Source organism: Methanococcoides orientis, assembly GCF_021184045.1.
GTDB lineage: Archaea > Halobacteriota > Methanosarcinia > Methanosarcinales > Methanosarcinaceae > Methanococcoides > Methanococcoides orientis.
In genome coordinates, this window is record NZ_CP073710.1 from 2,071,249 (window position 1) to 2,128,919 (window position 57,671).

Annotated in this window: 53 protein-coding genes, 2 tRNA genes and 4 rRNA genes (2 of these 59 only partly in view); 28 read left to right on the plus strand and 31 right to left on the minus strand. The window is 44.5% G+C overall.

Features of this window, described 5'->3' with window-relative positions:
• From argS to J7W08_RS10060, 3 genes are all read left to right on the plus strand, one after another.
• Nucleotides 1-311, plus strand: the end of a protein-coding gene (gene argS / locus J7W08_RS10050; protein ID WP_233084334.1) for an arginine--tRNA ligase. Its footprint begins 1,393 nt before the window's first position; the window shows 311 of its 1,704 coding nt (coding positions 1,394-1,704); its start codon lies beyond the left edge, outside the window; the stop codon is at nt 309-311.
• A 45-nt stretch (nt 312-356) separates the two neighbouring features.
• Nucleotides 357-638: a DUF1294 domain-containing protein gene (locus J7W08_RS10055; protein ID WP_233084335.1), complete on the plus strand. Its 282-nt coding sequence runs from the start codon at nt 357-359 to the stop codon at nt 636-638.
• Nucleotides 639-715: 77 nt separating this feature from the next.
• Nucleotides 716-1,123, plus strand: a complete 408-nt coding sequence (locus tag J7W08_RS10060) for an inorganic diphosphatase (protein WP_233084336.1) — start codon at nt 716-718, stop codon at nt 1,121-1,123.
• Between the two features lie 136 nt (nt 1,124-1,259).
• Here the strand turns inward: J7W08_RS10060 and J7W08_RS10065 are convergent, their stop codons facing one another.
• Complete coding sequence (locus J7W08_RS10065; RefSeq protein WP_233085762.1) at nt 1,260-2,285, minus strand: CobW family GTP-binding protein; 1,026 nt, start codon at nt 2,283-2,285, stop codon at nt 1,260-1,262.
• A 224-nt stretch (nt 2,286-2,509) separates the two neighbouring features.
• Here J7W08_RS10065 and J7W08_RS10070 point away from each other — a divergent pair, with 224 nt between their 5' ends.
• Nucleotides 2,510-3,538 carry a methionine synthase gene (locus J7W08_RS10070; protein WP_233084337.1) on the plus strand — a complete coding sequence of 343 codons (1,029 nt, stop codon included), beginning with the start codon at nt 2,510-2,512 and terminating at the stop codon, nt 3,536-3,538.
• Nucleotides 3,539-3,573: 35 nt separating this feature from the next.
• On the opposite strand, the gene J7W08_RS10075 is transcribed toward J7W08_RS10070, so the two are convergent.
• Complete coding sequence (locus tag J7W08_RS10075; protein ID WP_233084338.1) at nt 3,574-4,644, minus strand: stage II sporulation protein M; 1,071 nt, start codon at nt 4,642-4,644, stop codon at nt 3,574-3,576.
• A 174-nt stretch (nt 4,645-4,818) separates the two neighbouring features.
• On the opposite strand from J7W08_RS10075, the gene J7W08_RS10080 reads away from it, so the two are divergent.
• Together J7W08_RS10080 and J7W08_RS10085 are read left to right on the plus strand one after the other, a co-directional pair.
• On the plus strand, nt 4,819-5,562 hold the full coding sequence (locus J7W08_RS10080; RefSeq protein WP_233084339.1) for an RAD55 family ATPase: 744 nt from the start codon (nt 4,819-4,821) through the stop codon (nt 5,560-5,562).
• A 13-nt stretch (nt 5,563-5,575) separates the two neighbouring features.
• Nucleotides 5,576-6,067, plus strand: a complete 492-nt coding sequence (locus tag J7W08_RS10085; protein WP_233084340.1) for a hypothetical protein — start codon at nt 5,576-5,578, stop codon at nt 6,065-6,067.
• Nucleotides 6,068-6,092: 25 nt separating this feature from the next.
• Here the strand turns inward: J7W08_RS10085 and J7W08_RS10090 are convergent, their stop codons facing one another.
• The 9 genes from J7W08_RS10090 to J7W08_RS10125 form a co-directional block, all read right to left on the minus strand.
• Entirely contained in the window at nt 6,093-7,130 is a 1,038-nt protein-coding gene (locus J7W08_RS10090) for an EF-Tu/IF-2/RF-3 family GTPase (protein WP_233084341.1), read from the minus strand.
• 57 nt (nt 7,131-7,187) lie between these two features.
• Entirely contained in the window at nt 7,188-8,147 is a 960-nt protein-coding gene (locus J7W08_RS10095; RefSeq protein WP_310742524.1) for an RNA ligase, read from the minus strand.
• A 21-nt stretch (nt 8,148-8,168) separates the two neighbouring features.
• Nucleotides 8,169-8,357 (minus strand): hypothetical protein, encoded by a 189-nt coding sequence (locus J7W08_RS12285; RefSeq protein ID WP_310742491.1) that lies wholly within the window; start codon nt 8,355-8,357, stop codon nt 8,169-8,171.
• 5 nt (nt 8,358-8,362) lie between these two features.
• Complete coding sequence (locus J7W08_RS10100) at nt 8,363-9,139, minus strand: CBS domain-containing protein (RefSeq protein WP_233084342.1); 777 nt, start codon at nt 9,137-9,139, stop codon at nt 8,363-8,365.
• 56 nt (nt 9,140-9,195) lie between these two features.
• Complete coding sequence (locus J7W08_RS10105) at nt 9,196-10,035, minus strand: CBS domain-containing protein (protein WP_233084343.1); 840 nt, start codon at nt 10,033-10,035, stop codon at nt 9,196-9,198.
• A 43-nt stretch (nt 10,036-10,078) separates the two neighbouring features.
• A complete protein-coding gene (locus J7W08_RS10110; RefSeq protein WP_233084344.1) occupies nt 10,079-11,035 on the minus strand; it encodes a CBS domain-containing protein in 957 nt (318 codons plus the stop codon).
• Nucleotides 11,036-11,185: 150 nt separating this feature from the next.
• Nucleotides 11,186-11,983 (minus strand): CBS domain-containing protein, encoded by a 798-nt coding sequence (locus J7W08_RS10115; RefSeq protein ID WP_233084345.1) that lies wholly within the window; start codon nt 11,981-11,983, stop codon nt 11,186-11,188.
• A gap of 37 nt (nt 11,984-12,020) precedes the next feature.
• Entirely contained in the window at nt 12,021-12,629 is a 609-nt protein-coding gene (locus J7W08_RS10120; RefSeq protein ID WP_233084346.1) for a CBS domain-containing protein, read from the minus strand.
• An 86-nt stretch (nt 12,630-12,715) separates the two neighbouring features.
• Complete coding sequence (locus J7W08_RS10125; protein ID WP_048196069.1) at nt 12,716-13,840, minus strand: OB-fold nucleic acid binding domain-containing protein; 1,125 nt, start codon at nt 13,838-13,840, stop codon at nt 12,716-12,718.
• A gap of 265 nt (nt 13,841-14,105) precedes the next feature.
• Here J7W08_RS10125 and J7W08_RS10130 point away from each other — a divergent pair, with 265 nt between their 5' ends.
• Nucleotides 14,106-14,735 carry an RNA 2'-phosphotransferase gene (locus tag J7W08_RS10130; protein ID WP_048196072.1) on the plus strand — a complete coding sequence of 210 codons (630 nt, stop codon included), beginning with the start codon at nt 14,106-14,108 and terminating at the stop codon, nt 14,733-14,735.
• 10 nt (nt 14,736-14,745) lie between these two features.
• On the opposite strand, the gene rtcA is transcribed toward J7W08_RS10130, so the two are convergent.
• Entirely contained in the window at nt 14,746-15,741 is a 996-nt protein-coding gene (gene rtcA, locus J7W08_RS10135; protein ID WP_233084347.1) for an RNA 3'-terminal phosphate cyclase, read from the minus strand.
• Nucleotides 15,742-15,793: 52 nt separating this feature from the next.
• Nucleotides 15,794-17,161 carry an FAD-dependent oxidoreductase gene (locus tag J7W08_RS10140; protein ID WP_233084348.1) on the minus strand — a complete coding sequence of 456 codons (1,368 nt, stop codon included), beginning with the start codon at nt 17,159-17,161 and terminating at the stop codon, nt 15,794-15,796.
• Between the two features lie 1,155 nt (nt 17,162-18,316).
• Between J7W08_RS10140 and dnaG the strand changes: the two genes are divergently transcribed.
• Both dnaG and J7W08_RS10150 read left to right on the plus strand, forming a co-directional pair.
• Complete coding sequence (gene dnaG / locus J7W08_RS10145) at nt 18,317-19,657, plus strand: DNA primase DnaG (protein WP_233084349.1); 1,341 nt, start codon at nt 18,317-18,319, stop codon at nt 19,655-19,657.
• Nucleotides 19,658-19,871: 214 nt separating this feature from the next.
• Complete coding sequence (locus J7W08_RS10150) at nt 19,872-20,159, plus strand: UPF0058 family protein (RefSeq protein ID WP_048196078.1); 288 nt, start codon at nt 19,872-19,874, stop codon at nt 20,157-20,159.
• Nucleotides 20,160-20,204: 45 nt separating this feature from the next.
• Here J7W08_RS10150 and rimI read toward each other — a convergent pair whose 3' ends face one another.
• Both rimI and arcS read right to left on the minus strand, forming a co-directional pair.
• Nucleotides 20,205-20,675, minus strand: a complete 471-nt coding sequence (gene rimI / locus J7W08_RS10155) for a ribosomal protein S18-alanine N-acetyltransferase (protein WP_233084350.1) — start codon at nt 20,673-20,675, stop codon at nt 20,205-20,207.
• 66 nt (nt 20,676-20,741) lie between these two features.
• Nucleotides 20,742-22,607, minus strand: coding sequence for an archaeosine synthase subunit alpha (gene arcS, locus J7W08_RS10160; RefSeq protein WP_233084351.1), 1,866 nt, complete (start codon nt 22,605-22,607; stop codon nt 20,742-20,744).
• 128 nt (nt 22,608-22,735) lie between these two features.
• Here arcS and J7W08_RS10165 point away from each other — a divergent pair, with 128 nt between their 5' ends.
• Nucleotides 22,736-24,106 carry an FAD-binding oxidoreductase gene (locus J7W08_RS10165; protein ID WP_233084352.1) on the plus strand — a complete coding sequence of 457 codons (1,371 nt, stop codon included), beginning with the start codon at nt 22,736-22,738 and terminating at the stop codon, nt 24,104-24,106.
• A 2-nt stretch (nt 24,107-24,108) separates the two neighbouring features.
• Nucleotides 24,109-25,173 carry a (Fe-S)-binding protein gene (locus J7W08_RS10170; protein WP_233084353.1) on the plus strand — a complete coding sequence of 355 codons (1,065 nt, stop codon included), beginning with the start codon at nt 24,109-24,111 and terminating at the stop codon, nt 25,171-25,173.
• Between the two features lie 103 nt (nt 25,174-25,276).
• Here the strand turns inward: J7W08_RS10170 and J7W08_RS10175 are convergent, their stop codons facing one another.
• From J7W08_RS10175 to J7W08_RS10195, 5 genes are all read right to left on the minus strand, one after another.
• A complete protein-coding gene (locus J7W08_RS10175) occupies nt 25,277-26,809 on the minus strand; it encodes a hybrid sensor histidine kinase/response regulator (RefSeq protein ID WP_233084354.1) in 1,533 nt (510 codons plus the stop codon).
• Nucleotides 26,810-26,990: 181 nt separating this feature from the next.
• A complete protein-coding gene (locus tag J7W08_RS10180; protein WP_375141048.1) occupies nt 26,991-28,862 on the minus strand; it encodes a YgiQ family radical SAM protein in 1,872 nt (623 codons plus the stop codon).
• Between the two features lie 11 nt (nt 28,863-28,873).
• A complete protein-coding gene (locus J7W08_RS10185; RefSeq protein ID WP_233084355.1) occupies nt 28,874-29,509 on the minus strand; it encodes an MBL fold metallo-hydrolase in 636 nt (211 codons plus the stop codon).
• Between the two features lie 21 nt (nt 29,510-29,530).
• On the minus strand, nt 29,531-30,286 hold the full coding sequence (locus tag J7W08_RS10190; RefSeq protein ID WP_233084356.1) for a TatD family hydrolase: 756 nt from the start codon (nt 30,284-30,286) through the stop codon (nt 29,531-29,533).
• A 5-nt stretch (nt 30,287-30,291) separates the two neighbouring features.
• Nucleotides 30,292-31,788 carry a 2-isopropylmalate synthase gene (locus J7W08_RS10195; protein WP_233085764.1) on the minus strand — a complete coding sequence of 499 codons (1,497 nt, stop codon included), beginning with the start codon at nt 31,786-31,788 and terminating at the stop codon, nt 30,292-30,294.
• Nucleotides 31,789-32,892: 1,104 nt separating this feature from the next.
• Between J7W08_RS10195 and J7W08_RS10200 the strand changes: the two genes are divergently transcribed.
• The 9 genes from J7W08_RS10200 (at nt 32,893) to J7W08_RS10240 (ending at nt 40,917) form a co-directional block, all read left to right on the plus strand.
• Nucleotides 32,893-34,368, plus strand: a 16S ribosomal RNA gene (locus J7W08_RS10200).
• 112 nt (nt 34,369-34,480) lie between these two features.
• Nucleotides 34,481-34,553: transfer RNA gene (locus J7W08_RS10205), tRNA-Ala, on the plus strand.
• Nucleotides 34,554-34,696: 143 nt separating this feature from the next.
• Nucleotides 34,697-37,622, plus strand: a 23S ribosomal RNA gene (locus tag J7W08_RS10210).
• A gap of 67 nt (nt 37,623-37,689) precedes the next feature.
• A 5S ribosomal RNA gene (gene rrf / locus J7W08_RS10215) occupies nt 37,690-37,811 on the plus strand.
• A gap of 194 nt (nt 37,812-38,005) precedes the next feature.
• A tRNA-Cys gene (locus J7W08_RS10220) sits at nt 38,006-38,077 on the plus strand.
• Between the two features lie 128 nt (nt 38,078-38,205).
• Nucleotides 38,206-38,327: ribosomal RNA gene (gene rrf / locus J7W08_RS10225) — 5S ribosomal RNA — on the plus strand.
• The 16S, 23S and 5S rRNA genes sit together here with 2 tRNA genes alongside, the layout of an rRNA operon.
• A gap of 177 nt (nt 38,328-38,504) precedes the next feature.
• Nucleotides 38,505-38,879, plus strand: a complete 375-nt coding sequence (locus J7W08_RS10230) for a hypothetical protein (protein WP_233084357.1) — start codon at nt 38,505-38,507, stop codon at nt 38,877-38,879.
• Nucleotides 38,866-39,441 (plus strand): UbiA prenyltransferase family protein, encoded by a 576-nt coding sequence (locus J7W08_RS10235; RefSeq protein WP_233084358.1) that lies wholly within the window; start codon nt 38,866-38,868, stop codon nt 39,439-39,441. The genes J7W08_RS10230 and J7W08_RS10235 overlap by 14 nt, the downstream gene beginning before the upstream one ends.
• Before the next feature lie 48 nt (nt 39,442-39,489).
• A complete protein-coding gene (locus J7W08_RS10240) occupies nt 39,490-40,917 on the plus strand; it encodes a dihydrolipoyl dehydrogenase (RefSeq protein WP_233084359.1) in 1,428 nt (475 codons plus the stop codon).
• 12 nt (nt 40,918-40,929) lie between these two features.
• On the opposite strand, the gene J7W08_RS10245 is transcribed toward J7W08_RS10240, so the two are convergent.
• The 5 genes from J7W08_RS10245 to J7W08_RS10265 form a co-directional block, all read right to left on the minus strand.
• Nucleotides 40,930-42,306: a sodium-dependent transporter gene (locus tag J7W08_RS10245; protein WP_233084360.1), complete on the minus strand. Its 1,377-nt coding sequence runs from the start codon at nt 42,304-42,306 to the stop codon at nt 40,930-40,932.
• Nucleotides 42,307-42,437: 131 nt separating this feature from the next.
• Nucleotides 42,438-42,788 carry a nascent polypeptide-associated complex protein gene (locus J7W08_RS10250; RefSeq protein ID WP_048193377.1) on the minus strand — a complete coding sequence of 117 codons (351 nt, stop codon included), beginning with the start codon at nt 42,786-42,788 and terminating at the stop codon, nt 42,438-42,440.
• Between the two features lie 59 nt (nt 42,789-42,847).
• Complete coding sequence (locus tag J7W08_RS10255; protein WP_233084361.1) at nt 42,848-43,171, minus strand: HesB/IscA family protein; 324 nt, start codon at nt 43,169-43,171, stop codon at nt 42,848-42,850.
• Between the two features lie 103 nt (nt 43,172-43,274).
• Entirely contained in the window at nt 43,275-44,495 is a 1,221-nt protein-coding gene (locus J7W08_RS10260) for a hypothetical protein (RefSeq protein ID WP_233084362.1), read from the minus strand.
• A gap of 51 nt (nt 44,496-44,546) precedes the next feature.
• On the minus strand, nt 44,547-45,311 hold the full coding sequence (locus J7W08_RS10265) for an RAD55 family ATPase (RefSeq protein ID WP_233084363.1): 765 nt from the start codon (nt 45,309-45,311) through the stop codon (nt 44,547-44,549).
• A 124-nt stretch (nt 45,312-45,435) separates the two neighbouring features.
• On the opposite strand from J7W08_RS10265, the gene hisI reads away from it, so the two are divergent.
• Both hisI and J7W08_RS10275 read left to right on the plus strand, forming a co-directional pair.
• Complete coding sequence (gene hisI, locus J7W08_RS10270; protein ID WP_233084364.1) at nt 45,436-45,801, plus strand: phosphoribosyl-AMP cyclohydrolase; 366 nt, start codon at nt 45,436-45,438, stop codon at nt 45,799-45,801.
• Nucleotides 45,802-45,927: 126 nt separating this feature from the next.
• Nucleotides 45,928-47,784 carry a PINc/VapC family ATPase gene (locus tag J7W08_RS10275; RefSeq protein WP_233084365.1) on the plus strand — a complete coding sequence of 619 codons (1,857 nt, stop codon included), beginning with the start codon at nt 45,928-45,930 and terminating at the stop codon, nt 47,782-47,784.
• 59 nt (nt 47,785-47,843) lie between these two features.
• Here J7W08_RS10275 and J7W08_RS10280 read toward each other — a convergent pair whose 3' ends face one another.
• The gene (locus tag J7W08_RS10280) at nt 47,844-48,137 is read right to left on the minus strand and encodes a PDGLE domain-containing protein (RefSeq protein WP_233084366.1); all 294 of its coding nucleotides are present in this window, start codon (nt 48,135-48,137) and stop codon (nt 47,844-47,846) included.
• Nucleotides 48,138-48,148: 11 nt separating this feature from the next.
• Nucleotides 48,149-48,805: a cobalt transporter CbiM gene (gene cbiM, locus J7W08_RS10285; protein WP_233084367.1), complete on the minus strand. Its 657-nt coding sequence runs from the start codon at nt 48,803-48,805 to the stop codon at nt 48,149-48,151.
• A 285-nt stretch (nt 48,806-49,090) separates the two neighbouring features.
• On the opposite strand from cbiM, the gene J7W08_RS10290 reads away from it, so the two are divergent.
• From J7W08_RS10290 to J7W08_RS10305, 4 genes are all read left to right on the plus strand, one after another.
• Entirely contained in the window at nt 49,091-49,969 is an 879-nt protein-coding gene (locus tag J7W08_RS10290) for an energy-coupling factor ABC transporter ATP-binding protein (protein ID WP_233084368.1), read from the plus strand.
• A gap of 5 nt (nt 49,970-49,974) precedes the next feature.
• Nucleotides 49,975-50,787, plus strand: coding sequence for a cobalt ECF transporter T component CbiQ (cbiQ, locus tag J7W08_RS10295; protein WP_233084369.1), 813 nt, complete (start codon nt 49,975-49,977; stop codon nt 50,785-50,787).
• A gap of 90 nt (nt 50,788-50,877) precedes the next feature.
• On the plus strand, nt 50,878-52,173 hold the full coding sequence (locus tag J7W08_RS10300; RefSeq protein WP_233084370.1) for a UDP-glucose dehydrogenase family protein: 1,296 nt from the start codon (nt 50,878-50,880) through the stop codon (nt 52,171-52,173).
• 5 nt (nt 52,174-52,178) lie between these two features.
• Nucleotides 52,179-52,721, plus strand: coding sequence for a hypothetical protein (locus tag J7W08_RS10305; RefSeq protein ID WP_233084371.1), 543 nt, complete (start codon nt 52,179-52,181; stop codon nt 52,719-52,721).
• 67 nt (nt 52,722-52,788) lie between these two features.
• Here the strand turns inward: J7W08_RS10305 and J7W08_RS10310 are convergent, their stop codons facing one another.
• Nucleotides 52,789-53,235, minus strand: a complete 447-nt coding sequence (locus J7W08_RS10310; protein ID WP_233084372.1) for a hypothetical protein — start codon at nt 53,233-53,235, stop codon at nt 52,789-52,791.
• A gap of 23 nt (nt 53,236-53,258) precedes the next feature.
• Nucleotides 53,259-53,741, minus strand: a complete 483-nt coding sequence (locus J7W08_RS10315; protein WP_233084373.1) for a carboxypeptidase regulatory-like domain-containing protein — start codon at nt 53,739-53,741, stop codon at nt 53,259-53,261.
• Between the two features lie 537 nt (nt 53,742-54,278).
• Between J7W08_RS10315 and hisH the strand changes: the two genes are divergently transcribed.
• Both hisH and J7W08_RS10325 read left to right on the plus strand, forming a co-directional pair.
• Nucleotides 54,279-54,887: an imidazole glycerol phosphate synthase subunit HisH gene (hisH, locus tag J7W08_RS10320; protein WP_233084374.1), complete on the plus strand. Its 609-nt coding sequence runs from the start codon at nt 54,279-54,281 to the stop codon at nt 54,885-54,887.
• A 17-nt stretch (nt 54,888-54,904) separates the two neighbouring features.
• A complete protein-coding gene (locus J7W08_RS10325) occupies nt 54,905-56,227 on the plus strand; it encodes an AIR synthase-related protein (RefSeq protein ID WP_233084375.1) in 1,323 nt (440 codons plus the stop codon).
• A gap of 30 nt (nt 56,228-56,257) precedes the next feature.
• Here J7W08_RS10325 and J7W08_RS10330 read toward each other — a convergent pair whose 3' ends face one another.
• Both J7W08_RS10330 and J7W08_RS10335 read right to left on the minus strand, forming a co-directional pair.
• Nucleotides 56,258-57,562, minus strand: a complete 1,305-nt coding sequence (locus J7W08_RS10330) for an NfeD family protein (RefSeq protein ID WP_233084376.1) — start codon at nt 57,560-57,562, stop codon at nt 56,258-56,260.
• 20 nt (nt 57,563-57,582) lie between these two features.
• Nucleotides 57,583-57,671, minus strand: the end of a protein-coding gene (locus tag J7W08_RS10335; RefSeq protein ID WP_233084377.1) for a slipin family protein. Its footprint extends 670 nt past the window's final position; only the last 89 of its 759 coding nucleotides appear in the window; its start codon lies beyond the right edge, outside the window; the stop codon is at nt 57,583-57,585.

Below are 57,671 nucleotides of genomic sequence, written 5' to 3' on the forward strand. Positions count from 1 at the left end.
GCCTGTGGGATAGTGAGGCGATCATTGCCCCTTCACTTCTTGTGGAAGATAGTGAAATAGCTCTTATCAAGAAGATGGGAATGTTCGACAATGTGCTGGACCAGTGTACGAAGGAACTGAAACCACATATGCTTGCTATTTACGGAAGGGAACTTGCAGATGCATTCAACCAGTTCTATCGTTTCGTGTCCGTCCTCAATGCTGAGGAAGAGGATGTCCGCGCAAGCCGTCTGGCTCTTGTGGACTGTGCAAGGATAGTTCTTGCTAACACTCTGGACACCCTTGGAATGGGTGCACCGGATTCGATGTAAGTCAGGTCCGAAAAATAGATTAACACAGATAAGGGAGAACAGAATATGAAATTGTACATGTACCTTCTCCTGTATCTCTTTTTAGTAAATGCTTATGCTTTCTGGCTGATGTACTCTGACAAAAAGAAAGCCATCAAGAGCCAGTACAGGATACCGGAAAAGACCCTGTTCACCTGGGCATTGCTGGGCGGAAGCATAGGTTCCATTGCAGGAATGCAGAAGTTCAGGCACAAGACCAGGCATCCGAAGTTCAGGATCGGAATGCCTTTGATATTTGTTGTGGAAGGCTATCTCTTCTTTGAATATGTTCTGCCGGTACTTTTTTGAGATAATTGATTCAGACACCTGTATCTGAAAAACTAGCCTGCAAAGCGTTTTATAAAAAAGGAGTTGATTATTTCATAATGAAGGTCCGGATAGAAACTCCAAAGTTCAGCTTTTTCAAGTACCAGAAAGTGGATGACGGGTACAAAAGGGTCCTCTTTTCCCCGATACCCACGATATTCAACTATGGTTTCATTGAAGATACTTTAGGCGATGATGGGATGGAAGAGGATGCCATCGTACTCGGACCCCGCCTTCCTCAAGGTACTCTGGTAAAACTGACCAATCCCGGTGGTGTGGTGAGATTTGTGGATGACTCGGTTCAGGACGATAAGAAAGTGTTCTATCTCGTAGACAAGTATTCTGAAAGGCTGTTCGGATTATATTTCAGGATGTATGCACTGTTCAAAAGGTTCCGTTATCTGGCATTTGAGAGGAGAATTGCGGAATGCAGGTTCGAAGGCATTGAACTATTCGGAGAAGAGTGAAAACCGGTCAGTTTGTCAATCACTGTAATGATCGCGGTAAACTAAACTGATAACTGCGATCAAATATTGTTCTAAAAAAAGGGCTTAGGGAAAAGGAATACCTTTTCCACAAAAATTCCTTTGATCTTTCTTGTCCTTAAAGAATGTCGATGGTCTGTATATTCTTCACCTTATTGCTGAAAGGTATGGCTTCCTGCTCCAGATGCTCTTTTATCGTACCCTCAACGATCTTCACCAGCTCTTCCTTTTCCACATTTGTAACTGCTGAGAGGAACTTCAGGCTGCAATCCTTTTCTTTTGTTTCAAAGAACTCTATGTTAGGTATGCTTTCTGAAGAGGTGATACTTGCTTTCATGAGAGTTCCGGGATATTCCATGGCTATTTTTATGTGACCTACGAAATCCGGATTGAGCTTTTTGACCTGCTTGCTTATGGAAGTAAGGACATCTGTTGCATACTTTTCTGCCTTTTGTTCTTCCAGTTCGCAGTCCTTGATGGTAAGCTCGCCGGAATAGGAGCTAACCTCGGAGGCCTCGATGGAGTTGATAGCTTCCCTTGTTTCCCTTTCCTTGCTCTTGCCTGCCAGCAGGTCGATGAGCTTCTGGAACTTCTCATCGGCTTCCTTTGCAGAGAACTCGATGACCTCTGCCTCGGGATTGATCTCCTCCAGGAAATTCCTGACCTCTGCAACCTTTTCTTCCTCTGCGATATCGACCTTGTTGATGCAGAGGATCTCAGCATCTTCTATCTGTGTCAGGATGAACTTCGGTGTCTGTTTTATCTCGGTGTTGAACCTTGTTCCGTCAATAATGTTAACGATAGGTGCAAAGCTCAGGTCATCTATTTTCATAAGAGCGATATCTTCCTTGATCTGCCTTGGGAAGGCGATACCTGTAGGTTCGATAATAATAACGTCAGGGTGGAAGTCATCTGAAAGTTTGGAAAGAGTGTATTCCATGCTGATCTTGAGAGTACAGCAGATACAGCCGCTTGTAAGTTCTTCGGTAACGATCCCGGTGCTTGAAAGTGTGTCACCGTCAAGTCCGATCTCACCGATCTCGTTCACAATTATCGCGATCTTGTGGCCTGTTTCGCTCAAATGCTTACCGAGCCTTAACAATGTAGTGGTCTTGCCGCTTCCGAGAAAGCCGCCTATGATCATTATTTTCAATTATCTCACCAGTGGTAGAATGATATTATTTAAGAAAATTACTTCTTTTTAAGCTTCTTTTCAACTTGTGAGTCTTTACTTATAAAACTTGTAGGTTAATATCTGGATAGATATTTGCGGTCTGATATGTATGATCTGATATTTGTCCCATTTCCCAGACTCCAGAAGAAAATAATTCGCTAACATTATAAATGATACTTGCACATACGATGATTATGAGTGACCTGATCTTTGATGACATTGGCAGTTATCCGCTACCTGAAGGCGTAACAAAGGAGTGGATGGAGAGTGCATTTTCGAAAAGGGACAGTGATGAGAAGCTTTTTTCTGTCATACGTTCAGCCTTTAGCCAAAAGCTTGATGCCGGTGTGCATGTAGCCACATATCCCCAGTTCCAGGACATGAACCAGCAGTTCCTGTCAATTATCAATGATCCGGAATGTGTGGAAGAGCCTTTTAAGGTCAAAGAGAACAGTGCACGTATCCTTGAGCTTGATATCATAGAAGAAGCTGCTGCAGATTACAGGGATGAGACCGGTGAAAAACCGGATGTCCGTATCTGTGTGACCGGTCCGCTTGAACTTTATCTCAAGGACTTCGGGGGAACACAGTATACCGACATCCTGAACCTACTCGCAGTAAGTATTGACCGTTTCATAAGCAATTCCATCAAGTCCGCAAAGAACTTCAACATCAGGACTGTTTCCATCGATGAGCCAAGTATCGGTATCAACCCCCAGATCATGTTCGAGGATGCTGAACTGGTGGAGGCACTGAGCACCGCCACTTCCTATGCAGGCAAACAGGATGTTGATGTGGAGATCCATCTGCATTCACCGCTTCATTACAGGATAGCCTGTGATACACCGAGCATCAATGTAATAGGTGTGGAGTCTGCAGCAAATCCTTCATATCTCGATCTTATCGACAGGAAGATCCTGGAAGATACCGATTCTTTCCTGCGTGTGGGTGTTGCAAGGACCGATATCTTCAACCTTGCATCTGTGCTCAACGAGAAGTACAACACCAATGTCTGGAAGGACACCCAGTATCTGCCGGAGATAGTAACGGAAATGGAAACTCCTGAAGTCATCTCAAAGCGCCTTGAGAACGCAGATTCCATATTCGGAGATCGCATCAAGTATGTTGGGCCCGATTGTGGTCTTGGTTCCTGGCCGACACAGGAGATCGCAGGACAATTGCTCAGGAATGTTGCTAAGGGAATTGCCAAGTTCTCCAAATAAGACAATTCAGGTTCCTGGAAGGACAACTTTTAAGATCATATCAGGAGATTGCTGATCAACAGACCCATGAGGTCGATCACATTTCCTGCTATCTTTGGTGTTAACTGTATTTCTATATATGCAGCAACAAGGAGCATAAAGATCGCAATTGAGAATATTCTCCACAGGTATCTCGATCTCAGATAAGATTCTGTTATATTCTCGATCCTTCTAATGTCTTCTTTTAGGTCCTCCTCTTTTTCAGCTTCGAATAAACGTCCTTCTGTGATCTCTTCTGAATTTACTCTTGCAAACCTGTATGCAATAGATGTTGCTATGAAAATTGCCGGTAGTTCAATTATTCCATGAGGGAGTATTGAAGCAAAGTAATATATGAAGGCAAAGTCAGCTCCTACAAGAATACCACCAAATCCTAATGTTTGACTTCCCCACAGTATTCCATTGAACACAAAAAATGCAAGTACTGTTCCTGCTATAAAAGAATTAAGGAACAATGTCAACACAGGAAATATGAGTGGGAGTACTGATGCGATTGCTCTGTAATCCTCGCCGGTGTAACCACAATGTTTCCAGATGGAATTTGGGCTGTCATTTTTCTCATCCAGACCATTTTTCTTTATATCAGGATAGATGTGCAGGGCGACCTTCTGTACAAATGAAAAAAAGGGTGAAGATAATTTTTCCATATTACAGGAAATCATAGAATAGAACGGGTGCCTTGACCGCAATAGTAACTCTTTGAAAACTATTCTGTGACTGTATGTTATGGCTGCGGCACCTATAGATGTGACAAATATTGCTATTATATTGAAGAAAAAAACAGAATATAGCGGACCGATATATCTGGCACCGAAGTCCACTTTTGAAGTAGCGGCATCTGAGGTTGAAATAATTGCCTCGTTGACGACATCAACTTCTGAAGTAGCAGCCTGTGCAGTTGAGATCAGGACAGCATTTACAAATTCAGGTTGTGAAAACAAGAAAGCAACTGTGTAAATAGAGATGCTGAATACAAAGGACAGTATCGTAAATAGTGTGAATAGTTTCACTGACCATATTACATCTGTCCGTTTTATTTTGAATTGGCTGCTCTCTTTATTTCTCATTTTCGTTTGTTTATTAGTTATGTTTATCAGGATTTCACTTAACTTTAACTGTTTTAAATTTCATGATCTCTGGCTAATAAATATAAAATTTAAGACTTCATCGATGACTTAAAATATATCTCCATACAAATATATCTAAAAGATTCATGGTTCGGTACTAAAAAGAGGTTTAATATGAGGATACAATCTGGAATTGAAGGTTTCGATGAACTTGTTCAGGGTGGACTTGTTCCGGAACGTGTTTATCTTTTAAGTGGTCCCCCAGGAAGTGGAAAAACTACTTTTGGCATGCAGTTCCTTGCGCAGGGTGCTACTTTTGGGGAAGTTGGTCTCTACGTTAGCCTTCTTGAAAGTCCCCAGAACATCATCAATGACATGTCTAATTATTCGTTGAATGTGGCAACTTTGATAAAGATGAAGAAGCTGCTTTTTGCTGACCTTGGTCCCAGGATGGAATATGGTTACATGGATGATCTTCATGAGGTCATAAGTTCAGATTATGATGTAAGTCATTCATCTGTAGAAGGCGAAGCTCCGTCCCCTGCAATGGTATTCAAGGAGATATCTGCATATGTTCAGGAATACAATGTAAAAAGGCTTGTTATAGACTCTGTATCTGCTATCCGTTTTACCACAAAGGACCGCATTTCAGAAGAAAAAGAGATGGGTAGGTTCATCAGGAATCTGAAACAGCTTGGATGCACTACTCTACTCCTCTCTGAGATGACAGACCCGAATGCATATTCAACAGAACAATTCGCATCACATGGAGTAATGTTCCTTCATAACTTCCTCTATGGTAAGAAGATGACCCGTGCATTGCAGATCATAAAGATGCGTGGAACAAAACATGATTGTAATATGATGGGACTTGAGTTCACTGAGAAAGGTCTGAAAGTATCTTCCTACCTTGAATAATGGTAGTGTGGAAATGGATCTGTTCAAGAAGAATAAAGACAAGCCTACCCTTGCTGAAATGAAAAGGGTAGAAATTGAAAAGAAGGCTTTTGAACTTGGTTTAGAAGTAGGTTACCACAAGCACTCGGAGATCGGTTGGGTCAAAGAGAATATTATGAAGCTGGAAACCCTTGCCAACAATCTTGGTCTTGGTGACATTGTTTCTGAAAAATATATCCAGGGCAAAGGCGAAGGTGGTCTTGCGAGGGAGAAGGGACTTAATATCGGTTCTGTCACATCTGCACTAAAAAAAGAAGAAGGCTACTCTTCAGCAGACAAACCAGCTTTCAAGAAGCCAGAAGAAAAGACTCCCGAGGGGTACAAGGATTATGCAGGAAATGATGCTATATTTGCTCCTGTGGACCGCCCGGAACTTCTCACTAGCCCCTCATGTATCTCTCTTACCAAAGCTGTTGAACGCCCTGCAAATCTTAATGGCTTCAAACCATTAATGCCAAAGAAATAAAATATAAAATGTGGGATATTGGGCTTTAAGCCTTGTAACCATATCCCGCAAATCTCTGTTTATCATCCAGATTGCAGATCACAAATCTGTCTGATTCATTATAAGCCAGCAACTTCGATCCTAATAGTGTTACAATACATTCGGCGTCTGTTGTTGTTCTCTCAACTTCTTCGCCATTTACAACTATCTTTTCCACTCTCATCGGGGATGACTGAAGTCCGACGAAGATATGTGGAACATCTCCGATCGCAAAGCCCTTTGAGAATGGTGAGAACTTACATTTGAGTGTAAGGTCTTCAGTGACATCTTCTTTTTCCGAGAGTATGAAACCTCTCTCGACATCCTTTGACTGGACGTTCTTAAGTGCAAGTCCGACCCGGGCACCTGCGGGTGCGCTCTTTGCATCCACATCATGCAGCTGTATCGAGCGGACCTCGATGGTCTTGTCTGTTGGGAAAGCTACAAGTTTGTCCTTTGCTTTCAGGGTCCCCTGCATCACAATTCCAAGTACTACACAACCAATGCCTGTTACATTGAAGGACTGGTCGATAACAACACGTGTTGGCAGGTCGTTCAGTTCCTCCTGGTCCTTTGCAACTACATCCCCCATATCGAATATCATTTCCTTCAATTCTTCCATTCCTTCGAATGAGGTTGTGGAAATCGAGATATATTCCCAGTTCTCAAGAGAGGTACCTGTTGTCACTTTTTTAAGTTTCTCTTTCAGCTCATCTAGTGCAAAGGGGTAGCTGGTATCTGCTTTTGTAAGGACAATGATACCATGCTTGTATCCCAGGAGGTCAAGTGCAATGATACATTCGCCTGTATGTGCATCAAGACCTTCAGGAGGTACGCACAAAAGGACAATGTCCGAAAGATTGAAGGCGGTCACCATAGGTTTGATGGAAGTTGGATAACCGACTGCATCTATGGTCGTCAGGACCTTGTCGTTCTTGGAAAAATCGTACATCGTAATGTCTGCTGTGTTTCCTTTTTTCCCAAGTTTTGAAGCAAGGGTGGTTTTGCCGCTTTTTTCGCTTCCGATAATAGTTATTTTTGTCATATATGATCACACTTTTAGTGTACAGAAATACCTTTTGTCATATATGCTTTTTTGAGATCACCAGAGTTCTCCTTTGAACATGGAAAGGGTCTTATCATTAGTGCTCTTGTTCAGCTTCTTTATTTTGATGAGGAATTCATTACCGATCTTTTCCGGTTCATCGAACATTGCATCGATTCCCTGTCGCCGGAGATATTCCTTGAACTCTGTTAGAGTATCAAGACTTCTAACTCTGATCTGTACCTCTTCAGCCACTTTTTCGCCTTTTTCCATATCAGTGATAGCCTCTATCATTGGATTAAGTATGCTTTCCCCGAGTTGAAGGCACCGCTTTTTGAGATCTTCTTCGCTTTCTCCCCATTCAAAGGCCTGGAAGCCTTCCCGCACTACCCTTGAAAAAAGATAGTCACGCCCCACATCATTGTAGAACCTGAATGCATGTCTCAGATCTGCACAATTGCTCTGGGAACAAGTGTATTTTATGGGTGAAATGTTCATATTTGGGTCTTTGATCACAACACCTTCATGCTCGATCTTCCCGAGTTCCTTGATAATGGCATGTATCTTCCCAGTAGCTTCTTCTTTTGTAAATTCTCCGAAAAGCCTGACCTGTGTGAAACCATATTCTTCTGCCATCTTCCTTCTTTCATTTACAGGCAGGGGCTCACCACTGCCCTTATGCCTTATATCGAAGATAGAGAAATCAAGAGAATTGATATCATAGATATTCTTGGGTACATAAGGATTGTCGGGTCCGACCATTTCCCCGTGAAGGACAAGATCCGGATGATCATTAAAAAAATCAATGTTCAGCAGGTCCCTCGCTTTTTCGGTGGAATAGGGACAAACATATCCACCGCGTGTGATGGCGGTTATTTTCCCGTCAATAGCTATGGCTCGTACATTAAAGCCATTCATTTTCTCTTCCACACAGATGGTATCAATATCAGAAAATTGAGAATTGATGGCAGGTTCAAGAAGCATGGCCCGCTTTATCTTTGGAAAACCCTTTATCAGCTCAAAACAGCCATCCTTTTGCTAGACAACAGTTCCACTTTCGATCTGTGAAAAAGTGGTCTTAAAACGAAAAAGATGCTGGTACTCTCCCCAGTTCTGCACAAGCTCACGCTTATCCAGCAGTTTCTGGAGTCTGGAAATGGGTATGCTAAGATATTCCGCCATACCCTCTATGTCCAGCTCAATATCTTTACCAGCATCCTGTTGCATAGTTTTCACTTTGCAATGGTGTTCACAAGTGTTCTTCTTGTGATGAGCCCGACCAGATATCCTTCGAGGTTAATAACAGGCACACCACCAATGTTCTCCTCAAGCATCATGTCCTTTACTTCTGATACCGGAGTGTTGGTCTGTACGGTCTTGACCCCCCTCTTCATGATATCCTCTATAATGAGGTTCTTGATACGGGAATCCTGCTTGTTTCCTGAAACCACATCTCTGAAGGCACGCATTGACTTTGCAATATCCTTCTCTGTAACGATCCCCACAAGCTTGTCATCCTCAATAACAGGGAATCTTCCAACATCTTCATCAAGCATCTGATGCCTGACATGGCTTACTCTGTCTCCGGGATGTATAGTTATCGGGTTGCTGTTCATAACCTCGGCAGCATACCCGTCGAATGTTACATTTTGAAGCAGTTCAGCGGGTGTTACCCATCCAAGAACGTTCTCATTGTCGCTTACAATGATAACACCGCTTTTTTTAGCCATTAATACGACTGCATCATTGAGATCCATATCAGGCAGGACCTTCACATAGTTGTCTGATACAGCAGTAGCAACATGAAGTGAAGAAGCTGGTTTCGCACCTTTCTTTCGTGTTCCCAGTTGTTCGGTAAGTCCCCTCATGGTGAGAACACCGACCAGATCATTATCATGTGTCACTAATAGGCGACGTGTACTTTTCTTCTCCATCACATCAAGTGCATGTGAGATCGTGTCTGATTTGTCAATTGATGTTGGTTGTACCATTATGTCCTTTACTTGCATGTCTGTCACCTCTTTAACTCATGTTCTTAGTCTATACTTCCTTGCTACACCTTTTATCAGGCTGCCTTCATCACATCTGTTCTGCTGACAATACCAACGATCTCATCGTTCTCAGCAATAGGGATGCCTGTGACGTTCTTATCGATCATGACCTTTGCAGCTTCCGTGATCGGATCAGTAACTTCCAGTATTTTTGCGATATTGGCCATTATATCCTCTGCAACAAGTGGAACTGCTTTCACATATCTGTATACCTTTTCACCACCTGATTTTGGTTTTCTTGCCATCTTGATGCTCTTGGATGGGAGTTCTCCCTCATTGTTCGCAAGAACGTGGAGTGCAAGTTCCCTTGTGGTGATGATTCCTACGGCTTCACCGGTATCGTCTGTAACAATAAGTTTGCTTACCTTGTTACTTTCCATTTCATCGACCACGTGATTTACTGTGTGGTGCCTGTGCACAAATACAGGGTCAAGTGTCATTATTTCACCAACTTTCTTATCGCTGGGAAGTTCTGACATGCGGCGTACTACGTCAAATCTCGTTACAATTCCAAGAAGTCTTCCGTTGTTGACCACAGGGACATTATTGATATCATTATCGATCATCACCTCAGTAACCTGGGAAATAGATGCTTCAGGGTAGATCGTGACAGGGTCTTCTGTCATTATCATTTTCACAGGTACCTTGTCGATAGGTCTTCTTCTCCACATGGGTTCTGCCTGTGCAAGACGTCTTCCCAGATCGGACTTCGTGACTATGCCCACCATTTCGTCGCGATCTACAACAACAATAGTGCTTATCTTGTGCCTTAGCATAAGGTTTCTTGCATGTGATACAGGCTCATCCGGTCCCATTACATGGACAGGTGATGTCATAATGTCTGATACTTTCATATCTTATCCTCCTTGTTCTTTTGTTATCCTTGTGGATTCTCATTCATTCAGCCATTGCTCTAAGTATATCCCTTTCTGTGATTATACCGCAGAGCTTTCCGTTGTCAATTACAGGCAGTGCCCCAACATTATTTTGAACCATAAGCTCGCTTGCTTTCCCAAGATCTGCATCTGATGATACCCAGATAACATCTTTTGAGATCAGTGAGCTGATAGGAGCATCCATTGCTTCATGGATGTTACCGGTGGTGAGCTTTTCAAATGCCTCCCCATTTCCCAGGAAGTGCATTATAGAAGATGCATTGACAACGCCAATTAGAATATCTCCTTTGACCACAGGAAGCCTGCGGAAACGATTCATTACCATTATCTTTGCAGCATCACTAATGGTCATGTTTGCAGGTGCTTTCTCAACCCTTTTGCTCATGTATTCAGCGATAGTTTTGTTGGTAACTATTCCAGCTGTAAATGTCAGAAAATCCTTCTCTGTGCAGATGGCGTGTACATGATTTGTACTATCTACTATCGGAAGGCTTCCGATATTGTTCTTGAGCATAAGATCAAAGGCTTCCTTGATATTCCCATCACTGCGGATCGTTGTTACATCATGCTGCATTATTGTGCTGACATCTGCATTGATGGCTGCAAGTAGGTTGCCTTTATGTCTCTTTTCAACAAGTTGGTTCTTGTCTCCTCCTCCGAGGAAATCAATAACATCAAAAGAGGTAACGATACCCTCGATCCTATTTGTACCAGCATCAGTAAGGGGGATATGCCTGAAGTTGTTTTTTGTCATGATCTTTATGGCATCGATGATCCGTGTTGTAGGCGGAGCCGTGATAACTTCCCTGGTGGCCACCGACATAATATCTCCTTCATGCTCTGAGATCTTTGTATGAAAATCAAAAGCCCCACGATCCATTGTACCGGAAGTGGTGATCAACACATGATCCTTTTTTTGAACTCTGCTTTTCGTAGGGCTATGTGCTTCAAGTTTCATTTTATCCTCCATATTTTTCGTTTATTTTAATGATGTTCGACTGTCGATACGGGTTCGGGTGTGATCTTAGATTACCCGGAATGATCTCTGGGATTTAGGATAAAGACCCGGATTTGACTACTTTATAAATTTGAGATGGAATTTCCTCCATTATTGAACAGGACCATTTCCCATTACAAATGCCCGTAAGATATCAGTGCGATCCACGATACCTACGATACTATCTTTATCAAGAACTGTCATTCTGCCAACATCGTAATGGAGCATCTTATCGAGACATTCCTTTACCGATGTGTCGGAAGACACGGTATAAACAGGCGTGGACATTATCTTTTCAACTACCGTGGTGTCCTTTGGTTGAGTGCCGTGTGCATCGTTCAGGGCTGTCCTGACGAATCCGGAACGTATTATGTCCATTCTTGTTACCATTCCAATGGGTTCTCTTTTGTCAGAGATCACAGGAAGACCCGAAAAGTTCGATTCAAGCAAAACCGGCCAGACCTTTGTGAGATTTTCCTGTGGTGTACAGGTTATCACATCTGCAGTCATGATGTCAGCTACCGCTGCATCCAGTTTCCTGTCACTGCCAATGTTTCCGAGTATGTCTGAATTGCTCAGAATTCCGGCTATCATCCTGTCCTCTGTGGAAACAATGACAGGGCATCGGCCTACTTCCGAATCGAGAAGATGCTTTGCAGCATCCATAATATCTGTTTCCGGAGTTATCAACGGACAATCGTGCATGTACCCTTCAACTGTGACATTTGATCTTGTGGATCTGATGTTGAGAACATCTTTATCCTTGAGGATACCCACTACTTTTTGTTCCTCATCTATTACAGGGAGACCCCTGAGGTAGTGATCTCTCATCAACTGGCGTGCATGGGTGATGCTGTCATGCTCTTTTATGCATACGGCATCTTTGGACATAATCTCATTGACTTTCATAAGAACCCCCGTTCATACGATCATTCAAAGAAGTGGATCAGTCGTAGTAGCCTTCGTCTTCCTTACAGTCTTCACATAACATAAGACCGTTAACAGGGCTAAGGCTCTCCACATACGATTCACATCTCTGGCAGACCCCCCTTCCAAATTCAGTCGTTGCAGGAATATCCTGCTCCCGGTTCATCTCTATCAGGTTTTCAAGAATAGTATTCAGACCCGGAGCTACGGTAAGGATATCCCGATCCGTGATAATACCAATGATCTTCTCATCATCGGTAACTGCAAGTCTGCGAATCCTGGATTTGAGCATCATCTCAGACGCTTTGATGACATCTGTGGATGATTTTATTGTTATAATAGGAGATGACATTATCTCCTCAGCAAGCATGGTACTGGGTTTTACATCCTTTGCCATGACCTTGTGAACAATATCCCTCTCAGTGATAATTCCTACAGGTTTGCCATTTTTTGAGACAATGAGGCTACCGATATTTTCCTCTTTCATTGTCTGGGCGGCTTCAAGTGCTGTACTTGTAATGTCAAGGACAAGAACGCCCTGTGTCATGATCTCACGCACGACAATATCGTTCAGGAGCTGATCTGCAGGTGCATCAGCCTCGACATCCAATTTGGTCCCAATGACCATACGATATCACCCTCCTATGCTATTGCTTGTGTTCCCACACTACACAAATAATATTCTGACTTAATAGCATATATAGGTGATTGTGCTCACAATATGTTGATCCTTGTGCGGTTTCCGGCACTTAGTTCTATTTCGTCGTTAAAGCCTGATTTTGAGTATGCATCAATGATCCGGATAGGAGTATCGATGTCCAGTTCGTCCACAAGAAGTGCATGATCTCCCCACAATGCTATGCGTATACGTCCGGAGTCATCCGAGACATAGATATTTGAGACCATGTTGGTTGTTCCGTCATCCCTGTCAAATTCCCTGAGCTCCCCAAGACCTGAAACTGAACCTTCGATAGAATAGGATTCCCCGGGTATTATGTCAGCTATCGGAGTGAAGCTTTCTTTGTATTCTACTTCTGCATTTGTTTTTCTGAGGACACTATTATTTCCGATCTGGATCTCGACCTGCTGGCTGAAGTTGTTCATTTTGGCATATCCGTTTATGATCTCAACAGCATCATCAAGGTTCAGGGCACTGGCAGAATCTACCTTTTCATCCCATAATGTCACACGTATCTTTCCGGTCTCATCACCAATGAGTATGTTACCGACCCGTCCCTGGCTACCATCTTTCTTCTGGAACGTCCTGACATCTGATATGTCAAGCAACTTTCCGGATACGTTGATGTCTCCCATACCATCCTTGATCTCAGATATCTTCTGTGAGTCCAGCCTGACCTCGATCTCCTGGTCGGTCTTATTCATCACACCATACTTTCCGATGTTGATCTCAGTGCCGGAATATCCATCCTTTGCATAGCCACTGATCTCCATGCAGTCCCCTACTTCCACACTTCCATTCTTGATAAGCTCAGCACGCTCGTCCCAGAGTGTAAGCCTGATAGAACCGGTCTCATCAGCTACCATGACGTTACCGACCCTTCCGGTGGTGCCGTCATTCCTGTTAAACTCACGTACATCAAATACTGAGACTACCTTTGCAACGAAGTTGACATTACCGATCTCAGGGGTTATGTCCTTTATTTTGATAACTTCCTTTGCGGTATCCGTGACACCAAGGTCATGGGCAACAAGCATTGCCGCTGTCTTAGTATCACAAAGGCCGCTCATCTGATCGACCTTTTCATCGACCTTCTTTCGAAAATCATCTTCGCTGATAATGCCTCCAAGCTTATTGTAGATCTCAGTTATATCGTCCATTGATGACACCTGTGAATAGGTTCTTAGAACATGGGTTCCCAGAACTGTTTAGAATATATGTGATATGTAAAGCAATTTGTTCGTCCTCTATTCTGCAATAGCGTGAACTCCGATTAAGTTTAATCCGATATGATATAATCCTAACGAAAGATACGTTCTAGTTTTCTTATATCATCTTCAGGAATCATGTTTATATCCGGCTTCCTGTAAACGGGATCGTGGATAAAGTTATATTAACTATTAAATGCATCTGCAATTAGATAGCATGATTCGAAAATGTAAAGAGCATGGATACTTCAGAGGCGAAGTTTGTCCTGATTGCGGCAAAAGTGGCAGGTATGTACTGGATGACGAACGTGAAGAACGCCTTGGAAGGTTCGTTTCAGGTGCCTTGAGACATTTCCCGGATGATGTAGGTCTTACAATGGATAAGCAGGGCTGGGTCGACATGGACCTGCTTTGTGATCTTATGGAACGCCGCTACAGGTGGGCAAGCAGGGAGCGCCTTATATCACTTGTAGAATCTGACGTTAAGAACAGGTATGAGATAACAGATTCCGGAATAAGAGCAAGATACGGTCATTCTGTAGATGTGGAACTGGATTATCCTGAGAATGAATTGCCTTACCTGTACTACGGTGTCAGCCAGGAAGAAGTTGACATGCTTCTTGATGCCGGTATTACCCCACTCAGGCAAACATACGTGCATCTTAGCACAACTCCTGAAAAAGCTACGGAATCAGCATCAGTTCACACAGAGAATCCGGTTGTACTTGAGATCGATGCGGATGAGGCACAAAATGACGGCATAGAGTTCATGGCCGTTAACGATGACATCGTTCTGACCGAATCTGTACCGCCTGAATATCTGAGCATTGTGGAAATTGAAGATTGAACAAATTTGTTCATATCACCAATATTTCCATCATATTATCCTTTTTTTGTATCTTGAACTTCACATCAAGGAACTGTTCTGTGACCCAGATGTTCGTTGCTGTATGAGATGATATCTCTCTTACTGTTAGTGAACCGCCTTTTGCCAGTCCCAGATAGGGTATAAGCTGGTCTGCAAGATGTACATCTACAGAAGAGTGGCTTGAGAGCTCGTCCAGAAGTTCCGTAGCTGCCTGAGAACCGACCTTTTCAGCAGGTAATCCTCTTTTTCCCGGAACATATGCACCTTTCATTCCACAGTATAATGTTATTCCACTTCCTGTGGATGGACATTCGGCACATTCAGTTAGGATGTAGCAGTCATATCCGGCTTTTTCAATTATATCCTTTGCAGAATCTGCCTGACGGTTTGCAACATGCTCAGGAAGGTTTGAGCAGTGCGATATACCAAGTATATCCCCGGTCTCTTCTGTAAAGTCATAGGGTTTTGGTCCTGATGGGCTTATAGTTGCATGAACAACTCCGCCACCACGGGGATAGTATCCTCTTTTGCGAGTATCTATCTCACATCTGTACCCCATCTTTGACATTGCTTTCAGTGTGACATTCTCAAGGTAATCAATACTTGGAGCCCACGAAACGTCTGTCCCTCCGATAATGTTCAGCTCGAGATCAATGTCAGAATATGCTGCAGCCGGCATGATACATTGAAGCAGAAGAGCTATGCTACCAGCGGTGCCGATATCAATATTATAGTAACCCCCCTTCACTTCCTGTGGAGAAAAAGTGACACTTGTAGAACCAATGCTAACTCCTTCCACAGTGGCACCACAGATAAGGGCAGCTGTTTCTATTGCTTTTACGTGCTGGGCTGAAAGGCCTGGCTTTGGGCGGTTGCTGCGTATGTCAGTGATGTGCACCGCTTTCCCTGTTACTGCTGAAAGTGCCACTGATGTCCTTAATATCTGGCCGCCGCCTTCACCGTAGGACCCGTCGATATGGATCATTGGCAGTTCCTCATTTTTGTCACTCCATCAATTCTTTCCATATTATTCCTCATTATTCTCCATTATTGTTCCTCATTTTCCTGAAAGCGTCCTTTACAGCATAGAGAAGAGGATCTACAACAGTGGCAACCGGTGGTGCATAGCAGGTTTCCATTGTGAGCATTTCATCTACTGTGGTCTTTTTCTTGATCATGAAAGCAAGGCTGTCGATCCGTTCCTTAACTCCGTCTTTGGCTATGACCTGTGCACCCACAAGATATTGTTCCCTGAAAAGAAGTTTGATATGGATATCACTGCTACCAGGATAGAAGGTTGCATGCGTTACTCCTTTGGCATAGCCTGTTACTATCCCAATGTCTTCTGTTTCTGCTTTTCTGGAAGTCAATCCCACAGAACCGATCAGGAGATCTCCTGCAACATAAACACTGGGTCCGAGAACAGGTCCTAATGTTGTTCCTTTACCACAGATGTTGTCTGCTATTACGGTAGCCATACGTCTTGCTACCGGTGCCAGTTGGATCATGTTTTTCTTTCCTGTGACAAGTTCGGTAACTTCAGAGCAGTCACCGCCGGCAAAGACATCAGTTGAGAAATTGTTATGGATCCGGACCTGAAGATTATCATTGGTGACCAGACCACCTCTTTCACCAACGGAAATGCCTGCTTCTTTTGCAATTTCTATGTCCGGAATTATCCCGGTACTAATAATAACTACATCTGCAGGAACTTTTTCTTTTGAAAGGACAACATATTCAGCTTTTTTCTCTCCTTCAATTCTTTCCGGGATCTCTCCTGTGATAAGATCGACTCCTATGGAAGTAAGGTAGCCTTTAACTATCTCCGACATGTCAGTATCGATCAGTCGCGAGAGTACCGAGGAGCTACGATTGATAAGTCTTGTAGGTATGCCGCGTTTTGCAGTTCCTGCAGCGATTTCTACCCCAATGGCACCAGCGCCGATGACAACAACATTCTCAGCAGAAAGGAGTGCACTTTCTATTTTCATACCATCAGATAGCGTTTGGAGGGTGAATACACCGTCCAGCTCAAGGGAAGCCTGCAGATGAGAAGGAATGCGATGGATTCCACCGGTGGCGATGACAAGTTTCTCAAAGCCGATATCCCTGTCCTCCAGTTTAATCTTTTTTTCGTTAAGGTCTATTTCTTTTGCTTCTGTTTCCAGCAGGATATCGATTCCCATTTTATCAAAGAAATCCGGGGTTCTTACGATGAGAGAATCAAAATCCCGTACCTTGCCGGAAAGCTTGAAAGGTATTCCACATTCGCTGTAGGATACATGACTGTCCTTTGAAATAACAATAACAGAAAGATCACGGCATCGTCTCACACGTGTGGCGGTTGACATTCCGGTGGCTCCTCCACCTAGAATGGCAACATCGTATTTTGTAATATCTTTCATAAGATAAGTTCGACAGCCTGGTTAATAGATTTTTGTACAGGACCTGACTAACATTTAGTAATTTTAAAAATGTATGGATAAGCAACGTATGGGATGATCAATGCAAGAATGATGTTAAGGATGTATGGAATAAGAATGCAATAGTGATGTTAATAGAGTGTAAAATTATTCAAGAATGTGTAAAATAAGCAATTGAAGAATGATGTTAAGAGTATGTAGAAAAAGATGAAGTTATCGACGAGCGAGTTTGGGGAGTGGGGGGTTATTGTAGCAAAAAATAATGTGTCCCGCTCGTCTTAATGCTGCTACATTATTATTCTATATATACATGTTGGTATGTCTTATTGTAAATTTCTACGCAATGAACCTAATACATTTCTTTACATTATTCCTTTCTGGATAATGCAAGACAAAATACATTGTTTTCAAATATAAACTTTATTTGTCATGAGGACAATTTAGACTGTTTTATTATAATCGTGTTGCAGAGATATTCTGGAAAGTTGAAAACCACAAGGTTATTAAACTGTAAGAACTAATTAGCCTATTGTGATCGAAGTAAGATCACGTCATAAGTAAAATTTAATTGGTTTATCAAAAATCCCATTGGGTGCTTTATCTAATGGGGGTAAGCAGATCATCAAAATATAATCTGAATCATATTCATGGTCACACTATTGGGAAAATAGTTGTGCCACATCACATAATACAAACATAGGGAGTTATCTAAAGGACCAGGTTTCATTCATATCTTATTGGAATTGAACCACCGGCATCTTAGATCTAGTATCATATTGTTCCATAATCGTTCAAACGGTTCAAGTAAATAAATGCCGGAACGTTCACAAATAAGGCCATGGCATAGCTACATGCTGAGAATGTAGATATTTTGCCAGCCATTAGGCGGTCAGGCCTGTGGACTATCCGGATAGTTGATACATTACTTGTTAGTTTGAACAAAGAAGAACCTCCTTAATGGGATTGCTTAAGAACAAGCATCCTGATGGTCAGGATACAGTAGCCGATAAGTAGTTCTTCCCTTGATCTTCGAGATCCTATATTTGTGTTATGTCCGAATGATTCTGTTTTGCTGTTCTGTTTACGTTCGGGTACTGTCTAAAAGGCAATATACCACACACAAATGGAGACTTACATATGCAAAATACTGATACAACTAAATATATCATTCATTCAAAGATCAATGCTGATGGGATAATCGAACGTCCGGATATAGTCGGTGCGATCTTTGGTCAGACCGAGGGTTTGCTGGGTTCAGACCTTGACCTGCGCGACCTGCAGAAAACAGGACGAATTGGCAGGATCGAGGTCTCAGTTGCTGCAAAAGGCGGCAAGACCAGAGGTAACATCTTCATACCATCCAGTCTTGACAGGGTTGAGACATCAATACTTGCAGCATCCCTTGAGACCATCGACAGGGTTGGTCCATGCACTGCAAAGATCGAGGTATCACAGGTCGAAGATGTCCGTGCTACAAAGAGGAGACAGATCATAGACCGTGCAAAATACATTCTTACCGACATGTTCGATGAGAACCTTCCTGAGTCACAGGAGATCGCAGATGAAGTTCGCCAGTCAGTCCGTATCGAAGAGATGGAGTACTATGGCAAGAACAAGATTCCATGTGGTCCAAATGTGCTTGATTCAGATGCTATTGTGGTCGTTGAGGGCAGGGCAGATGTCCTGAACCTTTTGAGATACGGCATCAAGAATACAATTTGTGTTGGCGGGACCAACGTTCCTCCTGAAGTTGCTGAACTTACAAAGAAGAAGACAGTAACTGCATTCACCGATGGTGACCGTGGAGGAAAGCTCATCATTAAAGAGCTTTTGCAGGTTGCAGATATTGATTATATTGCACGTGCTCCTGATGGAAAGAGCGTGGAAGACCTTGTACAGAGGGAGATCGTACGTTCCCTGAGACAGAAGATCCCTGTAGAGCAGGCTCTTGAAAGCTATAGCATAAAGGGAGAGGTCAAGCCAGCCAAAGAAGAAAAGCCGGCCAAAACAGGCAGGATCACACGTTTGCCAAAGCGCAAGGAAAGAGTTAAAGGTGAGCTTTCAAGGCCATCTGCAGGTGCACAGAAAGTGGAGAAGAAGGCAGAACGTTCTGAGGAAGAGCCTAAACAGGTAAAACCGGCAAGAAAAGTTCAACCAGCTAAACCGGCTAAACCAGCTCAGATATCTCCGCAGGCCCGCAGGTTCAAGCCTCATTCCGATGCACTTCTCGGTACTCTTGGAGCCAGGCTTCTGGATTCAAAGGATGAGGTAATTGAGGAGACCGCAGTCCGCGATCTTGTCAACACTCTCAAAGAGACCAGTGATAGCATCAAGACAGTTGTTTTTGATGGTGTAGTAACGCAGCGCATCCTTGACATCGCATCAGACAAAGGTATCGAGAACCTTATTGGTGTAAAGAAAGGTAACATTGCTAAGAGTCCTGCGACCGTCAATGTTCTAACAGCAGCAGATTTTTGATCTTTTAAGGGGATTTACTCCCTTTTACTTCTCTTTTTTCTTTTTTCCCTCTATTGTGCATTATTATTCATAAAAATTAAATCGAAAAAGGTTTATATGATGATGCAGAAGGGGATTGCCGCGAAAAATGGTTTTATTTGAGTTTTTAGTTTATTATATTGCAGCCCGCTCTTACGCAGTGCTGTCGTATAAAAAATGAATATGGATAAAAACCATGCACAAAGATGAATTGATTCAATTGCATACATTGCTGGCTCAAATAAAGAGGCATCTGGAAACCCAGGACACTGATCATGACTTTTCTGAGTACCAGTCGCTTGCCATAAGTCCTGTGCACATCCATCGAAGCAAGGCAGAGCACAAACATGCTATATTCGTACTCGGTAACCATCTTGCATCAATAATGTCAGAAGATGAGCTTTCAGGTATTGGCAGGACCTCCACCAGAATGCAGGAATTTGCAAAACGTACCAGCAGGAATGTTTCCGGTAGCAACAATTAAATGCTGTCGGGTAGCCTGATCTCATTTCAGGTGTAAAACATATCCTTAAAGGCTAGCTTGGATGCTATTAACCCAGCAGAGAGGAGAAAGCTGCTTCTTCATTATGATGGCATTCTCTCCGTCTGAATAGTATCTCTGTTCTACCCAGCATGCTATGAATCCCATATCCTGATATAGCTTTTTAGCTATGTGATTGCTGGGTCTTACTTCAAGGCTGGCAGACTTTAATCCCTGCTGCTGGAACGCGTTCAGTATGGTTTGCATAAGCTGGCTTCCGATTCCTCTTCCTTTATACTCTTCTTTAACTGCCAGTGAAAAGACACGGCCTTCTGTAAATGCAGATCGATATCCTATGACAAAACCCACGATCCTGTTGTTAATGGAGGCGACAAAGAACCCGTCTTTGTTCATTTCATAGAAATTCATATAGACAAAAGGATTGTGTTCTGTGAAAGCCTCCATTTCAATGTTCAGAACATCTTCAAAATCATAAGGTTCAAACTGTCTGATGATCATCAGGAAATATAATGTTCTTTTTCTTAAAAAGAATATTGAAAAAAAAGAAGAAAAGGATCTTGAAGATCAATCCTTATCCTTATCTTTATCAGCTTTTTTTATGTGACGCAGATCAACAGCTATACCTCTTGTGGAGGCAACCATTTCTTTCCCGTTCATCATGGCACGCCCTACTCCGATAGCTTTACTTCCTTTGACAAGGACCTCGTCACCGGGTCGTATCCTCTCATCAGCATCAATAACACCTGGTGCAAGCAAAGAGCCTCTTGGGAGGAAATCATTGATAGTTACAGTGTAGCCTTCATAATCATCTGATGCGGCAAGCAGACGGGTACCATCGATAGTAAGTGCTATTATCCCATATTGTGGTATCAGTGTAGCTATCTGTTTCTTGTCTATGAACACCTGGTGTTTTGGGAATGGTGCCTTTATCTTTGATCTGTCAGGAACAAGTAACTCTCCTGCACCCGGACCGAACTGGTAGTCTGCAATAGCGCGCATCAGGTCACTTCTTGGTTTGTTCTGTCCAAATTCTCCTTCTGCAACGATACCTGATACGGTGTTCTTGAGGTTGTCAAGGGATTCGTAGGAGGTCACATTGCCTGAGCTTGTATAGATGATCTCAATTCCAAGTTCCTTTGAAACGATCTCACAGATTTCCCTGTATGCTTCTTCCACATGGGCTATGATATGTGAATATTTGTTCTTTGAAAGATACTCAGAGAGACATGATGATACCCATTTTATCTCTTCAGCATCCCAGTACCCGGTCACAACGGTATCATAATGGGATGCAGGATAGGTAAGTTCGAGTTCCCTTGGTACAACTCCGAGTGGAGATGTGATTATTACTTCATGGACGTATCTGCGGTTCTTTCCCAGTGATCTTATGAACTTGCTATGTGAGTTCGAGATTGAATATGGCTTTTTGGCAGAGCAGGGCAACAGGACCAGAATATCGGTTTCAGGGGGTGTATATCTTTCCTGTATCCTTCTGGCAAATCGAACGACCTCAGGCCGGGTCATTGATTCTGAAGTGGTCGCAAGCAACTGCTTGGAGCGTGCAATAGGTGCATGCTCTTCCATGTAACCATACTGGGTATCGAAAAGTCTCAGGAGTCCTGCAAGCCAGGGTTCTACACGGCACTGGCCTTCCACGTATTCACGCAGATTGCCCGCGCGTATCCTCTCTCTTGCCAGGACAACCTCTGCTTCAAGCATGTTGCAGTTGTGTTTTGTTAATATCTCAGCACGCTCTGCTTTTGGCATTTCCCTGAGCTCTTCCAGTGTTATGGGAGCACAGGCGTCACATTTGCATGGAAGTTCGGCCATAGAGTCGACAAAGTAGCTTCCTGATGTGGTAAGATAAATGTCATTGTAACCGGCCACAGTGGCACGGGTGTTGTCAACAATATCGATGCCAAGGTAGATCAGCATTGCAGCATTAGCAGGTGTGCAAAGGTTCGGGACATAGAGAGCAGTATCAGGAGCTATCTTTTCCCGGATCTCAATTATCCTTTGCATGAACTTCCTGGCATTGCCCTGGAAGGAACCTGCTCCTTCCATAATGTAAAGGTCTGCTTTCTTTGCATCCTGGCCATGTCGGTAAATTCGTCCAATAGGGCCGGTAGCTTCCATCTCGATCTTCTTTGCAATTGTCTCTGCCACATCATCCGGCACATCCGGTGTGAGGTCCTGGTGCGGCAAAATGAGGATCGCGTCATCACCGGAAAGCTCGCGTATCTTCCGGATATTTTCCATAGCTTCTTCTGCAGAAAGGTCCCACATGGACCCGGCATCTGCAAAAGGACCTGCTGGATCTTTAAGTGATACCGTATCAATTATGTGCGGTGTCCTGATAGGTGTTGAAAGGAGAATTTTTCCAATACGGGCAGCACCATCCCGCTGTTCTACCTCAAAATATGATGTCATGTTTCCCTAATATGCTTAAGGTAGATGTAAATCTTTTCTACCGGATCTTACTGACCTTTACCGAAGATCCGGCAAATTTGGTTGAAATACCCAAACGTTTATTTTGAAAAAGGTTGCAGGGTATGTTAATGCTCAAGAAACAACTGGAAGCCATTGTTGGAAGAAAGAATGTCTCAACAAGGTCCTCAGAGCTTTATTGTTATTCTTTTGATGCCTCTCAGGTAAAAGGCCATCCTGATGCAGTTGTCCGACCTCATAATTCCGAACAGGTCGCATCTATTGTCAGGTTGGCAGCTGATCTCGAACTTCCTGTGATCGCAAGAGGCGCAGGTTCCGGTCTCTGTGGAGGTGCTGTTCCCGTAAATGGCGGTATTGTGCTTGACATGTCCTCAATGGACCGGATTGTTGAAATTGATCTTGACAATCTCCAGGTGACCGTGGAGCCGGGAGTTGTGCATGCGAAACTGAACGAGGCACTTTCTCCCTATGGATTTTTCTTTCCGCCGGATCCCGGAAGTACTGCCATGTGCACAATTGGAGGGCTTATGGCGAACAACGGAAGCGGGATGCGTTCCGTAAAATACGGTACAACAAGGAACTATGTGCTTGACCTTGAGGTCGTTATGGCAGATGGAAAGATAGTAAGGACAGGTTCAAGAACACTCAAGACCGCATCCGGATACGATCTTACTGATCTTATGATCGGTTCGGAAGGGACACTTGGAATTATCACTCAGGCAGTTATCAGGATGCATCCTCTTCCCAGGGCACGTAGTGTAATACTGGCTTCTTTTGGTAATACAGCCCTTGCCGGCAAAACCGTGGTAAAGATACTGTCAGCAGGAATTATCCCCTCTGCATGTGAGATCTTTGACAGCACTGCAATAGAGACTGTCCGCAGATATGATCCCACTGTGGAGCTTCCTGATGCAGGAGCTATTCTGCTTATAGAGGTTGACGGAATGGAGAGTGCTGTGAAGGAAGAGGCAGATACTGTCGGAAAGGTTTGTTCTGATCTTGCTTCTGCAATAAAGGTGGCTTCAACTGCAGATGAAAGTTCACGTCTCTGGAATGCGCGCAGGCTTGTGGGTGCTGCTATATCCAGGATCGACCCGAAACGAACCCGTGTCTATGTCGGGGAGGATATAGGGGTCCCCATAAAGGAGCTTCCCGGAATGCTGGAATATGTTCGCTCATTATCAGAGGAGTTTAACATCCCGATAATGACATACGGACATATCGGTGACGGCAATCTTCACACAGGTATGACCATCGATATGCTGGATGAAAATGCAATGGAGCATGTCAATACTGTGGCTGACAGGATATACAGGCGTGTTATCGATGTAGGTGGTACTGTAAGTGCTGAACATGGGGTGGGGAGGGCGCGTGCAGGCTATATGGAGCTGGAACACCCGACCTCGATGTATGTGATGCGACAGATCAAGAATGCACTTGATCCTCAGGGGATATTGAATCCGGGAAAGATGGGGTTGTGATTATGGAGGATGAGCATTTAAGGTCAATACTAAAATGCGTGCGTTGCGGAACGTGCCGTTCGGTATGTCCTATATTTGAAGAGCTCGGATGGGAATCTTTCAGTACCAGGGGACGGATGATGATCGCAAAAGGGATCTCTGAGGGAATGGAACTTGATGAGAGTATTATTGATAGCATCAATACCTGCACTACATGTGGCATATGTGAGGAGATGTGTCCTGCAGGAGCAATGCCGCCTGATGTCTTTGAAAATATAAGGCATGAAATTGTGGAAATGGGTAAGGAAACAGAGACCCAAAGGTACCTGCGTGAGAACACGCTTTCCACAGGTAACCCGATGAATGAAACTCATTCTAGACTTGGGTGGCTAATGGAGCAACGCGATATGCCGGAACACGCTGAGAATGTGTATTTTGTTGGTTGCCTTGGATCTTACCGATATCAGGAAACTGTACTTAGGACATACGACCTTATCAGCCACCTTGATGTGACAGTGCTTCCCGATGAGGTCTGTTGCGGTTCCCCTCTTCTGAGAACAGGTTCTGATGCAACTGAACTAATAGCGCATAATGTCAGGCAGATGGAAAAAGCAGGTGCTCATACCATAATAGCCAGTTGTGCGGGCTGCTATAGTACTCTTAAAAATGACTACCCTGACAGGTTCAATATTGTTCATATAACAGAATTCCTGGAAGAGAATCTGGATAAATTGGAACTTGACAGGCTTGATATAACTGTAACATATCATGACCCATGCCACCTTGGAAGGGCAAACAGGATATTTGATGCCCCAAGAAAATTGATAAAAGCTGTCTGTGAGCTCAGGGAAATGAGGACCTTCAGGGAGAATGCCAGATGTTGTGGAGGCGGGGGCGGAGTTCGCAAAGGTTACCCTGAACTCTCAAAAGCGCTTACAGAAAAAAGAGTTGCAGAAATTCCTGAAGGTGTGGATTACATTGTAACTTGTTGTCCATTATGCCGTACCAATATGGCACCATTTAGTAAAGTTCCGGTGATCGATCTTCTAGACCTTCTGACATGGGCGCAAAAAAAGAAAAGAGAATAAAGAAAAAAGAACTACGGAGTAAAAAGGCAGAGAATAAAAAAAGGGAAGTGGTATGCAGGTGTTTTTTTATTCGAATTAAGGTCCTGTGATCGCGGATCTTGCCTTATTCACTGATAGTTTTCTCATTTTCAAATGCTGGTAACCGGACATGGATCTCAGTTCCATTCCCTGTTTTAGTATCGATGCCCATATCACCTTTGTGTGCGCTTATGATCTTCTTACAGATGATCAGGCCGTAATCCCGGTTAGTGCAACAGATATCACTTTCACTGGCATCTTCCGGAATATCGGTGCAAAACTGGCAGAGTATATCGTTTGGAATTCCCGGTCCTGAATCTCGTACAATGATATGCACAATTCCATTCTCTTCTGAAGATGACACCGAAACCGTTTCTCCTGCAGGAGTGAATTTTATTGCATTGTCAAGCAGGTGTATTAGCACAGATTCGATATATTTGCTGTTGCCTTTCACTATTGGCAATGTTTCAGGTATCTCTTTTTTGAATTCAATACCTTTATGCTCTATATTTGAGAGCATGCTGGCAGTTATGCTTTCCAGCATCTCTTTGAGGTCTATGAGGCTAAATGTATATTTTATTGTCTCATTTTGCATGTCGCTGACATAGAACAGTGATTCTATCAAATGTCGAAGACGTTCTGAGTTATGGACAACAGTTTTCATGGTCTTCTTTTGATGCTCGTTCAACTCACCCAGACGCTCATTGTATAGAAGTTCACTAAATCCTTTTATCGATATCAGAGGGGTTCGAAGTTCGTGGTTGATGTTTGCCAGGAACTCATCCTTCATCTTATGGGAAAGACGAAGCTTCTCATTTGCCTTTGTGAGCTCTTCTTCCATGTTCGCTCTTTCTGTGTTGTCCTCACCTGAGCGGATCATGCCGATGATCTTTCCTTCCTCATCCTTTAAGATCACATCATGCCAGAGTATCAGCCTTTTTTCTGTGGTCCCATCGCTGTTTTTTGTCAATAGCAGCAGTTCATGGAATTCAGGCAGTTCTCTTTTACCTTCAAGTATCTGGAATAGTTCTTTTTTCTGGATATCTTTCGTATCTTCCGGGAAGAAATCGGCCAGGCTTTTCCCTAAAATGTCCTCTTTTTTCCATCCCAGCAAGTTACAAGCTTTCTTGTTGGCAAAATCGATGTTTGAATCTTTATCAAGTATTATGATAATGGAGCCAATAACATCAAGGTACCTGGAGGCCTGATTGCGTTCTTTGATAACTTTATCCTGCAAACGTTTGATCTTTAGTAACGCCTTCACACGCGTGGAGATCTCCAGATGACTGACTGGTTTGTTAACGAAATCATCAGCTCCTTCTTCAAGGCTTTTTATTTTTTCATCCTTTTTATCGGGAGTTGCAATAATGACGATTGGTATTAGCTTTGTACTTTCGTTGTTCTTCAGTATCCTGCATATCTCATGAGCAGCAATGTCCTTTATCATGTTATCAAGCAGGATGAGGTCCGGTTCATTATCAATGGCTTTTTGGAGCCCTTCGTTTCCGGAAGATGATCTGATGATATCATGTTCAGAGATAAGAATGGATTCCAGAAGCTCGACATTGCGGTCTTCGCTGTCGATGATGAGTATCTTTGATCTTTCTTTCTGGTTCATTCCTTTCTCCATGAAAACTATAACGGATCTTTAATGATCCATAAAATATCTTCGAAATGGTAATGAAAATTAAGCTTTGCGTGCGCTACATATTTTTGCTATTTTAGATAGCAATAGCGCTATATTTGCTATTTCCTTACCCTTTCAAGTATTACCGATTATTCTTATGCTATAAAACCATTCATCTTTTTGTAAATGATGAAGTTTTCTTCCCTTTTCTTGATATGAGACAGTTCCATGTATTTCCGATTAGATCCTCTCGACCTGCCTGCTTGAGACCTTCATATACAAGGCTCTGGTTTCGGGGGTCGCGGTAATGCATCATAGCGCGTTGTATGTTCTTTTCCCTTCGTGATGTAGCTACATATACCTTCTTCCCCGTGAAGGGGTCCAGTCCTGTGTGGAACATGCAGGTGGCAGCTGTCATGGGTGTTGGTGTGAAGTCCTGCACCTGTTCAGTATACCTGTTCGTTTCCTTTATGTACTCTGCAAGCTCGACCATATCTTCCATGGTGCAGGCAGGGTGTCCTGACATGAGGAACGTCACAAGATACTGGTCTTTGTTAAGCTTCTTGTTCGTCTTCTCAAAGATGTCGGCAAATTCCTCGAAAACCTCTTTTCCAGGCTTTTTCATGCAGTCGGTAACCTCTTTAGAATAGTGTTCAGGAGCGATCTTCAGCTGTCCACTGATATGATGTTCACATAGCTCTTCGATATATTCAGTATCAAGAAGTGCAAGGTCATAACGTACACCGTAACTTACAAAGACGTTCTTTACCTCAGGGATCTCCCGAAGGTGACGTAACATCTCTATGTTCTCTTTGTGGGATGTGGCCATGGAGGGGCAGGGTTCAGGATACAGGCAGAGTTTATCCTTGCATGCTCCGCTCTTTTCCCATTTCTTGCACTTCATAGCGTACATGTTGGCGCTGGGACCTCCGACTCCGATTATATTGCCTTTGAATCCTTTTAGTTTCGTAAGCAAGTGTGCTTCACGCACTATGGACTCGATGCTTCTACTTGAAACGGTACGTCCCTGATGCTGGGTTATGGCGCAGAAAGAGCAGCTTCCAAAGCAACCCCTGTGAGTTGTAATGGAGAATTTAACAGTTTCCAGTGCTGGCACTTTTTCCTTGTAAGAGGGATGTTCTTCCCTTGTGTATGGCAACTCGTAGACATGGTCAAGTTCTTCCTGTGAAAGTTGCCTCATGGGAGGGTTCTGGATGATGGTTGTTTTTGGATGGGGCTGTATTAGCGCTATGCCTCTGACAGGGTCCTGCTGTTCATACATCAGCTTGAATGCTTTTGCATAGAGTTGCTTGTCAGATGATACTTCTGTGTAGGAAGGAAGTTCCACGTAAGGGAAAGTAGTATCTTCACTTGTCTTCATTTCCTTCCACTTTTTCACTTCCAGCTTCCAAGCGGTTCCCTTGATATCCCTTATGCTGCTGATATCTTCGCCTGCATCAAGTCTTTGGGCAATTTCCGTGGTCTGCAATTCTCCCATTCCATAGACCAGCAGGTCTGCAGGCGCATCTGCAAGCACGGATTGCCTTACTTTGTCGGACCAGTAGTCATATTCTGCAAAACGGCGGAGGGATGCCTCGATACCTCCGATCACGATCGGTACGTCAGGGTATGCTTGCTTTAGTCTGTTGGAATAAACGACAGTTGCACGATTCGGACGCAGCCCGGTTTTGCCACCGGGGGAGTATAGGTCCTTTGGTCGGGGTTTGAGTGCAGGTGTGTAATTGCTGACCATTGAGTCAGTGTTGCCTGCAGCTACTGCGAAAAAGAGGCGGGGTCTGCCAAGTTTCATGAAGTCATCGGTATTATCCCATTCTGGCTGGGCGATGATACCTACTTTAAAACCGGCATCTTCGAGGACACGGCCTATTATCGTTGCACCAAAGCCTGGATGGTCTACGTATGCATCCCCGGAAATGATGATGATATCAAGCTCATCCCATCCGCGTCTTTTGCACTCTTTGCGGTCCATGGGAAGGAACCTAGACTCATCAGAGCCTTTTTGTTTACGTTTTTTTCCTGACATGATCTTTCTCTTTATCGGAATGATTTTGACATTTGCAGGGACAGGAGTATCTGTTTGTTCACGTCCTCACTGGTTACAGGACCGTGTCCCGGGTAAAGGGTGATAACTTCCAGCTCGGTGAGTTTTTCAATGGATCTTGAGAGTTCTTCCATGTTCCCTCCTGCAAAATCAGTACGTCCAATGCCGCCATTAGGGAACACTGTATCCCCTGAAAAGAGCCCTTTGGAATAAGGCTCGTAGAGGCTGATACCTCCTGGGGTATGTCCAGGTGTATGGATCAGTTGAAGTGCTTCTGTGTCACTTATCTGGATGATGTCGCCGTCCTCATAGAGTATATCCGGTTCAAAGTTGGGTGCCGGGGATGAGAACAACATGGATGCGCTTGTCTCCTCACTTTTCAAAGATGCAGCATCGTTCTTGTGTATCGCTATGGGTGCGTCACAGAGCTCAGCTACAGGTTTTGCAGCTGCACTGTGATCGAAATGTCCATGGGTGAGGATGATCAGTTCGATGTTCCTTGGGTCGGTAAGCTCTTCCAGCTTTTGGATAAGCTTGCTCGTATCCATTCCAGGATCGATTAGTATCTTTTCATTGATAAGGTATGAATTGGATGCATATGGTGATGTGTTGATCCTCTGAACTTTCATTATGTATCTCCTTTTGTTATCTTAAAGACCAAATACACTTCTTGTATTTTTAAGGGTTGCCTTTGCAATTGCTTCTTCTTTAATTCCCTTTGCCTCTGCAATCACCGGAAGAATGTCCAGCACGAATGCAGGTTCATTGCGTCCCTTTCTGGGAGATAAGTAAGGGCTGTCGGTCTCGATCAGTATTTTGTCAAGGGGTACATTTTCAGCTATGGACCTGTGATGATCTGAAAAACATACAATGGTGGGGATTGAGATGTAGTATCCGGCATCTGTTATCATGCTGGCGGTCTCTACTGAACCTCCATAGCAATGGAAGATGACCTTATCAAGGTCTCGTACCATCTCGAAAGAATCTTCTTCGGCTTCCCTTCCATGGATAATCAGGGGTTTATTATAACTGTCTGCTATCTCGATGACCTTTTGGAAGTATTCTTTCTGGTGTTCCCTTTCCTTGCTATCCTTATAGTAGTGGTAATCAAGACCTGCTTCGCCGATACCGACACTGTGCTCAGCTTCCTGTTCAAGCTGGAGAAGGATCTCGTCGGCGACTTCGTTACCGTAATGAGAAACAACAAGTGGACTAAGGCCTATTGTAGGATGGATAAAATCGTATTGTTTTGCAAGTGCGAGTGTTGAGATGTTCGTCTTAAGGTCAATACCTGAATTGACCATTTCAACAACACCCGCATTGCGTGCTCGTTCGATTACTTCTTCACGGTCACGTTTGAATTTTGGAAAATCCAGGTGACAGTGCGAATCTATGACCTCTTGCATGCTCCTTATGTTTTAAGGAGCATGTTAATAGCTGTTACGAGCGCTTCTACAGAAGCCAGGACAATATCCGCGTTTGCTGCGCGGGCTGTGACGATTCTGCCTTTTTCATCCTGTACGCCGATAACGACTTCTGCAAGTGCATCTGCACCGCCGGTCACAGCTTCTATTCTGAAGTCATGTATGCTTACGCTTGTTGCATGTTTTCCGATGAGGGTCTCAACGGCTTTCAGGGCTGCATCCACAGGTCCGACACCTACATCGGATGTGATGCGCTCGGTTCCGTTGACCAGAGCCTTTACAACAGCTGTTGATGTGGTGACATTTCCTGTCATCACGCTCACCTCTTTGAGATCGATGGTTGGCATTCCTTCAGGTTTACCAAGGATATCGAATGCTATTACATAGAGATCGGCATCGGTTATGCGTTTGCCTTTGTCTGCAAGCAGTTTCACCTTATCGATGATGGCATCGAGCTGTTCATCGGAAGGATGGATGTTCGCAGATTGAAGTGATCTGAGAACTGCATGTCTGCCTGCGTGCTTTCCGAGTACGATCCTGCGCGTATGACCAACCATTTCCGGGGTCATGATGCCGGGTTCGAATGTATCGGAGTTTTCGAGGACGCCGTGTGTGTGTATGCCTGATTCATGGGCAAATGCGTTCTCTCCGACTATCGGCATATGCGGTGGAATGGCCACTCCTGTATAACGTTCTACCATGCGTGCAGTTTCAACGATGTATTCGGTGTTGATGTTCGTCTTTGCACCATAGATAGAGCGCAAGCTCATTACTGTCTCCGCAAGATCGGCATTTCCTGCACGTTCTCCAAGTCCGTTGACCGTAACTTGTGCCTGGCTTGCACCGGCTTCTATGGCCATCAGACTGTTTGCTACGGCAAGTCCGAAGTCATTGTGGCAGTGAGTATCGATAGGGATGTTGATCTCCTTATCCAGTTCACTTATGAGGCGATACATGCCTGATGGAGCTATCACTCCCACGGTATCAGGAACGTTGATGATGTCACATCCTGCATCTTCTACTGCTTTGTAGACCTCGATCAGATAGTCCATATCTGTTCGGGTTGCGTCCATTGCAGAGAACATGCAGCGCATGCCGTGGTCCTTGATGTACTCTACGGCATTGGTCGCCATTTCAATTACTTCTTCACGGCTTTTCTTGATGGTGTGTATCCTCTGGATGTCAGATGTGGAAACGAAGGTGTGTATCATTCCTACATCTGCCTGAATACAGGCATCAAGGTCCTTTGTGAGAACACGTGCAAGTCCGCATACCTCTGATGTGAGACCTGCGGTTGCTATATTGTGCACGGATTCCATATCGCCTGCAGAGGCGATCGGGAATCCTGCCTCGATAGTATCCACTCCAAGCTTTGCAAGCTGATGAGCGATCTCGATCTTTTGCTCAGGAGTAAGGGATACACCGGGGGTTTGTTCGCCGTCACGAAGGGTCGTGTCAAAAATGCTTATCTTTCGGTCTTGAATCGGTTTATCGCCGTAAAAAGCGATCCCTCAGTTGTGTAGTTGTATCCATAATGATCGTATAATCTACATGATTAATGGTATAAATAGGAAATGGTGGTCGTCAGTTCTTAAAGTCAAATGAGTTCTATGAGGTCCATGTGTGGGTATTTGAGTTATCTGTTATGGCATTGATACCTGTTTCCTGCTCCATTTTAATGTGTAATTATGGGATATGTGAATGCGATCCGTCAGGCAGGAGTATTTCATCGCCATGTGTTTTCGTGTAGATTGGGTCTATCTATAGAGGTTCCTCCTAGTTAGCTCGCAGGTATTAGTTGGGATATACTATAATAGTATAGAAAATCAGGCAATTGTCCTATTTTTCTTATTTGCTTAAAAAGCATTCCTTAGATATTTCTGTAGTTTCTTTTGGATGCCATTTTGGGTAATTGTATTCTAGTAAATGTCACGGCAATGCGGGATGCAGAATTTATGCTAGGGTAAATATTATTGTTATATCTCTGTTTCTAGTATTTTGTTCAATTCTATGAATCTCTTCTATAGATGTCGATTTTGATCTATCTTAACTACAAATAATATTTCTCTGAACAGGCAGGGAGTTTGTTGAAATTTGTGATTTGTTTAATGAAAAATGCCTTTAATCGGCGGTCATATAAACCCGTGCCACATACTGACACACAACGTATAAATACGAGTGAGATATTGTAGGGGTGCTCTCAGTGAGCTGGTCGCTGTCGATTCTGACACGATCTATTGAGAGTTCGAAAAACGTCATACATTTCGCGTATATCGACACATTCTCCAAAAATGTGTCATAATCTTCCGATCAGGAAGGTATATATGCGATGAGATGTATTATGAGAATCTCGCACAACGTGCGTGGAATTTCAATCACCTCCATTTCAAAATCATTAGTGGAGACCTGAGCTTTTCAGGTCTGACGTTGAAAGTGGCAGTTCGGTTAATTCTGACTGATAGTGACTTTATCTATCAAACAGAACTAACCAACATTGTGCAAAGAAAACAACTCTCTAATTAAACAAAAGAGTTCTTTTCCGACAATTTTCTTAGTTAACTTCCAAATTTTGTGTGCTTTAACAAATAACTCTGGTTGATCCTGCCAGAGGTTACTGCTATCGGTATTCGACTAAGCCATGCGAGTTAAATGTTCTTCGTGAACATAGCGAACTGCTCAGTAACACGTGGATAACCTGCCCTTAGGTTCGGCATAACTCCGGGAAACTGGAGATAATTCCGAATAAACCATTCATGCTGGAATGCTTTTTGGTTCAAAGACTTCGGTTGCCTAAGGATGGATCTGCGGTCTATCAGGTAGTAGTGGGTGTAAGGTACCTACTAGCCTACGACGGATATGGGTTGTGAGAGCAAGAGCCCAGAGATGGATTCTGAGACATGAATCCAGGCCCTACGGGGCGCAGCAGGCGCGAAAACTTTACAATGCGGGAAACCGCGATAAGGGGATACCGAGTGCCAGCATATTATGTTGGCTGTCCACATGTGTAAACGGCATGTGTTAGCAAGGGCCGGGCAAGACCGGTGCCAGCCGCCGCGGTAACACCGGCGGCCCGAGTGGTAATCACTTTTATTGGGTCTAAAGGGTCCGTAGCCGGTTTGATCAGTTCTTCGGGAAATCTGACAGCTCAACTGTTAGGCTTCCGGGGAATACTGTCAGACTTGGGACCGGGAGAGGTAAGAGGTACTACAGGGGTAGGAGTGAAATCTTGTAATCCCTGTGGGACCACCAGTGGCGAAGGCGTCTTACCAGAACGGGTCCGACGGTGAGGGACGAAAGCTGGGGCACGAACCGGATTAGATACCCGGGTAGTCCCAGCCGTAAACGATGTTCGCTAGGTGTCAGGGACGGTGCGACCGTTTCTGGTGCCGTAGGGAAGCCGTGAAGCGAACCACCTGGGAAGTACGGCCGCAAGGCTGAAACTTAAAGGAATTGGCGGGGGAGCACTACAACGGGTGGAGCCTGCGGTTTAATTGGACTCAACGCCGGAAAACTCACCGGGGGCGACAGCAAGATGTAGGTCAAGCTAAAGACTTTACCTGAATCGCTGAGAGGAGGTGCATGGCCGTCGTCAGTTCGTACTGTGAAGCATCCTGTTAAGTCAGGCAACGAGCGAGACCCGTGCCCACTGTTGCCAGCATGTCCTTCGGGATGATGGGTACTCTGTGGGGACCGCTGGTGCTAAACCAGAGGAAGGTGCGGGCTACGGTAGGTCAGTATGCCCCGAATCTCCCGGGCTACACGCGGGCTACAATGGCTGGGACAATGGGTTCCTACACCGAAAGGTGATGGTAATCTCCTAAACCCAGCCGTAGTTCGAATCGAGGACTGTAACTCGTCCTCGTGAAGCTGGAATCCGTAGTAATCGCGTTTCAACATAGCGCGGTGAATACGTCCCTGCTCCTTGCACACACCGCCCGTCAAACCACCCGAGTGAGGTATGGGTGAGGGCACGGATTTTGTGCCGTGTTCGAACCTAAATTTCGCAAGGGGGGTTAAGTCGTAACAAGGTAGCCGTAGGGGAATCTGCGGCTGGATCACCTCCTAAGCAACGATCCGCACAAAGCGGATCAACGCTATCAGTCAGAAATCGATAAACTGCCACTTTCGACAAACCACTTCAATGAAACAAGATTTCGCTGGAAAAAATGCGAGCGAGGGCTTGTAGATCAGTTGGAAGATCGTCGCCTTTGCAAGGCGAAGGCCCTGGGTTCGAATCCCAGCAAGTCCATTGGATCATTACGATTCACAATCATCAAGTGCACCGAGCAAGTAATGTTGCTTGGGAAGGATGGATGTGCCCTTTCCCCGATATTGGGCACTATGAGATCATGTATATATTACATATCAGACGCTCACTGGACAAAGTGAGATGGACTCTGGTAATTATGCCGTCAGGTGGATGGCTCGGCTCAAGCGCTGATGAAGGACGTGCCAAGCTGCGATAAGCTCAGGGTAGACGCATGGAATCTATGAACCTGAGATTTCCTAATGAGACCTCTTAGCACATTTGTGCTGATCAGTCATGATCGGGAACGCCCCGAATTGAAACATCTTAGTAGGGGCAGGAAGAGAAATCGAAGAGATGCCGTTAGTAATGGCGAATGAACACGGCAAAGTTCAAACTGAATCCCTCCAGTAATGTGAGGGAGATGTGGTGTTGTAGGAACTTTCTAAGGTTCCGACCTTTTCTTAGCTGAACTTTTCTGGAACGTTAGACCGTAGAGTGTGAAAGTCACGTAAGCAAAGAAAAGAGGAACTGGAAATGTTCCTGAGTACCGTGTGTTGGAAATCACGCGGGAATTTGGGAGGCACCAACTTCCAAAACTAAATACGTCTTGAGACCGATAGCGAAGTAGTAGGGTGACCGAAAACTGAAAAGTACCCCCAAAAGGGAGGTTAAAAGTGCCTGAAACCTGATGGTGATGGAGCGATATGGCATGAAAGGATCTTTAGTTCGAAGGAATCAACCGCGAGGTTGTAGTACGAGTTCTAATGCCGATGTCATATCATACGTTTTGAAGAACGGGCCAGGGAGTGTAACTAAGTGGCGATGGCTAACCTTTTATCTGGGAAGCCGAAGCGAAAGCAACAAGCACGCAACCCTTCACGGGGTGAGGTGCGGCGTATACAAGTGCGTGGAGTCACTAAGTTACGACCCGAAGCCGGGTGATCTAGGCGTGGGCAGGTTGAAGCGTGGCGAAAGCTACGTGGAGGACCGCAAGCGGTATTGATCTGCAAATCATTCGTGTGACCTGCGTCTCGGAGTGAAAGGCTAATCTAACCCGGCATCAGCTGGTTCCTTCCAAAACATGTCGCAGCATGACCTAACTGGAGATAGTCGGTGGAGTAGAGCACTGATTGGTGGTCCCGGGGGAGAAATCCCTCAGCCGCTTGTCAAACTCCGAACCCACCGTCGTCGTAGAAGGTTGGAGTCCGGGCTACTGGGGTAAGCTTGTAGTCCGTAAGGGAGACAACCCAGCCCGTGGTTAAGGTCCCTAAGTGTCGACTAAGTGTTAATACTAAAGGGCGTCCTAAGCCCTAGACAGCTGGAAGGTTAGCTTAGAAGCAGCTATCCTTTAAAGAGTGCGTAACAGCCCACCAGTCGAGGTTTGGGGCCCCGAAAATGGACGGGGCTCAAGTCGACCACCGATACCACGGAGTACCGAAAGGTAATCTTGTAGGAAGGCGTTGCGTTTGGGCAGAAGCAGGGCTGTGAAGTCCTGTGGACCGAGCGGAAACGAAAATCCTGGTAATAGTAGCAGCATAGTCAGGTGAGAATCCTGACCGCCGAAGGGCAGGTTTCCTCGGCAATGATCGTCAGCCGAGGGTTAGTCGGTCCTAAGTTGTACCGTAATTCGAGTACATCAAAAGGGAAACAGGTTAATATTCCTGTACCATTTAACAATAAAACTGACGTTTCGGGGCAGGCTGAGCGGCGCCGTCGCGCCGTCTAAGCATCGAACTCTGTGGAGAGCCGTAATGGCGAGAAGCAGACGAATATGTTATGGCGAAAGTCAGCTTCACCCTGGAACCCGTGAAAAGGGAGTTAAATGTCCGTACCGAGATCTGACACAGGTGCCCCTAGCTGAAAAGGCTAAGGCGTGTCGGAATAATTTGGCTAAGGGAATTCGGCAAATTGGCTCCGTAACTTCGGGAGAAGGAGTGCCTGCCGTGTAGACGGCAGGTCGCAGTGACCAGAGAACTCTAACTGTCTAATATCAACATAGGAGATCGCAAACCCGTAAGGGCTAGTACGATCTCTGAATCCTGCTCAGTGCAGGTACCTGAAACTTCGGTTCAACGGAAAGAAGGGCCTGTAAACAGCGGGGGTAACTATGACCCTCTTAAGGTAGCGTAGTACCTTGTCGCTTAATTGGCGACTTGCATGAATGGATCAATGAGAGTTCTACTGTCCCTAGCCAGAGTCCGGTGAAGCTTACATTCTAGTGCAGAGTCTAGAGACCTCTAGGGGGAAGTGAAGACCCCGTGGAGCTTTACTGCAGCCTGTCGCTGGGGTGTGATTTTGGATGTACAGTGTAGGTAGGAGACGTCGAAGCCGGTGCGCCAGCATCGGTGGAGTCAATTGGGACACTACCCTTCCAAAGTTACGCCCCTTACTCCGAGAGGAGGACCCCGATAGGTGGGCAGTTTGCCTGGGGCGGGACGCCCTTGAAAAGATATCAAGGGCGCGCAATGGTTAACTCAAGTGGGTCGGAAACCTACTGAAGAGTGCAAGAGCATAAGTTAGCCTGACGTGATTCGGCACAGTAGCGGATCACGAGACGAAAGTCGGTTCTAGCGAACCTTTATGTCCCGCTTGGTGCGGGCTAAAGATGACAGAAAAGTTACCCCGGGGATAATTGAGTCGTTGCCGGCAAGAGCACATATCGACCCGGCAGCTTGCTACCTCGATGTCGGTTCTTTCCATCCTGGCTGTGCAGCAGCAGCCAAGGGTGAGGTTGTTCGCCTATTAAAGGAGATCGTGAGCTGGGTTTAGACCGTCGTGAGACAGGTCGGTTACTATCTACTAGAGGTGTCTGTAGTCTGAGGGTAAGTTGCTTTTAGTACGAGAGGAACAGAGCAACGGCGCCACTGGTCGATCGGTTGTCTGACAAGGCACTGCCGAGCAGCTACGCGCTAAGGAATAAGAGCTGAATGCATCTAAGCTCGAAATCTGACCTAAAAAGAGACTACGTTAAGGATTCCGGTAAAAGACCGGATTGATAGAGTCGGGATGTACGCACCAAGGCAACGAGGTGTTCAGTCCGCGGCCACTAATATCTGTGCCTCATCCGTTTTGCTTTGTCCAGGCGAAATCTGATATGTAATATAATAACATGATCATTTCCAGTATTAGAGATGAGTATGGCGGCCATAGCGGCAGGGCAACTCCTGTTCCCATTCCGAACACAGAAGATAAGCCTGCCCACGTTGCTTACTGTACTGAGGTACGAGAGTCCTCGGGAAATCTGCGTCGCTGCTATGCTCACTCTTTACCTTAACTTTTCTTCAATCTGCTACAACTCATGAGTTGTAACTTTATCTTTTTCTAGTATCCAACAGTCCTTGAGCTTTGCTTAAAGTTAGTACTGAGCTGGTGGCTGATCATCAGACTTGTGCCTTCATTGTCGCAATGTAAAGGCTTATATGTCTGTATTACCTACTAGGATTCGTTCAAATGCCAAGGTGGCGGAGCGGCTACGCAATCGCCTGCAGAGCGATTCCATTCCGGTTCGAATCCGGACCTTGGCTTTCATCCGTTAAAAAAGTAAAGTCTGATTCAGCATCTTGACCTCTTGAGCAAAGCTCAAAGGTCGCGCGCTGCAGAAGCGCTGATCTGGATTTGGACTTTGGCTTTCATCCATTAATAAGAGTCAGAGTACGGCGGCCATAGCGGCAGGGCCACTCCTGTTCCCATTCCGAACACAGAAGATAAGCCTGCCCACGTTGCTTACTGTACTGAGGTACGAGAGTCCTCGGGAAATCTGCGTCGCTGCTGTGCTCACTCTATTACCCTTTTTCTTTAACTGATCTTAACTCACTAGCTTTGGGTTTGTTGTTCTGATATGTTCTTATTCATGATCACAATTTTGCAGATTCGAATTCCTATGCACATATGAAATAATGTTATATCCGATTGAGTCCTAAGTTCTTAATGTTAGGGATATCGGGGGTTTCTATGAGTAAAGTTTCAATAGTTTTCGTATACAATGCAGACAGTGGTCTAGTCAATGAAATGAAAGATTATGTTCATAAAATTGTATCACCATCGAGTTACGGATGTAATCTCTGTGCTATCACCTATGGTAATGCAGGCATGAAAAGTGAATGGAGGTCCTTTGTGGATGATCTTCCCATCCCTGTGTTTTTTCTGCACAAGGATGAGTTTGATAAAAAATACAATTATCCGGGAGCTTCATTCCCCTGTGCCTATCTTGAGAAGGACAACAGGCTCAATCTGCTGATCACATCTGATGAAATGAATGATTGCAGCGATCTTGAAGATCTAAAAGCGCTTGTCAATGACAAACTGAAGTTCATTGCAGGAAATTGATCTCATTGTTTCTTTTACTGAAAAACTTCAGGCATTCTTAGTTTTGACAAGTTTTGGAAACTCCTTCTTTGGCATGTTCTCCGTTATCCTTTCAGGCATCCTCTCAATGGAATTTTTTGAAAATGGAACTGAATATGCGACAGCAGCAGCGGTCTCTATCTTAATGGCATTTCTGGTAGGCATCGCTTTTGAGATCATGGCAGATATCTCTGATATGGAAGGAGATATGCAACACCGTGTACAGACAGTAGCATGGAGTGTCTCTCCACGTTTTGCAGCCATAATCTCTTCTCTGATCTTTTCAGTTGTCTTTATATTTGATCCTCTTCCCTATGTGAACCTGCATCCTAATCTTGTTCATGACAAACTATTCTTATTGTTGATACTGCCGGTAGCAGTTGTTTATTTCTTAATTAATTATTTAATTAATTTCCAGGTCTTTGATATGCGACCAGTCAAAGAACAATGTATTGAAATTGAGGTCAAGAACGATAGTACTGATGCAAATAGGTCCAATGGTCTACCTGATAGGATTCCTTATCTGAAAAAGCATCATATATAATAATGAAACAGGCATAATATCTCTTATACGTAATTTTGGGGTGTGCAAATGAAAGAATATGATCTTATAGTGGTAGGCAGCGGTTCAGGGATGAACTATGTTGGTTTGATGATGCAAGAGAACCCGGGGATGAAAGTAGCGGTCATCGACAAGGACAATCCCGGAGGAATCTGTCTTACAAGGGGTTGTATCCCATCCAAGATGCTTCTCTATCCTGCAGAACTTGTAAGGGAAATTGGAAGATCTCAGGAATTTGGAATTGATGCTGAGATCAAAAGCATAGATTTCAATTTTATTATGGAAAAGATGCGTTCTTCCATAGGAAAGGATATTGAGATGATCCACAGCGGGCTTTCATCCAGTCCAAATATGGATTACTACCAGGACACTGTAGAATTCATTGAACCATATGTGCTTAAAGTTGGGGACGGGACGATCACTTCAAAGATGATCTACCTGAGCATAGGTTCAAGACCTATGATCCCATCGGTCAAAGGTCTGGAAGATGTTGGTTATCTTACAAGTGACACAGTTCTGGAGCTAACGTCATTACCGGAAAGTCTTGCAATCATAGGAGGCGGTTACATAGCTGCCGAATACGGTCATTTCTTCTCTTCCATGGGCTCTGATGTAACCATAATAGGTCGCAGTCCCAGAATTATTGCTCAGGAAGAACCCGAGATAAGTGAACTTGCAAGAAGGAAAATGGAAGGTCACATTTCTATAATCACCAATCACGAAGTTGCTGAAGTTCAGGCGTCAGGCAACCGGAAGAAGATCATTGCAAAGGACAGGCAGACCGGCGAACAGGTCGAGATATTAGCCGATGAGATCCTTGTAGCCACCGGTAGAAGTCCGAATACTGATATCCTCCATCCTGAAAAAGGAAATATTGAGACTGATGATAGTGGATGGATAAAGGTAAACGATCATATGGAAACAAGTTGCTCAAATGTCTGGGCCTTTGGAGATGCCAATGGTAAATATCTGTTCAAGCATGTTGGCAATTATGAGTCTACGGTCGCCTACCAGAACTCCGTTCTAAATGGTGATGTGGAAGTTGATTACCATGCAGTGCCGCATGCCATCTTTTCCTATCCTGAGATCGCCGGGGTCGGAATGGGGGAAGCAGAGGCTGTTGAAAACTATGGCAAAGATAACATCTCCATCGGTTTCCAGAGGTTCGAAGATACCGGAAAAGGAGTTGCTATGGCCCTTGAGGATTACTTTGTCAAGGTTATACTGGATAACTCCACTAACATTCTGCTTGGTGCTCATATCATAGGACCACAGGCATCTGTTCTCATCCATCAGGTGATAACTCTTATGAACACTCCTGGCGCAAATGTAGGTCCTATTGTTCATGGAATGGATATCCATCCATCCCTGAGCGAGGTTGTAAAACGTGCATTTTATTCAAGGATGCCCGTTGAGGAATATCATTCAGTATTGAACTCCCTTGAACTTGAATACTGACCTCTTTTCTCTTTATGATAATGTTCCTATCCATCCTCTGACAAGTATAAAAATTATGATAAGCGGAAGGACGTATTTTATATATGTTCTTGTCTGCTTTGGGAACTTCAACCCCTTTCCGGAATCTGTCTCCCGAATGAAATTGTTCCATCCCCATCCGAAACTATAACTGCAGAACAGTACCAGCGTAAGTGCACCTAATGGAAGGATATTGTTGGTAAATATGAAATCTTCCAGATCTAGGATCGATGTACCTTCACCAAAAGGCTGATACCAGCTCAATGGTCCGAATCCAAGGCAACATGGTATGGATAAAACGAATATCGCAATTCCGCTTATAATTGATGCCTTTTTTCTTTTCCATCCCCATTCATCCATTGAGAAAGCTATTACATTCTCCGAGATACCCATTACAGTTGACATTGAAGCAAAGGCAAGGAACAAGAAGAAGAGAGTTCCCCACAAAATGCCTGCAGGCATTTGATTGAAAACGTTCGGCAATGTTACAAAGAGGAGCCCGGGACCTGAACCTACATCAACCCCGAAAGCAGAACATGCCGGAAATATCATAAGTCCTGCCATGAGTGCTATGGATGTATCCAGGAATGTGATCCTTAGGGATTCGCCTGTAAGTGAATGATCTCTGTTGATATAGCTCCCGAAGATTGTCATCCCACCGACCCCTACGCTCAAAGTAAAGAATGCCTGGGTCATGGCTGCATAGATAGCCTTCCAGCTTAAGACCGAAAAATCCGGTTCAAGATAAAAGCTGATCCCTTCAGCAGCACCGGGAAGGGTCACAGAACGAAGTACAAGCACTACCAGAATAAAGAATAGTCCTGACATCATGAACTTGCCAGCCCTTTCAACCCCTCTTTGTAGCCCTGCTGAACATATAAGGATCCCAAGACCCACTACCAATGCCATCCACGTTATCATTTCCATGGTCCTTCCCATGAACAGGTCAAAGAAAAGCCCTATTTCCGAGGGTTCGAGGTAAATAAAACTACCTTTGACCATGTAATAGAAATATGCAAATCCCCATCCTGCAACGGTAGTGTAGAACATAAGCAGGATAACATTTCCTATGATGGCGATATATCCGAAAAGGTGCCATCTTTTCCCTTCTGGTTGGAGCTTACGCAAGGATCCTGCGATATTCTGCCTTCCAGCTCTTCCGGTGGCAAATTCCATTATCAATATAGGCAATCCGAGGATTAGGAGAAATGCAAGATAGACGATAACAAAGGCAGCACCTCCGTATTTTCCTGCAATGAAAGGGAAACGCCAGATGTTTCCAAGACCTATGGCACATCCCGCAGAAACAAGCAAGAACCCGATCCTTGTAGCTAATTGCTCACGGCTGGTATCCGGTATATCGTCTTTCATCTTTATCCCTTTTCATATGAATGTCAACGGGATAACTATACGCGATGCAATGTATAAATATAAATCTATAAAATCTCTAAATAATGTCTCGTCTGGAAAAATAATAAAAAAAGCAGGAACCCGTTATGGGTTCATGAGGAAAGAGCAAGAATAGCTTCTGCAAGATCACCGTTAGCATCTTTGAGAGCGCCAAGCGCAGCTTCTTCGCTTGCACCGGTCTGCTCTGCCACAAGTCTTACATCATCTTCAGGGATAACGACCTCACGTGGCATATCCACAGGGGTACCTGTTACCTGATAGGTATCAACTCCCTGTGCATTCATTATGCTGACACTTGCATCGTTAAATACTATATCCTTGTCTGCGGTTCTTATGATGACCTGTTCCACATCTTCTATCTCATCGATGTTAATGCCCATCTGTTTCATCATCTGTTTGACCTTTTTCGGGTTCATGCCCCGTCCGCCCATGCCTGGAATCATTTGATCACCTTTTAGTTATTACCGCGTAGGATGGTATTACTCAATTAAATATCTTGTTCTTAATGGCAACTGCCACCGCAGCTACTGCATCCGCTTGCTGCTGCTGGGTTGTCGATGATGAAGCCTTTGCCACCTTCTGTGTCAATGTAATCGATGGTTGCTTTGTCCAGCTGTTCGCTGATATCTGAGCCCATAACGACCTTGATCTCTTTGCTTTCGACTGTGATATCTTCATCACTGGTCTCGTTGTCGAGTGCCATTCCATACTGGATACCGCTGCATCCCATACCTGCAACAAATATTCTCAATGCATGGTCCTGTTTGTCCTCAGCCTCAAGCAATGCTTTCAATTCGGTTGCAGCAACGTCTGTAATTTCGATCATTCTTTGTCACTCCATTGTTTGGTAACTTTCTAAAGCCAATAAATGCGTTGGTCTCTATATACAGTTTTCGTATATATATGTTCGGTTAGTTACGAACGTTCATTCACATGAACTCAACATCATCATCTACAGGATTGGTCAGTATTTCCTGTGTATATGCGTTGATTTCCACTGAGTTCCTTGCACCTTTTACTTCCCATATAGGCACATAGACAAGGTCGATCTTGAACCTGATATCATCCATTGATGGTTTGAACATCTTGTGTTCGGATATCATTGCCTCTCCAACGACATTGTTGAAACGCACATCCTTTGTGTATTCTTCGATAATGTTCGATATTAGCGTGCTTTCCGCTTCCTTCTGGTCGATCATCTTGCTCTTGATCTCATAGTTATCATCAGGAAGTGTCACACGGTCATTTACCTGGTGCAGTTCTAACTCTTCCTTATTGCCGTTGAGAGCATTAAGACAACCCTGTCCCTGCCCGGAAATATCAATGACCTTGTTCTTGAACCTGTGTTCTGCTTTGACAGCATAGGCATAATTCCAGAAAGGTACGAACTTGAGAACAACATCCTCAGGGATCCCTATCTCGGACTTTGCCATTGCTGCAGCCCTTTCCTTTTCCAATTTTATAGGCGCAGTGTGAAGGTCAAGTGTTGATGGAACTGGTTGTGGAACTGGGGTTGGAGCTTCCCATAATGACTGCTGATGCTCTGGTGCGGTTGTCACAGGTGCTTCCATATATGTTCGCTTAGTTTCCTGATACCTTTCAACTGTGTCTGCCTGCTGCATTTCAGGTGAAGTTGCCCAGATGTTGAAACCATCCTGTTCTTCCTGTGTGGGCATCTGCGGAGCAGATGGCGTGAAAGGCTCTACTGAAGGACTTGATATCTCGGAGCTTATTTCAAAGCTTCCTGAGAATCCAGTGGATCTGGATGCAAGCTGATCTGCTATCATAGCATTACTGTCTACATCGTAAGCCACAAGTTGTAGGTCGGTAGCATTGCCTTCAAGGTCGGCGATGACAGCTTTTCCTATCTGGAGGGAGAGTTCGTCCCGGTCCCATGTGATAAGTCCCACATGTGTTGCATAATCGTAGAGCTCTGGCTCCATTTTCTGCATGGTGACATATAGTCCTACTCCGTCCCTGATCTGATCTGCAAAGTTTTTGATCTGTGCAGGATCTGGCTGACTGGTAAGTAAAATATAGGTTCGGTGGTCGTTTTTCTCTACGATCAGGTCCACAGTGTCAGATTCTGAAACACTGTGTCCGGAAGTTGTGAATATGTTTGTCAGGAGTTCAGCAAGTTTTTCTTTCATTCTCATCAACCATTTTGTTATTCAAATCTGAATGTCTTCGCTACAAGAAGATCAGAGAACTCTGGTCGTAGTTTCCAGTTCAATGCCTTTTTGAGTTATATTATATGATATGGTCTTGTCTGGAGGTATCATTCCTCTCATCTTACGTATCAATATAGTTCTCTCTATCTCGCTTCCACGTTCTCTCATGCGGAATTCAATAACCCCGTCACAAATGCTCTTGAGTGCATTTTCCACTTGTGGTTCATGTGTACCGCCGGTCATAAGGATGAGTTGTACAGCATTAGTGAACTTTCCGATAGAGGAGATAAATTCGATAGCTTCCGTAACAGATTTCATATCGTAGGATCTCAGGAAATATGATATGGAATCGATAACCCCTCTGTACTGGCCTTGTCTCTCTTTAGAGGTGGCAGACTTAAGTTGGTTCATTGTATCAGTGTTCTGTTTCAGGAAATCCTTGGCAGAGAGGTTGCATGTAACACTTTTGGGCAGAATATTGCAGAACCTTAAGGTATAGGCATCAACGAAGTCCATTTTTCCGTCTTCGACATATTGCTCAACATCCCATCCGAAGGTCCTCATATCCTCAATTATTTCCTGAACCGGATGTTCAGCAGAGAAATAGTAAACTTCTTCATTGTTCGTCAGACCACCATATACGAACTGTTGTGCAAATAGCTCTGAACTTGCACCGGGTTCTGCAAGTATCAATATAGTTGTTCCCGGAGGGACTCCTCCTCCAAGTTGAACGTCAAGTCCTAGCAAGCCAGTCGGTACCCTGTATCCCCCTCTTCCATCGAAACTATAATCCATTCTTTCACCTTGATATCATATGCAAAAAAATATGCTAATGAAGTTTCTATACACCATATTGTTATCATTACATATTGATTCCTCTTAGTTTTTATAGTTATAGTATATTCATTAACTGATTAATATGATAGAGCTTGACAATCTCAAATATGATGACAATGGGCTTATCGCAGCCATTGCACAGGACAATGAAACTGGTGAAGTTCTCATGTTTGCCTACATGAACGAGGAGGCTCTCAAACTTACCATTGAGACTGGCATTGCTCACTACTGGAGTCGTAGCAGGCAAGAACTGTGGAAAAAAGGAGAAAGTTCCGGGCACATGCAGACAGTACACGAGATGCTGATAGATTGCGATATGGACGCCATCGTAATGAAGATCGAACAGGAAGGGGGCGCATGCCACACAGGGTATCGTTCATGCTTCTACCGAAATATCGAGGGTAATATCGTTGGTGAGAAGGTCTTCGATCCCGATGAGGTCTATTGATATTTCTAAGAACAATACTTCGAGGAACTATCTTTGTTCTCTTTTCTTTCCCTTTTCTTTCCCTTTTCTGATCATCTCTTTTTTTCCGTCAGTTATATTAAATAGTTTTGAACGATAGTTCTGTTTATGGAAAACAATGAGATAACAAGGATAGTTCCTGATACAAGTGTAATTATTGATGGTCTTGTATCCGAAATGATCCTTGAAGGGGACTATGAGGGGGCTGAAATATTCATTCCCGAGGCCATGGTGGCAGAACTGGAATCCCAGGCAAACCGTGGTCTTGAGATTGGTAATAAAGGTCTGGATGAGCTGAAAAAACTGCAAGAATTGGCAACAGAGGGTCTTATCGATATATCTTTTACAGGTGAGCGGCCGACCATAGAAGAGAGAAAGTATGCTAAAGAGGGTGCAGTGGATGCCATAATCCGGTCATGTGCTGAAGAGCTGGAAGCTACTTTTGTGACAGGGGACAGGGTTCAGTACGACGTTGCAGTGGCAAAGGGGATGGAAGTGGAATACCTTCCTCCGAAAAAAGCCGAGTTCATTACCCTGCATATTGAGGATTTCTTCACTGATGATACAATGTCTGTGCATCTGAAGAACAAGGTCATTCCAATGGGCAAACGTGGTTCCATCAGGAATGTGGAATTTGTAGAAATAAGGGATACCCCATCCACTTCAGGTGAGTTGAAAGAGATCACCCGTGAGCTTCTTGAAAGAGCAAGGGCTGACCCCGAATCCTTCATTGAAATGTCTCTAAACGGTGCTACCGTATTGCAGATACGCGATATGCGAATAGCTATCTCAAACCCTCCATTTTCAGATGATGTAGAGATCACGGCAGTACGTCCTGTGGCCTCGGTAAAGCTGGATGAGTACCGTCTGGGTGATAAGCTCAAGGAGAGGATACTTGGACAGCGTGGAATTCTGGTATCAGGTCCTCCAGGAGCGGGTAAATCCACATTTGGAGCAGGAGTTGCCACTTTCCTGCATGAACACAATTATGTTGTAAAGACAATGGAATCCCCAAGGGACCTACAGGTTCCCAGGGAGATCACACAATATGCTCCTCTTGAAGGAAGCATGGAAAAGACCGCAGATGTGCTGTTGCTTGTAAGGCCTGATTACACTATCTATGATGAAGTGCGAAAGACCCGTGATTTCGAGATATTTGCTGACATGAGGCTTGCAGGTGTCGGCATGATCGGTGTTGTGCATGCCAACCGTGCGATCGATGCTGTGCAGAGGCTCATCGGTAGGGTGGAACTTGGTGTTATTCCACAGGTCGTTGATACTGTCATCTTTATTGACAAAGGAGAGGTCGCCCAGGTCCAGACCCTTGAGTTCACCGTAAAGGTACCATCCGGAATGATGGAAGCTGATCTTGCAAGACCGGTAATTGTTGTTTCTGATTTTGAGACCTCAAAACCTGAATTTGAGATATATACCTTCGGTGAGCAGATCGTTGTCATGCCAGTATCAACTTCAACAGAAAGCAGGAAACCTGTCTGGTCTCTTGCGGAAGGCGAGATCAAGGACGTTGTCCAGCGTTATACCAGTGGTCCTGTTGAAGTGGAGATGACCTCCGACACAAATGCTGTTGTAAAGGTTTTCGAGAAGGAGATCTCAAAGGTGATCGGTAAAAGTGGTGCAGTGGTCGATGAGATCGAGAGGATCGTAGGTGTCCACATTGATGTGCGTGAACTTAAAGAGCAAGGTCGCAAGGGCAAGGGTGCGGATAAGAACAGATTCTCCGGAAGTTCCTATCGTCCTACTGTCGAGCACACAAAGAAGCATGTGATCCTGAACGTTCCTGAAATAGCTTCACAGGATGTCGAGATATATGCAGGTGAAAGTTACCTTTTCACTGCAACAGTTGGTCGCCATGGCGATGTCAAGGTCAGGAGTAATTCTGCAATTGCTCACAGCATAATGGATGCTGTGGATGATGGGGAACCGATCCTTGTGAAGATCCTGTGATTTACAAAAAAGTTAGGGGAGGAAATATTTCCTCCTTTAAATACCTGTTTTCTAATTTTTTAGTTAGATCTGTTTGATTTCAGCACTTTTGCAAGCCCAAAGCTTATGACAAGGATCCCAATGGTGCCTGCTGAAATAGCAAGGATCTCACCGAGTTTGCCCTTTCCTTCAATTGAATAGTCCGGCATAGGGGATTCGATTGCAGGGTCTGCTTCTTCAAGTTCAGCAAATCTTTCTTCATCGATCACACTTTCTGCAGCACTTTCCAGACCATCAGGATCTGAAGATGCAAGGTATGGTGCAAGTACTGATATCAGGAGTGCTATTGCCAGTCCTGCGTACAATAATTTCATGTTCTGGCTCGTCACAATAATGCCTCCTTTGAATCTTCTGTGATCTTGCTGTCCACAAGATCAGGACGTGCTTTCGCGATCGCTGCGATTGCAATTGCAGTGATAAGTCCTTCTCCGATGATGCCTATTACAAAGTGGAATGTTCCCATTGCCACCAGCCCTGGTACGAGTGGGAATGTACCTGCGATGCTCATCTCGATCGCTGTTGCGATAGAGGATATGAAAAGGCCTAACCATGCACCGAAGAATGCTGATACCTTAATGTCAATGTTTTTGCTTCTCAATGCAACGAATGAGTAGTAACCTACAAAACCTGAGATAACTCCCATGTTCAGGATGTTGGCACCCATTACAGTAATTCCACCGTCAGCGAACACGATACCCTGAACCAGCAGTACAAGTGTCAGTACAAGTACTCCGGCAAAAGGGCTTCCAAAGATTATTGCTACAAGTGCAGCTCCGACCATATGGCCACTGGTGCCCATTCCAATAGGTATGTTGAGCGCCTGAATTGCAAATATTCCTGCAGATAATGCTGCAAGTATTGGTATCTTCATATCATCCATATCTTTTCGTGCCCATCTGAAGGACATAAAGATAAACGGAAGGGCTATTGCCCAGTAAACAAGTGCCTGGGATAGCGGCATAAACGAATCTGGTATATGCATTATATTTTCCTCCTTCTTATGAATATCTATAATTTTGTATTATTTAGTATTACGTAATTACAAATTGGTATTACTAAAAAAACTGCAATAATATATATAAGTTTAACGGGATTCAAAAGGTCAATGTTTCTGTAAATCAGCTTTCAGACCTCAAAAGCTTGAAGCTTTTCGTAATGATGTCAATAAACAGAGTGTGAAAATTGTGGCATAATTTATTAATAATAATATATCTTCTTCCTGTTACTTAGCACCGGTAATGCATGATAAGTAGCAGATGAGATCAACATGGCTCGTGAAAACCCTATTATCGAATTGAAGAACCTTTCTTACAAATATTCCAGTAGCGATTCAAAGGCACTTGAGAACATTGATCTGATCATCAATGCAGGTGAGAAGATAGCTATTCTTGGAGCGAATGGTGCAGGCAAGTCAACACTTTTCAAACATCTTAATGGCATACTGTCACCTTCTTCCGGTGAGGTTGCTATCAAGGGAGATACGATATCTAAGAAGACCATCCGTAAAGCACGGCAAACGGTCGGTATCGTCTTTCAGAATCCCGATGATCAGGTATTCTCTCCTACTGTGGAGGAAGATGTGGCCTTTGGTCCGATGAACATGGGCCTGCCGGAAGATGAGGTTGAAGAGAGGATAAGGACCTCACTTGAACTTGTGAATCTGAAAGGGTTTGAAAAACGTGCCCCTCATCATCTAAGTGGTGGCCAGAAAAAGCTTGTCGCTATTGCAGGAGTGCTTGCTATGCGCCCTGAGGTCGTAGTTCTCGATGAACCTACAGCAGGACTTGATCCAATAAACGCTGCTCAGGTAATGGATATAATTGACAGGATGAACAGGGATCTCAATATGACCGTTGTTCTTTCAACACATGATGTTGACATCATTCCGGCATTTGCTGACAGGATATGTATCCTCGATCATGGGAAGATACTGGCAACAGGTACTCCAAAGGAAATATTCAGGGATCACGATCTGATACAGAAAGCCCATCTGCGTATGCCGAGGATCGCAGAGGTATTTGAGCTTTTGCAGAAAGAGGGCATTGATGCCCAGATCCAGATCGCTCCGACAGATGCAAGGGATGAGATCATCCGTGTACTTGATCAGGGCAGAATACAGAACAAAACGCAGACCACACCGGAGTAAGCCTCATGGGTATAGGATTGACTGAGATCGAAAGGGAATCCTATAAGGACAGCCCTGTTCACAGGCTGGATGGCCGCATCAAGATAATAGCCTTTATCAGCATCGTCTTTTATGTAGCAGCTCTCCCAAGGCTGGATGATTCGAACTTCATCAAGTTGCTTTTTCTTGAGAGCTATCTGGTCCTATTGATGATCATCGGGAACTTGAACCTCTTTTACGTAATGGCAAGGATCCTCGCAGTAATTCCATTTGGTTTAGGACTTGCTATTTTCCAGCCTTTTATCAGGCAGCCTTTCATCGAAACGTTCACAGTTTACCCGATGTCATTTCCCTTTGGTCTGACCATGACCTACGAAGGTCTGGATTTTGGCCTGACCCTTATGGCAAGGTTCATTGTATGTGTGACTTCTGTTATTGTATTATCATCTACAATGAAAATGAACGATCTCGTAGTTTCTGCAAGGAGGCTGGGTGTCCCCAGGGAGTTCACTCTTCTTCTTACAATGATGGTAAGGTATCTCTTTGTGTTCTGGAGCGTTCTCAAAAGGATACGAGTGGCACAAAGATCCCGCCTGTTCGATGTATGGAACAAGGATGTCCCCAGAAAGTGGATCCTGGAGCAGATAGGCAACACTATAAGTTCGCTTTTCGTGCAGTCCTATGAACAGGGTGAAAGAACATATGTTGGAATGCTCTGCAGGGGATATGGGAACGATCACAATAATCTTTATTTCCACAGATCAAAACTTCAGGCAAAGGATGCGATTTTCGGTATTTTTACCGTTGGATTGATCTTAGCAGTTCATGCGTTTCTATGAATGAAGGGCCATGGAAAAAGCCTGCTATGGATACAAAACCATTATTATAATATACATCCTTTACAACTTTATTAAACAGGAGTGATTTTTATGAAGGTATCTATTATTGGATCAGGTTATGTTGGTTCAGTTACAGCTGCGTGTTTTGCAGAACTTGGACACGAGGTCATCTGCATCGATATTGACGAAAAGAAGGTTCAAATGATCAATGACGGATTTCCTCCGATCTGGGAGGAAGGCCTTGGGGAGTTGATGAAAAAACATGCGGAGAAGAACCTCATAGCAACATCTGATTATGATTATGCTATACAGAATACGGATGTCTCATTTATCTGTGTGGGTACTCCCTCCAATGAGCATGGTAATATCGACCTGTCCATTGTAGGTGCTGCCTGCAAGAGCCTTGGAATGGCAATGGCGAAAAAGGATGGTTTCCACATTGTGGTCGTCAAAAGCACAGTGGTCCCACAAACTACCGAGGATATCGTTCTTCGCTTACTTGAGGAGCATTCAGGCAAGGTTGCAGGCAAGGACTTCGGTGTTGCCATGAACCCTGAGTTCCTGAGGGAAGGCAAGGCTGTTTATGATTTCATGCATCCCGATAAGATCGTTGTTGGTAGTATTGATGAAAGGACAGGAGCTCTTGTTGCGGAGCTATATCGCGATCTGGATTGCGAGGTCACAAAAACAACTCCAAGTACTGCTGAGATGATCAAGTATGTGAACAATTCCTTCCTTGCCACAAAGATATCATTCTCCAATGAGGTCGGCAATATCTGCAAGCGTCTGGGGATAGATACGTATGAGGTAATGAATGCTGTAGGTGCGGATTTCCGTATTTCCGAGTATTTCCTGAACTCAGGTGCCGGCTTTGGTGGTTCCTGCTTCCCAAAGGATGTGCGTGCACTCATTGGTAAAGCAAAGGAAATCGATTATTATCCATCTCTTCTTGAATCCGTTATTGAAGTGAACGAGTTGCAGCCGATGCAGATGATAGAGCTTCTTGAAAAACATGCAGGCGATGTAAAAGGTAAAAAAGTGGCTGTCTTGGGCCTGGCCTTCAAGAACGAAACGGATGATATACGTGAATCACGTTCCATACCTGTTATAAGAAAACTTCTGGAGCTTGGAGCCGATGTGACCGCATATGATCCGATGGCAACGGACAATATGAAGGCATTGATCGAAAATATAAGGTACTGTGATAGTGCTGCAGAGGCACTAAAAAGTGCAGTTGCATGCCTGATCATGACCGAATGGGGTGAGTTCAGGGAACTCGATTCCGAATTTGCTGGCATGAAGAACAAGTTAGTGATCGATGGAAGGAAGATGATCGATCCTGAAAAGCTCGAAGAGGATATTGTTTACGAAGGACTTTGTTGGTGAGTTCTATGAGTGGGGGTACTTCAAAAGAGGACGTCCGTGGGAGGATAGAGTCCTTTGACCAGAGTGTCAGGAGCCTTGAGAAGCGGCTTCGTGCGGTTGAAAGACGTTTGTCGGTAGAAGTTCCTGCTGAGGATGTTGCAGGTACTGTATTTGAGACACAGCAACCGCCGGTTTCCGGGGATGTCCGATCTGCAATTGAGAGCATTGACAAGTTAAAAGTGGAAGTTGAAGAGCTACGGTCACTGGTGGAAGGTTCACTTCGAGTGGACATTGATAAGCTGTCCGACAAGCTTGAATCATCACTTGCATCGCAGGATGAGAAACTCATGCGCATCGAGGATCGCAACAGGATAACCATCGGCTCTATCAAGATGCCTGTGGAGCTTTCAGGTATCATGGGGGCGGCACTCCTACTTCTTACAGGAGGGCTGATCTTTGCAGGCAGGTGGGATATTCTCAGGTCCCCTTACTTTTCACTGGGTCTGGGATTAGCACTCGCTGTTGCCGTTCTCGTCAAGTTCTATGTGGTCAACAGGAAAGCTGATTGACCGCTTTTCTGCTTTCTTGATCGATCGATAGATAGATCAGCTAATTTATCGGGTACTCAAGCACTTTTCATCCACGGGTAACTTTCACGAAGTGTTCGTCATTATTTTCAAGATAGCCATCAGCCATTGTCTTGATGGTTATGTAACCCTCGCGTTTCCCGATCGGAAGCGAGATGTTCATAAGTTGCATCTGTACCTGGCCTGAGCTATCGGTCAGACCACCGGCAGCAACAGTTCCGGAAGGATCTCTCAGTACAACATTACATCCACCAATGGGCTCTCCGTCAAAATTGGAAACGGTGATCTCAAGAATGCCTGTGTTTCCGCTCTCTCCTGACAGCGTTATGCTCGTTACATTAGAAGTTGCATACATGGGTCTTGGTGCAGTGGGTGCGTTGACTATGGCTGATACGATCACTGCAAAGCCGATCATCCCAATTATCGTCAGGACCACCATGCGTATTGGCAGGCCTATGGCTGCCCTTTCATCCTGAATTATGTTCTTATCTGGCATATTTTTAAAAAAGGAATGTGAGGTCATTTTGTCTTGATGACCATCACTGCATCTTTCTTCTCGTAATCGTAGAAACCATCGGCTGCAATTGTAAGGTCCATTGTACCTTCGTTCTGGTTAGCACCCATTTCTACCTGTGCAGCGGTTGTAATTAGTGTGGTCTCACCGTTGATGTCAGTGGTATTGCTTGCCACGCCACCAAGACCTCGCAAGACTGCGTTGGCATTACGGACCGGATTTCCGTCAGGGTCCGTGGCCGTGATCTTGACTATGATGGTCAGCGGGTTCTGTGCGGTTACTGCATCCACTACAATTGTGTTTCCTGCACCCGGGATAGTTCCCTGAAGGCCTGCTTCATCGATGTTCACAGCCATATTCTTTGTGGGTGGCGGGATAATTGCTATCAGTGCTGCAAGTGCGACCATTCCGACGACAAGCATAACTACAATATTGATGGGTAGCTCTATCGCTCTTTCATCATTAAAGATTCTTCTCGCGTTTTTCATTATATCACCTATTGTACCTGTGCCTTTTCAGGAGGTGATGCAAAGGTGAAAATGAGATATAAATATCTCGATTTTTTATAATTGTCTTAATAATTATATGGGGTACATTGTATCATTTGATCTCTATGCCTCGTCAGATCACTTCAATACTAAAATAAAAAACGTTTTATAATGTTTAACCCTATCATATGTTATGGTAATGGTTTATAAATACGAAGAGGATATGATCGAGATATCCACTGATCGCGAAACAATTATCGTCACTTCGGAGGAGGCCCGGGAGTTAGCAAGGCAATTGGAACGTTATCTATAATTGATTCTCACCAATAATTTTAGGAAAATGTATTTTCAAAGTGCTCTCCAAGTAATCAATATTTCTAGGGATTTATGTCTGGTATTCAATCTTTAACATTAGTCGATGCTTTAAAAGTAAAACTAATATTGCATATCGTGATTCTTTTGGAATCCCATCAATAATTATATCATATCTTCCAACATCGCGTTAGATTGATGTACCAAAACCGTACTGTACTTCCCATGAAAAAGATAGTGATAATTGATTATGGGCTTGGCAACCTCCGCAGTGTCCAGAAAGGTCTGGAACATGCAGGTGCGGAAGTGACCATATCAAAGGACCCTGCAGATCTCGAAAGTGCAGATGGTGTCATCCTTCCGGGCGTCGGGGCTTTTTCCGATGCGATGAAGAACATCGTTCCTTTCCTTGATGGCATACACAGTTACGTGGCTTCTGGAAAGCCGATCCTTGGTATTTGCTTAGGGCAGCAGATGCTCATGAGCCATTCAGAAGAAGGCGGGCTCAATGATGGGCTTGATCTTGTTCCCGGCAAGGTTCTCCGCTTCCCACACAGCGAACTGAAGGTCCCACACATGGGCTGGAACGCTCTTTCCATCGAGCAGGACCATCCTTTCTATGAGGGAATAGAAGATGGTGCATTCGTTTATTTTGTACATTCATATTATGTGGATACTGATGCTACCCACACTCTCGCTTCATGTGATTATGGTGTGAAGTTCGCAGCATCAGTTGTTAATTCCACAGGCAACGTTATCGGAACACAGTTCCATCCTGAAAAAAGTGGTGATATCGGCCTGAAGATGCTTGAGAATTTTGTAGGTATGTGCTGATACTCCGGAGTGATCTAATGGATATAGAAGGCTATGCAAGAAAAGGACTTCGAAAGAATGATCCTGAACTTGAGGACAAACTGACAGAACGTATACTTGAGATAAAGGACACAACCCCTGAACACGCCAGGTCACTTGCAAAAGCAGCTATTGTAGAGGCAAAGGCCACACTTAATGTCGAAGGCGATGTGCTGACATCAACTGTCTCCGGTGTGAGCATGGGTGAATTTGGTGTAGGTTCCCGTGGACTGGGGGATTTCTACGCACATGAGAAGCTCGCAGAGGTCATTGGAAAGACCAGTGCAGCGGTTGATACATCCCATCTTGACGATTCAGGTGCTATCCTGAACGAGACCGGGAATGGGTATATAATTATTACAATTGATGGGATACACTCTCGTCTTAGCGATTTTCCTTTCCTTGCAGGTTTCCACGTGGCCCGTGCATCCCTGCGTGATGTGTACGTGATGGGTTCCCGTCCTGTGGCGCTCCTGTCCGACATCCACGTTGCCGATGATGGCGATGTTGCCAAGATCTTTGACCACATTGCGGGAATTACAACGGTGTCCGAACTTACAGGCATCCCTCTTGTAACGGGAAGCACTCTCCGTATCGGCGGCGATATGGATATCGGTGAGCGTATGACCGGTGGTGTTGGTGCAGTTGGTACGGCCACAGACCTTACAGCCCGCATTCAGACACAGGTTGGAGATGTTATTCTTATGAGCGAGGGTGCAGGCGGTGGGACAGTTTCCACTGCAGCGCTTTATTACGAGATGCATGATGTGGTTGATGAGACCATCAACATCAAATTCCTCGAAGCATGCGAGGCCCTGATCGCATCCGGTCTGACAAAGCATGTGCATGCAATGACAGATGTGACCAACGGTGGTATCCGTGGGGATGCAAAAGAGATCTCACGAACTGCAGGTGTCAAGCTTGTCTTCGATGAGTCGAAGATGCGTCCGCTTGTCAATCCGAAAGTTCTCGATATGTTGGAAAAGCTGGAGATCGACTACCTTGGCGTATCACTTGATGCATTGCTCGTTATCGCTCCAAGGGAATATGCAGACGATATTATGAAGACTGTCAGGGACGCAGGCGTTGAGATCGACATCATCGGAGAAGTTGTCGAAGGCAGCGGTGCAGAGATAAACATTGATGGAAAAATGTGTGATTTCACCCCGCGCTTCAGGGAATCAGCTTACACCCCTATCAAAAAGATGATCGGAGATACAGAGCCAAGGGACTTTGAAGAGATGAAGCTTGCAGTGGATAATGCTGCAAATGAAGCCATTGATAAGAAAAGAAAAGTTATAGAAATGATAAAAGGGAAGTAATTTTTCACTTCCCTCAAACACTTCCTTTTATCACTCACTCTTTTTCACAAAGAGGAGCGGTCCTTTTTTGTCGGTGATCATTACAGTATCACCTTCTTCCAGGTCGTCTTCTGATCTTGCTTTCCAGTATTCACCCTTGTATCTTACAAATCCTTCCGAGTCGGCATCGAACTTATCGATGGCTTCGGCAAGGTCCCCTGTTGGCTCTTCACCGATAACCGGTTTTCGATGTCTGACCTCCAGCACTTTGTAAAATACGAACACGAACAGCAATCCCATTACTATCGTAGGTGTAACGATCGCAATGATCATTGTCTGCTGAACGTCTGCAGGTGTATACCAGCGCGGGAAATCTGTGGGTACCAGGAAAATACTTCCTGCTATCAAACATATCAGTCCCGATATTCCGAATATACCAACTCCCGGCGCCTGCAATTCGAGAACGAATAGTATCACCCCCAGGATTATCAGGAATATTGCTGCGATATTCACATCAAAACCTGTTCCTATAAGTCCCAGCGAGATAGCTACGACACCAAAGATCTCAGCTCCTGCTCCAGGGTTTGAAATTCCGATAACGATACCGTATATTCCAAGCATTATCAGTAGTGATGATATCACAGGATCTGAGATTATATTCATAAAGCTCAGCCTGAGGTTTGGAACATATGTATCAATGGTAGCACCGCTGGTGTTCAGCTCCTTACCCTTTATTGTCTCCCCATCCACCTGTTCAAGTAGGTCTTCAACATCTGTGGCAACATATTCGATGACTCCTGTTTCCAGTGCTTCCTCGGCATTGAGGTTGAGGTTCTCGGTAATGAACTTCTCAGCCGCGGTCTCATTACGTCCGTGCTGATTTGCCTTCTCTTTTGCAAGTGCCACAAGGGCGTTCACTATCTTGTCATCTTCCACAGGTTCGACCCCTCCTGTGGAAACAGTGACCGGCTGTGCAGAACCAATGACCGTAAAGGGTGCCATTGCAGCAACATCAGTTCCAAGAAGGATCAGTGTTCCTGCAGACCACGCTTTTGTTCCGCCGGGGTAAACATAGCCTATCACCGGGATCTCTGACTGGTCTATGGCTTCAATGATCCTTAGGGTTTCATCGACCCCGCCTCCAGGGGTGTTGAGGGTTATAACAAGTGCTTCATATCCTTCCTGTTCTGCTACCAAAAGTGCATCAACTACAAGGTCATCAGATACCGGTGTGATCGAATCGGATAGTTCCAGTACTAGAACTTTATCTTCTGCGGAAGCACAGGCAGGGCTCAGCAATAATAATATCAATGCTAAAAATAAAAAAGGAATAAGAGGTGATGGCTTTTTCAACATTTTATCACCTTCTTAAGGTTTTATTTCTTACCGAATGCGGTGGAAAGTGCAGCGATCTCTCCGATCTCCGTTGAACTTGTTACTACTATGAGGTTCTTTTCACGTGCAA

What these genes read in the sequence shown, in the direction of transcription:
- J7W08_RS10055 (WP_233084335.1), top strand. Translation starts at nt 357, where the DNA reads ATGAAATTGTACATGTACCTTCTCCTGTATCTCTTTTTAGTAAATGCT.
- J7W08_RS10060 (WP_233084336.1), top strand. Translation starts at nt 716, where the DNA reads ATGAAGGTCCGGATAGAAACTCCAAAGTTCAGCTTTTTCAAGTACCAG.
- J7W08_RS10065 (WP_233085762.1), bottom strand. Translation starts at nt 2,285, where the DNA reads ATGATCATAGGCGGCTTTCTCGGAAGCGGCAAGACCACTACATTGTTA.
- J7W08_RS10070 (WP_233084337.1), top strand. Translation starts at nt 2,510, where the DNA reads ATGAGTGACCTGATCTTTGATGACATTGGCAGTTATCCGCTACCTGAA.
- J7W08_RS10075 (WP_233084338.1), bottom strand. Translation starts at nt 4,644, where the DNA reads ATGAGAAATAAAGAGAGCAGCCAATTCAAAATAAAACGGACAGATGTA.
- J7W08_RS10080 (WP_233084339.1), top strand. Translation starts at nt 4,819, where the DNA reads ATGAGGATACAATCTGGAATTGAAGGTTTCGATGAACTTGTTCAGGGT.
- J7W08_RS10085 (WP_233084340.1), top strand. Translation starts at nt 5,576, where the DNA reads ATGGATCTGTTCAAGAAGAATAAAGACAAGCCTACCCTTGCTGAAATG.
- J7W08_RS10090 (WP_233084341.1), bottom strand. Translation starts at nt 7,130, where the DNA reads ATGACAAAAATAACTATTATCGGAAGCGAAAAAAGCGGCAAAACCACC.
- J7W08_RS12285 (WP_310742491.1), bottom strand. Translation starts at nt 8,357, where the DNA reads ATGCAACAGGATGCTGGTAAAGATATTGAGCTGGACATAGAGGGTATG.
- J7W08_RS10100 (WP_233084342.1), bottom strand. Translation starts at nt 9,139, where the DNA reads ATGCAAGTAAAGGACATAATGGTACAACCAACATCAATTGACAAATCA.
- J7W08_RS10105 (WP_233084343.1), bottom strand. Translation starts at nt 10,035, where the DNA reads ATGAAAGTATCAGACATTATGACATCACCTGTCCATGTAATGGGACCG.
- J7W08_RS10110 (WP_233084344.1), bottom strand. Translation starts at nt 11,035, where the DNA reads ATGAAACTTGAAGCACATAGCCCTACGAAAAGCAGAGTTCAAAAAAAG.
- J7W08_RS10115 (WP_233084345.1), bottom strand. Translation starts at nt 11,983, where the DNA reads ATGAAAGTCAATGAGATTATGTCCAAAGATGCCGTATGCATAAAAGAG.
- J7W08_RS10120 (WP_233084346.1), bottom strand. Translation starts at nt 12,629, where the DNA reads ATGGTCATTGGGACCAAATTGGATGTCGAGGCTGATGCACCTGCAGAT.
- J7W08_RS10125 (WP_048196069.1), bottom strand. Translation starts at nt 13,840, where the DNA reads ATGGACGATATAACTGAGATCTACAATAAGCTTGGAGGCATTATCAGC.
- J7W08_RS10130 (WP_048196072.1), top strand. Translation starts at nt 14,106, where the DNA reads ATGATTCGAAAATGTAAAGAGCATGGATACTTCAGAGGCGAAGTTTGT.
- rtcA (WP_233084347.1), bottom strand. Translation starts at nt 15,741, where the DNA reads ATGATCCATATCGACGGGTCCTACGGTGAAGGCGGCGGCCAGATATTA.
- J7W08_RS10140 (WP_233084348.1), bottom strand. Translation starts at nt 17,161, where the DNA reads ATGAAAGATATTACAAAATACGATGTTGCCATTCTAGGTGGAGGAGCC.
- dnaG (WP_233084349.1), top strand. Translation starts at nt 18,317, where the DNA reads ATGCAAAATACTGATACAACTAAATATATCATTCATTCAAAGATCAAT.
- J7W08_RS10150 (WP_048196078.1), top strand. Translation starts at nt 19,872, where the DNA reads ATGCACAAAGATGAATTGATTCAATTGCATACATTGCTGGCTCAAATA.
- rimI (WP_233084350.1), bottom strand. Translation starts at nt 20,675, where the DNA reads ATGATCATCAGACAGTTTGAACCTTATGATTTTGAAGATGTTCTGAAC.
- arcS (WP_233084351.1), bottom strand. Translation starts at nt 22,607, where the DNA reads ATGACATCATATTTTGAGGTAGAACAGCGGGATGGTGCTGCCCGTATT.
- J7W08_RS10165 (WP_233084352.1), top strand. Translation starts at nt 22,736, where the DNA reads ATGCTCAAGAAACAACTGGAAGCCATTGTTGGAAGAAAGAATGTCTCA.
- J7W08_RS10170 (WP_233084353.1), top strand. Translation starts at nt 24,109, where the DNA reads ATGGAGGATGAGCATTTAAGGTCAATACTAAAATGCGTGCGTTGCGGA.
- J7W08_RS10175 (WP_233084354.1), bottom strand. Translation starts at nt 26,809, where the DNA reads ATGAACCAGAAAGAAAGATCAAAGATACTCATCATCGACAGCGAAGAC.
- J7W08_RS10180 (WP_375141048.1), bottom strand. Translation starts at nt 28,862, where the DNA reads ATGTCAGGAAAAAAACGTAAACAAAAAGGCTCTGATGAGTCTAGGTTC.
- J7W08_RS10185 (WP_233084355.1), bottom strand. Translation starts at nt 29,509, where the DNA reads ATGAAAGTTCAGAGGATCAACACATCACCATATGCATCCAATTCATAC.
- J7W08_RS10190 (WP_233084356.1), bottom strand. Translation starts at nt 30,286, where the DNA reads ATGCAAGAGGTCATAGATTCGCACTGTCACCTGGATTTTCCAAAATTC.
- J7W08_RS10230 (WP_233084357.1), top strand. Translation starts at nt 38,505, where the DNA reads ATGAGTAAAGTTTCAATAGTTTTCGTATACAATGCAGACAGTGGTCTA.
- J7W08_RS10240 (WP_233084359.1), top strand. Translation starts at nt 39,490, where the DNA reads ATGAAAGAATATGATCTTATAGTGGTAGGCAGCGGTTCAGGGATGAAC.
- J7W08_RS10245 (WP_233084360.1), bottom strand. Translation starts at nt 42,306, where the DNA reads ATGAAAGACGATATACCGGATACCAGCCGTGAGCAATTAGCTACAAGG.
- J7W08_RS10250 (WP_048193377.1), bottom strand. Translation starts at nt 42,788, where the DNA reads ATGATTCCAGGCATGGGCGGACGGGGCATGAACCCGAAAAAGGTCAAA.
- J7W08_RS10255 (WP_233084361.1), bottom strand. Translation starts at nt 43,171, where the DNA reads ATGATCGAAATTACAGACGTTGCTGCAACCGAATTGAAAGCATTGCTT.
- J7W08_RS10260 (WP_233084362.1), bottom strand. Translation starts at nt 44,495, where the DNA reads ATGAAAGAAAAACTTGCTGAACTCCTGACAAACATATTCACAACTTCC.
- J7W08_RS10265 (WP_233084363.1), bottom strand. Translation starts at nt 45,311, where the DNA reads ATGGATTATAGTTTCGATGGAAGAGGGGGATACAGGGTACCGACTGGC.
- hisI (WP_233084364.1), top strand. Translation starts at nt 45,436, where the DNA reads ATGATAGAGCTTGACAATCTCAAATATGATGACAATGGGCTTATCGCA.
- J7W08_RS10275 (WP_233084365.1), top strand. Translation starts at nt 45,928, where the DNA reads ATGGAAAACAATGAGATAACAAGGATAGTTCCTGATACAAGTGTAATT.
- J7W08_RS10280 (WP_233084366.1), bottom strand. Translation starts at nt 48,137, where the DNA reads ATGAAATTATTGTACGCAGGACTGGCAATAGCACTCCTGATATCAGTA.
- cbiM (WP_233084367.1), bottom strand. Translation starts at nt 48,805, where the DNA reads ATGCATATACCAGATTCGTTTATGCCGCTATCCCAGGCACTTGTTTAC.
- J7W08_RS10290 (WP_233084368.1), top strand. Translation starts at nt 49,091, where the DNA reads ATGGCTCGTGAAAACCCTATTATCGAATTGAAGAACCTTTCTTACAAA.
- cbiQ (WP_233084369.1), top strand. Translation starts at nt 49,975, where the DNA reads ATGGGTATAGGATTGACTGAGATCGAAAGGGAATCCTATAAGGACAGC.
- J7W08_RS10300 (WP_233084370.1), top strand. Translation starts at nt 50,878, where the DNA reads ATGAAGGTATCTATTATTGGATCAGGTTATGTTGGTTCAGTTACAGCT.
- J7W08_RS10305 (WP_233084371.1), top strand. Translation starts at nt 52,179, where the DNA reads ATGAGTGGGGGTACTTCAAAAGAGGACGTCCGTGGGAGGATAGAGTCC.
- J7W08_RS10310 (WP_233084372.1), bottom strand. Translation starts at nt 53,235, where the DNA reads ATGCCAGATAAGAACATAATTCAGGATGAAAGGGCAGCCATAGGCCTG.
- J7W08_RS10315 (WP_233084373.1), bottom strand. Translation starts at nt 53,741, where the DNA reads ATGAAAAACGCGAGAAGAATCTTTAATGATGAAAGAGCGATAGAGCTA.
- hisH (WP_233084374.1), top strand. Translation starts at nt 54,279, where the DNA reads ATGAAAAAGATAGTGATAATTGATTATGGGCTTGGCAACCTCCGCAGT.
- J7W08_RS10325 (WP_233084375.1), top strand. Translation starts at nt 54,905, where the DNA reads ATGGATATAGAAGGCTATGCAAGAAAAGGACTTCGAAAGAATGATCCT.
- J7W08_RS10330 (WP_233084376.1), bottom strand. Translation starts at nt 57,562, where the DNA reads ATGTTGAAAAAGCCATCACCTCTTATTCCTTTTTTATTTTTAGCATTG.